The sequence below is a fragment of the Rhodoferax sp. P2_H8_2 genome (assembly GCF_056403235.1).
The window spans coordinates 169,839-227,142 of the sequence record NZ_JBFUFW010000006.1; the positions used below are offsets into that span (position 1 = coordinate 169,839).

A 57,304-nucleotide genomic window follows, 5' to 3' on the forward strand; every position below is an offset into this window, starting at 1 on the left:
GTAGCATCGGTGGCTTTGGGGTGCATCGGCTTGGCGTCCAGTCGGCCCAATACAGTCAGCCCCGCTTTTCCAAACGCTGCCAGCAATTCCGCACGCGTGCGCAGGCCCAGGTGCTCCGCAAAGTCCGACAGGATCAGCCAGCCTTCACCTTGTGGCAGCAAATGAGCCGCCAACCCATTCAAAAAGCCCAGCAGCATGCGGCTGCCTTCGTCGTAGACCGCGTGTTCAATCGGCGCGCTGGGTCGCGCGGGCAACCAGGGTGGGTTGCAGACGATCACGGAGGCCTTTCCAAATGTCTCGGGCGGAAACAGGTCGGCTTGCAATACTTTCACCCTGGCCGCAACGCCGAGTTGTTGCAAATTGGCGTTGGCGCAGGCCAGAGCACGCGGGTCCTGGTCGGTGCCTATGACGCGCGCGATACCACGGCGTGCCAGCATCGCCGACAGCACGCCGGAGCCCACACCAATGTCAAATGCGCAGAAGGGTGTCTGTCCGGTTTTCGGCAATGGCACCTTGGCCACCAAGTCCACGTATTCACCCCGCACCGGCGAGAACACGCCGTAACTGGGGTAGATGCGGTTGTTGGGCGCGTTGCCCAGCACCGATATCTCTACGCCCTTTTTGTGCCACTCGTGCGCGCTGATCATGCCCAGTAGATCGCGCAACGAAGCAACGCCGTTGCCATCGGTCTCCGTCACCGGGCCCCACGCCTCGGCACAGGCCTGGCGCGCGTCCGGCGCGCGGCGCAGGGGGATGCCGTAGTCCGCGTTAAACGGCAGCAACACCGTCGCCAGAATGCGCGCGCGTTGCGACTGGGCTTGGCGATGCTGGTTGAACGCATCAACGGGGGAGACTTCGGGCGCTGGTGTGCCCGCTGCTTTGCGTTTCTTGCGCTCGGGCGTCTTGTCAATGCGACGGGCCAATGCCTGCAGCAATTGGCGTGCGTTATGAAAATCGCCGCGCCACAGCAGCGCCGTGCCCGCGCAAGCCAGGCGGTAGGCGTCGTCTGCGGTCATGGTGTCGTCCGCCAGCACCACTTTTTTAGGAGGCGGCGCGCCGCGTTCCGAACGCCACAGCGCGGAGCGTTCTTCGCCGGCCTCCGTCCATTGGATTTTTGGTGGGGTGGTCGCGGGGAGGGTGCCGACGCTAGTAGAGGTGAGGGGCATCGGCTGGGTTTTTCAGGGTTAAAGGTTGTGTCGCACGGCAGGTGTGCGCATGGTGACGAGCTCTTCGGCTGCCGTCGGGTGTACCGCGAGCGTAGCATCCAGCGCGGCCTTGGTGACCTGCATTTGCAGCGCCACGCCAACCAGCTGCGCCATTTCACCGGTATCTGGGCCCACTGCGTGAAAGCCCAGCACCCGGTCGGTATCGCGGTCCACCAGCAGCTTCAGCAGCATCTTGCCCTTGTGGCCGGACAGCGTGGCTTTCATGGGCCGAAAGCTGGTGCGGTACACATCCAGATGCGGGTATTGCTTCAAGGCCTGCTCTTCGGTGAGGCCCGCCACGCCAGCCTCGGGTGTGGTGAACACGGCGGTGGGCACCAAGGTGTGGTCCACGCTGCGTGGCGTCTTGCCAAACACGGTGTCGGCAAAGGCATGGCCTTCGCGGATGGCCATGGGCGTGAGGTTGACGCGGTTGGTCACATCGCCCACCGCGTAGACGCCGGGTACGGCCGTTTGCGAATAGGCGTCTACCGGGATGGCGCCGTGGACATCGAGTTTCAGCCCCAGATTTTCGAGGCCCAGCCCGGCGGTATTGGGTTTGCGGCCCAGGGCGCGCAGCACGCAATCGGTCTCTAACGCTGTGCCATCGTCCAGTGCCGCCTGCATGCAATGACTGCTTTGGGTGATGGCCGTGATGTGGCGACCGTAGTGAAACTGCAAGCCCAGAGCAACCAGTTCCTGGCTCAGGTGTTGCTGTACATCGGCATCAAACCCGCGCAGGATGTTGTCGCCGCGAACTACCACCTGTACCTCGGAACCCAAGAGTTTCAGCACACAGGCCAGCTCCAGCGCGATGTAGCCCGCGCCTTGCACGACGACCCGGCGGGGCAGTTGCTCCAACTCAAAGAATCCATTGGAGTCAATCGCGAGTTCATGGCCCGTTGTGGCGGTAACGCCCGAGGGTTGTGCGCCAGTAGCTATCAAAATGTGAGTGGCTGTCAGCTGGTTGCCGCTCGACAACGCCACCGTGCGGCTGTCCACCAGCACCGCGCGGTCTTCCAAAATGGTTACGCCTGCCGCCAGCAGGTTGCTACGGTAAATGCCCTCAAGGCGGGCCACCTCTGCATCGCGCCGCGCCTTCAGCGTGGCCCAGTCAAAGCGCGGCGTACCCAGCGTCCAGCCAAACCCTGCAGCCTCTTCAAACTCCTGTGCGAAGCGTGAGGCGTAAACCATCAGCTTCTTGGGCACGCAGCCGCGAATGACGCAAGTACCGCCCAGCCGGTATTCCTCGACCAGGGCCACGCGTGCGCCATGGTTGGCTGCGATGCGGGCCGCACGCACGCCACCCGAGCCACCGCCGATGACGATCAAATCAAAATCTGCCATGGTGGGAGGCTTCAGCCCAGGTGGTTGGACAACCACTCCAGCGTGCGACCGTGCGCCAAAGCCGCAGCGCGCTGGTTGTACATGGGGCGGGCCCAGCAGTTGAAGCCGTGGTCTGCGCCTTCGTACACATGAAACTGCGCATTGCTGTGGCCGGCGAACGCCGTTTTGACAGATTCAACTGCGGCGAGCGGAATGTGCGCATCGAGCGCGGCGTAGTGGAAAAGGATAGGCACCTGCACTTTGGGCGCTACGTCCAGTGCGTTGTGAATGCCACCGCCGTAATAGCAGACCGAGGTGTCGACGGCGCCGGTCGCTGCGAGTTGGTACGACAATCGCCCGCCCATGCAGAAGCCCACCACGCCCACCTTGCCAGTGACTTCCGGCAGTGCGCGCAATACCTGCGCCGTGGCAGCCAGGTCCTTCACCGCATTCGGGGCGTCCAGCGCGTGCATCAGTGCATAGGCTTTCTTGGTGCCGGCCTCGTCGTAGTTCAGGTCCGTCTTCGGCTCCTGGCGCCAGAACACATCGGGCGCCAGCACCACATAGCCATCGAGCGCATAGGAATCGGCGACCGCTTTGATATGCGCGTTGACCCCCCAGATTTCCTGGATCAGCACCAGTCCTGGGCCTTTGCCGGTGGGCGGTAAAGATAAATAGGCGTCAAACGCTTTGCCGTCGTGGCTGGGGATGGAGATGGTGGAGCTGGGCATGGGAGTTGTCTGGTGGTTGTGAAGGTCAGTTTACGGGTTATTGCGGCACGTGGATGCTGCGCTTGATGTGCTTGAGGTGGGCCACGATGGTGAACGTCATGATCACCAGCAACGACCATGAGCTCCACTTGCCCACATGCACGGCAGACCAGGCGCCCAGCTGGTTGGGGTACTTCCATACGCCAAAGAAGGTGCTGATGTTTTCCGCCAGCCAGATAAAAAAGCCTATCAGTACAAAGGCCAACAGCAGCGGCATGCGCCGCTCCCGGTCCAGCGGACGGAACACGACGGTAGCCCGCGCGTAAAGGCCGAGGGCACATGCCGCGATGTACCAGCGGTAATCACCGATGTAGTGGTGGGTGAAGAAGTTGGCGTAGATGGCGATGGCAACGCACACGGCCATCCAGTAGGGCGGATGGTGCTGAATCCGCAAATCGAACAGGCGCCAGGCCTGGATGATGTAGCTGCCAACAGCGGCATACATGAAGCCAGAAAACAGTGGCACGCCCCACAGCTTGGTGTACGCGAAATCCGGGTAGGCCCATGACTTGATGCCGCTGGACGTCTTGAAGACCTCCAAAGCAAAACCCACGACGTGGAACAGGCAGATGGCCTTGAGTTCGTCCAGCGTTTCGAGTTTGGTCCAGACCATCCAGACCTGGATCGCCAGCGCAACGATCAGCAAGACGTCGTAGCGCGGCAAAGCGCCAATTCCGCCGCGTGGCACCGTAAAAACCGCGGCAAAGAACAGCGCTACAAACAGGCAGGCGCGGGCCTCCTTGATGCCGAAATACCAAAACTCCTTGGCAAACCGGGCAAAACCGGACAGATTCTGCTGGGGCGCAGAGGCCAGCAGGTGCTGATCCAGGGAGGCAAGGTACATGTGGCAAACTCCTGTTCTTCGTTCTCAGTTGTTTTCAGATTCGTTCCCCGGCTACTTCCGTAGCATCCCATATTCTTAGTCAGCGTCAGTCTTCCCCCCATGCAGCAAATCATCGCGCAGATCGCGCAGGAAATCCGTGTTCGTCCCGACCAAGTGCAATCAGCCGTCCAGCTATTGGACGAAGGCGCCACTGTGCCGTTTATCGCCCGCTACCGCAAAGAGGTGACAGGTGGGCTGGATGACATCCAGTTGCGTGAACTGGAAACCCGTTTGAGCTACCTGCGCGAATTGCGCGACCGCAAGGAAGCGGTGTGCAAGGCGATTGACGAGCAGGGCAAGCTGACGCCTGCATTGACCGCCGCAATTCACCAGGCTGCGACCAAACAGGAAGTCGAAGACATCTACTTGCCGTTCAAGCTCAAACGCCGCACCAAAGGCCAGTTGGCCAAGGAAGCAGGGCTGGAGCCATTGGCAGATGCGCTGTTTGCTGATCCCACGCTGGTTCCTGCGGATGCCGCCGAGGCCTACCTCAAACCCCCGCTGACCGCGGAGCAGATTGCCGACAAGCAGCCCGATTTCTCCACCGTGTTCGCAGTGCTCGACGGTGTGCGCGATCTGCTCTCCGAGCGCTGGGCCGAAGACCCGATGCTGGTGCAAGACCTGCGCGCCTGGCTGTGGAACGAAGGCTTGCTGCAAAGCAAGCTGGCCGAAGGCAAGGACGAGAACAACGCCGACGTGTCCAAGTTCCGCGATTATTTTGACTACGACGAGCCGATCGGCCGCGTGCCCAGCCACCGTGCGCTGGCCGTGTTCCGCGGACGTGCGCTGGACATTCTGGACGCCAAGCTGGTGCTTCCAGAGGCAAATATGCCTGTAGCGCCCGCAGGACATGCGCGAGCAGCTACCAAAAAGATAGCGGGCCCCGTGGTCACGCTGGCTGAAGGCCGCATCGCCTTGAAGCTGGGCTGGAGCCACCAGGGCCGTGCGGCCGACGATTTGATCCGCAAATGCGTGGGCTGGACCTGGAAGGTCAAGCTCTCGCTGTCTACCGAGCGTGACCTGTTCACCCGGCTGCGCGAAGATGCCGAGAAAGTAGCTATCAAGGTGTTTGCCGACAACCTGCGCGACCTGCTGCTGGCAGCGCCCGCTGGCCCGCGCGTGGTGATGGGCCTGGACCCAGGCATCCGCACCGGTGTGAAAGTGGCCGTGGTCGATGCCACCGGCAAGCTGGTCGAAACCGCGACCGTATTCCCGCACGAACCGCGCAAAGACTGGGAAGGCTCCCTGCACACCTTGGGCAAGCTCTGCGCCAAACACGGTGTGAATCTGATCGCGATTGGCAACGGCACCGCCAGCCGCGAAACCGACAAGCTGGCCGGCGACCTGATCAAGCTTCTGGCCAAGATGGCCGCGCAAGCTGGCGCGCCCGAGATCAAGGTGGAGAAGGTGGTGGTGTCCGAAGCCGGCGCGTCGGTCTACTCCGCCAGCGAGTTCGCGTCGCTAGAAATGCCCGATGTGGACGTGAGCCTGCGCGGCGCAGCGTCCATTGCCCGCCGCCTGCAAGACCCGTTGGCCGAACTCGTGAAGATCGACCCCAAGAGCATTGGCGTGGGCCAGTACCAGCACGATGTGAACCAGAGCGAGCTGGCCAAGACGCTGGAAGCCGTGGTCGAAGACTGCGTGAACTCGGTCGGTGTGGACTTGAATACCGCCAGCGTGCCGTTATTGAGCCGCGTGTCCGGCTTGTCCGGCACTGTGGCCAAGGCCGTGGTGCGCTGGCGTGAAGCCAACGGCGCCTTTGGCAGCCGCCAGGACTTGATGAAAGTCACTGGGCTGGGTGCCAAAACATTCGAACAGAGCGCGGGATTTTTGCGCATCCGCGGCGGAAGCAACCCGCTGGACATGACGGGCGTGCACCCTGAAACCTACCCCGTGATCGAACAGATCATCGCCAAGACCGGCAAGCCGGTCACAGAGATCATGGGCCGTGCCGACATGCTCAAAACGCTGCGCCCCGAGCTGTTTGCCAACGAACAGTTCGGTGTGATCACCGTCAAGGACATCTTCACCGAGCTGGAAAAACCCGGCCGCGATCCGCGCCCGGATTTCAAGGTGGCGCGCTTCAACGACGGCGTGGAAGACATTGCCGACCTGAAAGAGGGAATGATCCTCGAAGGCACGGTCAGCAACGTGGCCGCCTTCGGCGCGTTTATCGATCTGGGCGTGCACCAGGACGGTCTGGTCCACGTGAGCCAGTTGGCACACAAGTTCGTCAACGATGCGCGCGAGGTCGTGAAGACCGGTGACATCGTCAAAGTGCAGGTGCAGGAAGTCGATGTCGCACGCAAGCGCATCAGCCTGACCATGAAGATCGGCGCGGCACCTGCGGGCAACAAAAGCAATGACGGAAGGGGGTCAGGGGACAACCGCTACCAAGGCCCAGCTCGCGGAGAACGTCAACAGGGCAGTTACCGTGACCAGAACGCGGCGGGCGGTTCAGCCATGGCCAGCGCCTTTGCCAAGCTCAAGCGTTAGGTATCGCTTGCAGAAGGCCATATATCCGCGACAATGGGGTGAACCTCAGGAGCTGTCACATGAAGAACTTTGACGAAGTAGATGACGAACGCCGCTTGTGGCTGATCCAAGCGTTGGCAGCTGGCGTGTTCGGTGCGGCATTGCCACAAGCCCAAGCCCAGGGCTTCAGCATTTTCGGAACCAAGCCTTCCAAACTGCCACCTGGACAAAGCATTTACGGTCTTTCGGGTGACGTTCTGGTGAACAACCAGAAGGCGACGCTCTCGACGCCCATCAAGTCTGGCGACACCCTGCAAACTGGCAAAAACAGCGAAGTCATTTTTGTGGTGAACTCCCACTCGATGATTCTCCGTGGTGACAGCAACCTGGTTATCCAACCTCCGGAATCGTCGATCGGCAGTCTGGTCATCGGTGGCTTGCGGCTGTTGAGCGGCAAGCTGTTATCGGTGTCACGCAATTCGCCCATGCGGCTGTCGACTCCCACTGCAACAGTCGGTATCCGGGGCACCGGCTTTTATATTGAAAGCGATCCCGAGCAGACTTACTTCTGTACCTGCTATGGGGCAACCGAGGTACAGGCCAACGATGATCCGCAAAGCAAGGAATCCATCACCGCCAGCCACCACGACCGGCCGGTGTACATCGTCAAGGATGGTGGCGCGGGAAAGAATATCCGCAACGCACCGTTTCTGAACCACTCCGATCAGGAGCTCGCCCTGATCGAAACCCTGGTGGGAAGAACGACTCCGTTTGTGTTCTCCAAGGACGCCTACAGCGGACCGCGCCGGTCCTACTGACCCTCTGCCTTTCGGCGGAGGCTATTCCGGCGCGCCTCGAAGGATCCAGGCCAGTATCTTGTCGTAGCCCAGCCGCCCAGGGGCTCCGGGCTGCAGTTCTGCGTTGAACCCGTTCAATGCCACGACCCCACCTCCGTGGTGGTTGCCCGAAGGTTTGCGCAACAGCGCGCTTGCTGCAATATCGGTGAAGTTGACCCGGCTGCGGACTTCCGTATACAGCCATTGGCGGTTGGTCGCATCGGTGGCAACACCGGTAGCAGCACGGTCATAGTCGTCGTAAAACAGCGGCGGAGTCAGCGTCTGGGTGGCCGGAATTTTCGTACTGATGTGGCAGGTGGTGCAACTGCCGGTGCCTGCCTGCAGGATGGTCTTGATGTCGCTAAAGCTGACTGCGGAAGGGTCCCACGCGAGACTACGGTCTATCACCACCGTCATGGTTTGGGGCTTGCTGCTCACCATGCCGTTGCTGCTGATCAATTGCAGCGTGTAGGCCCCGTCTGTAATCGCGGTCAAGGTCGGCGCCACCGTGGTCGCGCCGGATAGGGTGGCTCCGGCCGGTCCCGCGGCTATGGCCCATTGGTACGAAGACGAATACAGGCTCATGCTGCCATCCAGCGTGGTTGACAGTGTTTTGACAACGCGCCCGGGGCCCGGGTCGGCAACAGGACGCCCAGGGCGGCCGTCAGCGGCATCGGCGAATCCTTTGCCGGTCAGATAGTCGGCCATCGGGCGGTTGATGGATGACGTGCCCCAATAGGTGTCGTACACCAGCTTGGCCAAGGGCATATTGCCGCGGTCGATCACATGGGCCTTGATCCGGGACGCATAGCCGTCGAAGGCTTTGAAGTCTTCGAAGCTGATATCGGACTGGTTGCCCGTGCCGCGCAGGCTGTGACACACCCGGCAGCTTTGTGTCACGGTACTGAGATACAGGCTGCTCTGGCCGTACGCCTGCCAGCTGGCGGGTACGAACGTATCCAGCTTGGCGCTGGTGGCCGACGGCAGGCCGTTACCGCCGTACATGCTCTTCAGGTGTTCTGCGGCAGCGCCTTGGTATTCATTGGGATTCGCCACCCGGCGGCAGTCGTCTTCTGGAAATCCCGTGGGCTTGGTGGTGCCGGTGGGCAGGCTGATGCCGCACAGCACCATCTTGTTGAAACTCTTGATTTTTGCTTCCTGCTCAGCCCGCGTGTAACCCGGTAGCGGGGAGAAGTCCAGGGAAGTAGGCTCCAGCGCGTGCAACTGTCCGGCGAGATCACCGCGCATGCCACCACGGTCGGGCGCGGCCACATCGGCACCGGACGCGACATTCATCAGCTTGGGGAACAAGCCAGACGGCGTCAATGCGTCACCCCGTCCGCCGTGGCATGACGTGCAAATCGTAGGCATGGCCTTGTCGCCCCGACCATCCAGATTCGCCATCAGCAGCCGCGCACCGGTGACCGGGTCGTAGGTGTAGTACTTGACGAAACGCACGGTGCCGCCAGGCCCAGGGCTGAACTCAATCGCATTGGTGCCAAGGTGCCACTTGGATTCGCCCTTGATGGCTGCTTCCAGATTGACGGGTGAGTAGGCCCCGTAGCCACCCACCATATAGTTTTCAACGACAAAGGCCAAACTGCCATCTGCATTCTGGCGCCCGGTCATCTTGCGGCCGTAACTCAGGTCGCGCTGGTCACCAAAAATGATGGCCTCTTCAATGGCTCCGTTGGCGGTCGAGCCAAATCCGTTGCGGGTCTTGAATTTTTCAAGCGTGTCGCGCTCGTTTCCAGGATCAATCGCCTTGTAATACGACACGGCGTAGTTCAGCGTATTGACCTGCAGGCTTCCGTCGGACAGTTTGACCGGATTGGGAAACAGCAGGAAGCTGTCCGGACCTGCCGTGGTGGTCACCGGGCCATTCGAAGTCGGAGTGACATCCTTCCCTCCGGTCGACCCAGCGCCCCCGCCGCCGCATCCCGCGAGCAGGGCAGCCAAGGCAATGGAGCAAAGAAACGCAGGAAGTGCTTGGGTGTGTTGCATAGCCTTAAAACCGCATCAGGTAGCTGATCGAAAACTGGTTGTTGACGTAGCTTGTAGGAGAGGTCGCCCAAGTGGGGCGCAGCTCAGGCGTGGACTGCACGCGTCGCCATGACACATCCAACGAATCGCGCGGCCCCAGGCCGACGTTGTAGCCGAGGGTGGTCAACCAGGTAGTCGCGTCCAGCCGGTAGCTGATGAAACGACCGGCATCAAAGGCGTCGTCTGCCACCAGCATTTTCGCGATGGATACGTTCTCCAGCGACGCTTGCCCGGTCGACACCAGATCGCCCTTGCGGTATTCCCCGCCCAGATACAGGGTTGCGCCGCGCCCCAGCGAATAATCAACGTTGAAGCGTGCAGAGGTGTCTTTGGTGCCGAACACCTCACTGCGGGCACGTCGGCCATTGGCCGACAGAGCGCCCGACAGCGTGATCCGGTTCGTCAACGGCTGCATCACCGATACCCCCAGGGCGTAGCGATAACCATCGCGCAACTCCGACTGGAAGTCTTCCGCCGTCACTTTTCCAAACAGTCCCCAGGTGGCTGCATCAAACTCTGCAGAGCCCTTGTACTGGTAGGTCGCTTCGCCGGTCAGGGTGTATTTACTGAGGCCGTTGAAATTCTGGAAGCGTTCGCCGCCCGCGGCAGCCGTCAGGAGCAGCCGCGAGGTACCGTTCAGGTTGACGGCCATGGTCTTGCTGACATTGAGCGTGTACAGGTTGTCCACCAGAATGTCGCCTGCAACTTTGCCGCGCGTGATGTTGTCGTCCCAGGTGTAACCGGCGTCCACCTGGATTTCGTTGTCGTCGTTGAGGTCCATCTCAACACCTTGCAGCAACTTGGGCATGCCTTTGACACCGAGCTCCTTGGTCACTTTGACACGCAGCGCAAAACTCGATTCACTGGCCGACACGCGGGACAGCTGGTAGTCCAACCCGAGTGACCAGCCGTCGCGGAACATGAAATCACTGCCGATGCCCCAAACCAGCGCGCTACGCTGGCTGCCCGCAGGACTGATGGAGTAGCGCGTGCCCCCCACCTGATCGGCGTACGCAATGGTGGCTTCGCCGCTCTCGCGCAGATCCTGGCGCCACTCCAGTCGGGCCCGTGGCACTACGAATCCGAAGGGCGTGGCGTGTATGGCTTCGCCGCGCAAGCCGACGACACCTTGCATGGAGGACGCCGGTTGTTCGAAATAGGTGAGAGCGTAGTAGCTCGCCCCGGTTTCTGTGCTTTCACCCAGATGATCAGACGAAAACTCCAGTCGCGCGTAAGGAGAAACCATCGTGGTCTTTCCATGCCATTCGTAGCCGGCACCGATAGACCCAAAATATTGGTAGCCCTTGCGGTTGCTGAGCGCAAAGTCGTCCATGGGCTGTACATAGCGTCGTGTATCGAAGTCGAAGCCGCCAATCCCTAGCAGCCCCTCGACAAACACGTTCTCACTTGCCATGTAATTTCCATACACGGCCAGAGAGTAGCCTTTGCTATCGCTGCGCGAGCCATCAGTGCCGATATGGGTTGTGTCTTGGGCGTAGCCAACGCCCAGGCCTACGGTCAGTTTGTCGCTGATGACCTGGTCGACCCCCAAGGTAATACCGGTGGAACTGAAGTTCGCGCCGCTGATATTCCCGTTGGCATCCCGCACACCGAAGCTCGCCACGCCCTCTACCCACACTTTGGTGGATTCTGGGGTGGGCGTACCCGTACTCTGCCCAAATGTCTGCTGGATAGCTCCCAAGTCGACAGACCGGTTTTGAACCAGGCCGTTGGCCAGGACGTAGAGCGGCGATCCGGCAATACCCAGGTCATTGGCGGCCATTGCAAGCCCCGTTGACAGCGGCAAACTGGCAGGCGCGGTGCCCAGGGGCAACTGGGTGGCATTGGGCATCAGCGACGCCAATGTGGCGTTTTGTTGGCCCATTGCTGGCGGCCCCAGGGCATAGGGAGCCGCCGAGGCGGATGCAAAGCCAGACGGAGCTGCGGCAGAACCGAGTGAGTTCCAGCCCAACGCTCCGTTGAAACGACTTCGTTGCGATCGTTCGGAATGGCGCGCGAAGTTGGCGACCTGGGCCCGGGCCATTCCCATGGCGGCAAGGACCTGGCTGCTGAGGGTGGAGTTGACCGTGACATCGTTCCTGGGATCGGGCTCGCCGGTAATGGTCACATTCACGGAGCCCGGGGTTGACTTGCCGGCTGCTCCGTAGGCAATGAACGTGAATGCATCCTGGCCGAACACTCCTGGCGTGGGGGTATAGGTCAGTATGGTGCCGGCCACCCTGGCGATGCCCTGCTTGGGCGGCACGTCGATGCTGATGCCGGTGATCGCCGATCCGGTGATGTAGCTCGCGAGATCAACACTGCCTGAAGCATTCCGTGCAACGGTGAGTGTCACAGGCTTGACCGAAGGGGCTACAAGGAACACGGTCACCGACACGGTCGCGGGCAGGGAATTCCCCGCAACGCTGTCAACACCAATGTAGGTAAAGCTATCGGCACCCACGTAATCCGCCGTAGGCGTGTAGGTGACGGTGGTCCCCACCACCTTCACGGTGCCATGCTCGGGTGCCGTGCCAACGGTAACTCCGCTAATGGCGCCCCCTGAGAGCTGTGGACCCAGGTTGAGGCTTGTGGGTGTGTTCAGCGGGACGTTCATTGCTGCCGGTTTGGCAGTCGGCAATGGCAATACGTCAACCGTAATAGTGCCCGGTATAGAGTTGATGCCAGACCCGGCTACGGCTGTATAGGTAAAGGTGTCTTTGCCAGTGAAATCCGGTTTGGGGGTGTAGGTGATGAGCTTTCCGCTGACCTGAGCGGCCCCGTTGGCGGGTGAAGTGACGGTAATGCTGGTGAAGTTACCCGCCGCAACGCCGGAGACGTCGATGGCCACAGGCTTGTTGATCGGCGTAACCCGGCTTAATGCAGGCGTTATGGGCAACGCGCTTATCGTGATGAATACCGAGCTCACGTTCGAGTCGCCGCCTATGCCAGTGGCCTTGAAGGTAAAGGAGTCCGCCCCCGTATATCCCGCGTTGGGGGTGTAGGTCACCGTGGTGCCGTTAAGCGTTGCCACACCCTTGGAAGGTAGGGTGACGAGACCTGCCGAGGAAAAAAGGCCGGTGATGTCGGAGCCCAACTGGATGGTGGAAGCCTCGTTGGCCGGAATGTAAATCGCGCTGGAGGTCGTTTTAGGCGCACTGGGCGCTGAGACCGTCACACTGACAGCGGCCGTGCCGGCAGAGGCCCCGCCCGCATTGGTTGCCGAGTAATTGAAGCTCGCCGCGCCCACCAATCCTGGCGTTGGCGTAAAAGTGATCGTGGATGGCCCTGTGGCCAACGCCGTTCCGCCCACCGCGCCCGATGGCGTCACGCTGAGTACCGTGGCCCCCACCGGCCCAATGGAGGTCGCCAGGTTAATGGCCGTTGCTGTGTTGTAGGGAATGATGGCGAAGGTGGCACCGACGGTGGGTGGCGGGGGATTCACTGTCAACGTTACCAGCGCCGTGCCGGAGGTACCGCCAACATTGTCCGCGGTGTACAAGAAAGACCCCGTACCGAAGAACCCATTCGTGGGTGTGAACTGAATGGTCGTTGGTCCGGTCTGAATTGCAACACCATTGGTTTGTGCCGATGGGGTCACCGCGGTGACCGCCGTGCCAGAGGTGATCGATCCCGCCAGATTGATCGAAACGGGCGTGTTGTAGGCGGTAGTGGCCGAAGTCGCCGCCACAAGAGGCGCAGCCGATACGTTCAGCGTAATGGTGCCGGTATTGGAGGTGCCACCGGGTCCCGCTTTGGTATAGGTGATGGTGGTGAGGCCGGTAAAACCGCCGGGCGGTGTGTATGTAATGACATTGCCTGCGACGCCGGATGAGCCCGATCCGCCGGTCGTGGGCTGGGACGCGGCAACGGCGTAGGTTGCCGACGGGTTGCTCGCTACCACGCCCGCAATGTAGGCCGTCACGTCAATGTTGGTGGGACTCATTGACGACACCGTCAATGTGCCGATATTGGCAACCGTAGGGACCGGAGGAAGCCCCACATTCACCGTAAGGGTCCCGTTGCTACTGCCACAGCTATTGCTAGTGCCATATACGCCAGGCCCTTCACCCCGGTAGCCGATGGTCACTTGGGCTTTGTATGTGTTGGCATCGGCAGCGTAGCTCAGGGTATTGGTGCTGACCACTGCCCCCGTGCCATTGGCAGGTGTGCTGGTGATGGTGATGTTGGACACATTGGCAATACCGACCAACGATATGTTTTGCGTGCTTGTAGAGTACGAGAGGTTGACTGTCGGGGAGGGCGCGGTGATCGTTGGAGGGGTGACAGTTATGGGAATAAACCGGTTGGCTGTAGTCGCCGCCCCCTGTCCGAATGCGGTCACGGTGTCTGCCCCGCAATGGTTTGCGGTGTGGGTGTAGGTCAGGGCCGTGGTGCCCACGCCACCAACCGATCCATAGGAGGCAGAGCCGCCATAGCTGGTGATGACGTTGCTCAGGGGAGACATTACAACGTTGGGGACGGTGATCGAGTTGCCAGCCGAGTGGTAGGCGACGACGCGTGTGGGGCCGGTGAAAATGGAGGCGCCGCCCAGCAGGGTGGTGATCTCCGAGGCATATGAGGCAACCGCCGCAAGTTGCGGAGCTGAGAGGCCCATGCCATTGATGGAGTTCGCGGCGGTGATGACTGAACCCGCATTCGCGGCATTGACCCTGGCACCGCCTGCGTCTGGTGGATTGTGGCAACCCGTCGTGCAGTCTGTCGCGAAAGCAGCCATCGCACCGGGCGCGAAACACAGAATACTCGCTGCAAAGACCCCCATGCAGTAGGCACGCACCCAATGCAAAAAACGCTGTCCGCCGCCGGTAGCACTCGCGCAGAGGCTTGAAGGATTTGGGTTCATAGGGTCGGTCGCGATAGGGCGGGGGTAAGTGAGGCCGGGTGCGAGGCCTAAAGCCGCTCAATGTAGCAGTTCAACCCCAAATTGGGAACAAAGTGAAGGGTGGATGTACACCCTGCGTATGAACCAAGCCACGGGAGCAGGCGCCGCCGCGCAATCTATTGACGATCGACACGCCATAATGCATGCAACATAACGTTGGCCCCCTTGGTGCATAGAGACTGTTTGCCATGAAACTCAGTGCGTTGCTGGAGAAGCAGTTCAATCTGCCCAGCATCCCCAAAGTCGTTGCTTTGCTGCTGGTCGAACTGGACCGGCCAGAGGTCAGCCTGCACAAAGTCAACCAGCTGATCAGTACCGATCCGGCACTGACCACCCGGCTGCTGCGGTTGGCAAATTCCGATTTTTTCAAACTCACCGGCAAGGTCACCAGCGTCTCTGAAGCGTTGGCGCTGCTGAACCTGGTCGAGGTCCGCAAGATGGCGCAAGAAGCCGCCGCTGGCGCGTCGATGAAAGCTGTGCCGGGCATCAACCTGCAGCAGTTTTGGGACTACAGCCTCAACGTGGCCCGCGTATCGCGCGCGCTAGCGGGCGTGGTGAAGCAAAACCAGCAGGCTGCATTTACCTGTGGGCTGATCCATTGCATGGGCGAACTGGCGATGCACCTGGCCATGCCCGAAGAGATTGCCCGGCTGAACGAAGAGGTTGCGCCGCTGGACCTGAAACGCGCGCGCTTGGAGCGACGCGAGTTTGGCTATTGCTATGCCTCGGTGGGCGCAGGCTATGCGCGCCAATGGCAATTCCCCCAGACCATGATTGATGCACTGGAGCACCAGTACGAGCCGTTTGAAAACAACGTCTACGAACCCATGGCCGGTGTGATCCACCTGGCCACTTGGCGCGCGCGCTGCAAGGAGGCGGGTTTAAGCGAAAAGGGCATGGCCGTGAGCTACCCCGATGCGGTCGGCGTCGCGCTCGGATTGGATATTGATATGGCCTTGCAACAAGATCCCTTTGATTGGGCAGCGCACACTTGAACGCTCTACAACTCTACGCAGGCCCCAAGGCGCTGCAGGCGATCCGCCAAAATGGTCTCAGCCCCCAAGACATTCGTACCATCGCCGGCGCTGCCGGTGGCCCCAAGGGGCTGATACTCGGGCCGCTGGACCGGTTCATCTTTGGTGATTGGCTCACGCGCAGCCACCAGCCGATTGATCTGGTGGGCGCCTCCATTGGCGCGTGGCGCATGTCTACCGCGTGCCTGATCGACCCGGTCAAGGCGTTCAAGCGACTCGAAAGCGATTACATCCGCCAGCACTATGAACTGGCACCTGGTCAAAAGCGACCATCGGCCGACATGGTCAGCGAGCTGTTTGGCCAGAACTTGCAGGCGTTTTATGGCGGTCGCGTGCACGAGGTGCTGGACCATCCGCGTTACCGGTTGCACATCGTGACCTCGCGCGGCAGGCATGTGCTGAACACCGAGCATGGCCTGCGCACACCGCTGGGCTACCTCGGCGCGCTCCTGACCAACACCGTGCACCGCAAAGCCATGGGAGCATGGCTGGAGCGCGTGGTGTTCTCTACACCGGTATATTGCCCCCACGCTTCGCCGTTGCACGGGTCGCTGCCCCCCAAGGGGGCAAATTTGCCTTGGGGCGGCCCTGCGGCAAATTGCGAATCTCACGCCGCGCCGCTGCCTTTCGGAACTGCCGACTACCGCACGCGCCAGGTGTGTTTAAGCGAGCGCAACTTCAACCCTGCACTACAGGCCAGTTGCTCCATTCCGTTTGTATTGAAGGCCGTGCACAACATTCCCGACGCGCCACCGGGCGCCTACTGGGATGGCGGCATCACCGATTACCACTTGCACCTGAACTATCCGGCCGCTCCGTCTGCTATCAAAGAAATAGCTGCTCACGCACATTCTGCGGGCGCTAGCGGCACAAATGGCACTCAACGCGCCCCTCAAAATGGCATCGTGCTGTACCCGCATTTCCAGAAAGCCGTGGTGCCCGGATGGCTGGACAAGGGCCTGAAGTGGCGCCACAAGGCGACCCACCATCTGGATACGATGCTGCTCTTGGCGCCCAACCCCGAGTGGGTCAAAACCCTGCCAAACGCCAAGCTGCCGGATCGCACCGATTTCACCCACTACGGCCAGGACCTGGCCAGCCGCGTCAAGGCCTGGACCGCTGCCACTTCGGCCAGCGAACAGTTGGCCGCCGAGTTTTCTGCCTGGCTGGACAAGCCGGACGCTTCCAAAATCCTCCCGATATGAACCGATGGATACGACGCCTGGCTCTTTGGGCCGGGACAGCGTGTGCCCTGTTGTGCGCCGCAAGCGCCATGGCGCAGACCAACTGGCGCGTCACGCAATTCACGCTGCAGCTGGAACCCCAGTTCGAAACCAGCACGATCCAGGGTACGTTGCAGATGGACTTTTCGATTCAGACGCAGGGCTTGCAATACATCCACCTGGACGCTGGCGCGCTGCGTATTGCGTCTGTGCAACTCGGTCCTGATGCGCTTTCGTTTGAAAAGACCGGAACCCGGTTTCGCGTACAACTCCCGGCCACGCTCAAGCCCAACACTGCGCAGCAACTGCAGATCCGTTACACCGGTGACGCCAGTGGTGGTCTGCGCTTTGACAAGGACACATCGCAGGTGTCCACCGCATTCAGCACCAGCCAATGGATGCCCTGCCTGGACGATCCTTCGGTGCGTGCGCCGTTCAGCCTGACGCTGGTACTGCCGCCTGCGCTGTTGTCTGCGGGGAATGGCCAGCTCGATTCGGTGCAGTTGCAGGGTGATGGCAAAGTGACGCACGCCTGGCGCCTGGAATCGCCCATGCCGAGCTACCTGTATGGCTTTGTCGCAGGCAATTTCACTCAAACGCAGGAGTCGGCGGGCAAAACGTCGCTGCAGTACTTCGGCCCCTCGAACCTGTTTACCTCGGCATCGTTGCAGCAGGTGTTTGCGGACAGCGCCGACATGCTGACTTTTTACGCTGAGCGCGCGGGTGTGGCCTATCCCTATGCCGCGTACCGACAGGTATTGCTCAATGGCCCCGCAGCGCAGGAGATGGCCAGCTTCTCCACCATGGGCGTGCGCTACGGCACGCGCGTATTGGCCGACCCGCAAGCCATCTGGCTGGGCGCACACGAGATGGCGCACCAGTGGTGGGGCAATGGCGTGACCAACAAATCGTGGCGGCATTTCTGGCTCAACGAAGGCATCGCCACCTTCATGACCGCTGCCTATCTGGAACACCGCTTTGGCGCGGCCGAATACCAACGCCAGATAGCCGCCGCACGCGTCAAATACCAGGCGGTGCGCGACGCAGGGCTGGACAAATCACTGGTGTTTCCCGATTGGGACAAACCCACCGCCTCTGACCGCTCCCTGGTGTACGACAAGGGCGCGCTGGTAATGCACGAGTTGCGCGGCACTCTGGGCGAAGAGAAATTCTGGAAAGGCCTAAAGCATTACACGCAGAGCTACTTTGGCCAGTCGGTAGAGACGGCGGACTTCCGCAAAGCGATGGAAGAAGCGACCGGCACCGATCTCTCGGCTTTTTTCAGGCAGTGGGTTGAGATTCCTGCTGGCCAGCCGTAGCAAAGGCAACGTCTTCCGCGGTTGCCGTACCGTTCTTGCGGCCCGGGTAGCTCAACCAGGTCATTGCGATGTTGAGGTCCTGCACCAGGGTTTGCGCCGCAAGCACAGTGCCGTCGCCCAGATCCATCGTCTTCGTTGTGTGCGCGTCCTTGACCAGCGTCAGGTCGTAGCCGCGCTCCAGCGCGCCATAGGCGGTCGCGCGAATGCACCAGTTGGTTGCGCAGCCGGCCAACACGATATGGGTCGCACCCAGTGTGGCCAACTCTTCTTCCAAAGATGTCTGCTCAAACGATGAGTTGAAATTCTTGTGGATCAGCGGCTCGCCCGCGGCGGGCACAAGCTCGGGCGCCCATTGCCATTCGGGACTGCCGTGAACCAGCTCTTCGTCCGCGTGCTGCACCCAGATCACCGGCACACCCTCGGCACGCGCCCGTTCGACAGCGCGCGCCACGTTGCCGACGATGCGGGACGCGTCCCACGCGCCTTTCACCACGTCAACTTGCACGTCTACAACCATCAAAACACCCTTGTTACCTTCGCGCACCGTTGCCATTGCAATTTTCCTTAACTATTGAAGCGACTATTTTCGCTTCACTTCCACTGTTGCCCGGATAGTCAATGGCAATCCTTTGCGCAGCGTGCTGACACCCACGACAGAGCGCGCATGTAAGCCAGCCTCGCCAAAGACTTCGAACAGCAAGTCAGACGCCCCATCCAGTACTCGTGCATGGTCTTCAAACTCGGGGGTGGTGTTGAGCGAGCCATGCAACTCGACGACGCGAGCGACATTGTCCAGTGATCCGAGCTGGTTGCGAATGACGCTCAGCAAATCCAGACACGCCGAGCGCGTGAACGCGTAGCCATCCTCTGCTGAATATTCGCGCCCGATCTGGCCCTTGGGCAACTTGCCGTCCACTGGCAACGGGGCCTTCGCGGAGAGCACCAACAAATTGCCAGTCTGCACTGCAGCCGAGTAGTTACCCGCGGGTGCACTGGCAACGGGGAGCACTAGGCCCAAGTCTTTGATGCGTTGTTCTGCGGTCATATCATTGCCTCGGTTCATTAGGTGGGAGTAGGCCGATGCAATCTACAACGACTGCACCAACATTTCCCGATATTCCTCTTCCGTCGCAATCCGCGGGTTGGTCTTGTGGCAATGGTCGGCCATCGCGCCGACGATGATCTGGTCGAACTGGCTGGCGTCTACGCCCATTGCGGCTAGGCCGGTGGGCAGACCCAAGCGGGCGTTCATGTCCTTGATCGCTGGGCCAATATCGCTGGCGGATTGCAGGCCCATTGCGTGGGCCATGCGTTGCAGGCGGTTTTCCTTTTGGATCGATTCGGCCGAGGCGTTAAAGGCGATGACTGCGGGCAGGAACATCGCATTGAGCGTGCCGTGGTGCAGGCGCGGATCTACGCCGCCCAGGCTGTGGCTTAAGGAGTGCACACACCCCAAGCCTTTCTGGAACGCCATCGCGCCCTGCATGCTGGCGCTCATCATGTTCATGCGGGCTTCGCGGTCGCTGCCGTCTGCCGTGGCCTTCGCAATACTGGCCCAGCCGCGTGCCAGACCGTCTAGGCCAATGCCATCGGCGGGCGGGTTGAAGGCAGGGGCCATGAAGGTTTCCATGCAGTGGGCGATGGCGTCCATGCCGGTGGCGGCGGTGAGCTTGGGTGGCAGGCCCAGCGTCAGCTCGGGGTCGCAGATAGCGGTCTTGGGCACCAGGTGCCAGCTGTGGAAGCCCAGCTTGCGGTGGTCGTCGACGATGACGATGGCGCCGCGCGCCACTTCGCTGCCGGTGCCGCTGGTGGTGGGCACGGCGATGATGGGGGCGACCTTATCGGTGATGCGCGGCGAACCGCCCAGGATGGTGGCGTAGTGGGTGAGGGGGCCTTCGTGCGTGGCCGCGATGGCGACGCCCTTGGCGCAGTCGATCGCAGAGCCGCCGCCCACGGCAATCAGGCCATCGCAGTGATTGGCTTTGTAGACCTGGACCGCAGCGCGCACCGCAGCTTCGGTGGGGTTGGACGGCGTTTGGTCAAACACGGCGACCGTCATGCCGGGCAGGGCGTCAAGCGCTTTTTGCAATACGCCAGCGGCTTTGACACCCGCATCGGTGACGACCAGTGGACGCGCGATGCCGACGCGCTCGCATTCTTGCTTCAGCAATTTCACGGCGCCGAATTCAAACTGGATTTGTGTCACGTAGTAGATAAAAGCCATAGTCTTGCGCCGTGTAGGATGGGAAAAATTGCACTGTACCAAGAACGCCAAAGAATATGAGTCACCCTCGTAACCCCAACGCCCTTTTGACCCCAGCGATGCGCGGCGTTTTGCAGCGCATGGAGCGCGCCGGTCACCCGCCTTTCTACATGCTCAGCCCTACGCAGGCGCGGGCCGCCTACATTGCGGGCGCTGGCGTGCTGGAGTTACCGACGCAGCAACTGCAACGGGTGGAGAGCTTCACGATCCCAGCGCGCGACGGCTTTGACATCCCCGTGCGCCTGTATGCGCCCGGCGGCGGCGCGTTGCCGGTGCTGGTGTACTTTCATGGCGGCGGATTCACGATTGGCAACATCGCTACGCACGATGGACTGTGTCGCCGGCTGGCGCACTTGGCGCAATGTGCCGTGCTGTCGGTGGACTATCGGCTGGCGCCGGAGTTCAAGTTCCCCACCGCGCACGAAGATGCGTGGGACGCAGTGCAATGGGTCGCACGCGATGGCAAAAACCATGGGTTGGATGGCACACGTATGGCCGTGGGCGGCGATAGTGCAGGCGGCACGCTGTCTGCCGCTTGCGCCATAGAAGCGCGCAACGCTGGCCTGCCGTTGGCTTTGCAACTACTAATCTACCCAGGCTGCGCGGGACACCAAAACACCGAGTCGCACCGCACATTTGCCAAAGGCTTTGTGCTGGACGAAGCCAGCATCACCTACTTTTTCACCCACTATCTGCGTGGCCCGGAGGACCGGGACGACTGGCGCTTTGCACCACTGGATGGCAAAACCGAAAATGGTGAAATCGTTGATCTGGCCGGCGTCGCGCCGGTGTGGATGGGTCTGGCAGAATGCGACCCCCTGGTCGATGAGGGCGTGGCCTATGCCGATCGGCTGCGCATGGCAGGTGTGCCCGTCGACCTCGATATTTATCGCGGTGTGGTGCACGAGTTCATCAAGATGGGCCGTGCAGTTCCTGAAGCAGCCGTCGCCCACGCCGATGCCGCGAACGCATTGAAGAAAGCCTTTAACCCATGAGCACAAGTGCCTCCAAATTCCGTTTTTCTCACCGGCTGCGCGTACGCTGGGCCGAGGTGGACATGCAGAAAATCGTGTTCAACGCGCATTACCTGATGTACCTGGACACGGCCGTAACGGACTACTGGCGCGCGCTGGCTTTGCCCTATCAGACAACGATGCATGACCTGGGCGGCGATCTGTATGTCAAGAAGTCCACGCTGGAGTACCACGCCTCGGCGCGTTTTGACGACACGCTGGATGTGCGCATGCGCTGTGCCCGTATTGGCAATTCTTCGATGGTGTTTGAAGGCGAAATCCGCTGTGGCGACGCCTTGTTGGTATCCGGTGAGCTGGTCTATGTGTTTGCTGATCCGCAGACGCAAAAGTCCAAACCAGTGCCGCAGGCTTTGCGCGACACCTTGAACGCGTTTGAAGCCGGTGAGCCCATGGTGCAGGTTGAGGTGGGCAACTGGGGCAAGCTGCAGGCGCCTTCCACGCAATTGCGCAACGATGTCTTCCTGCAAGAGCAGGGGATTGCTGCAACGGTGGTGTTTGATACGGCGGACCAGACCGCCATTCACGCGGTGGCGATGAACCTTTTAGGGCGTGTGGTGGGTGCCGGTCGCATGGTGCAGCCAGAGCCAGGTGTGGGGCGCATCGGTCGCATGGCGGTGGACCGATCCGTGCGCGGCAGCAAGGTGGGCTTGTCGGTGCTGAATGCCCTGCTGGACGCCGCGAAGGCGCGTGGAGATCGCGAAGTAATGCTGCACGCGCAGATCAGTGCCGAGGCGTTTTACCTGAAGCGCGGCTTTGTGATCCGTGGGGACTACTTTGTGGAAGCGGGCATCAAGCACATCGAGATGGTGCTGCCGCTACTGAGTAGTGATGGCAATTTGCCGCCGGGCCGCCCCAAGGCGAATTAGCCCCCTTGGGGGGCAGCGACCCGCGCAGCGGCGGAGCGTGGGGGCAATATGTTTAGAACCCCATCGAGGCCAGCAGGTCGTCCACGTCGTTTTGCGCCAAAGCCGCGCTGGACGTCTGCGGGCCCTGCAGCTGGTGGGTTTCGCCGGTGAATTCGGCAGCTGCTTCAACCGGCTTGAGATTGGCGGCGATTTGCTCCGGCGCGCTGTCCATCAGCAATTGCACCAGCTGTGCTTCGGTCCGGCCAATGATGTCGATGACCTTCTTGATCACCTGGCCCGACAGATCCTGAAAATCCTGCGCCATCATGATGTCGCTGAGCACTTCGCCTTCTTTCTCGGCAAAAGTAGCAGTGCGTTGCGCAAATTTGCTGCAAACGATCAGCAAGCCACGGGCCCGTTCCACGGTCAAATCGTCTTGCGCAGCCATGCGGGTCAGCGAATCGGCCAGTTCGTGGCCGCGCTTGGCCAGGTCATCGCACTCGGGTTTGCCAGCATCCACCAGGTTCAACACCTTGTTGGCCGCCGCTTCCGTCATGTTGCCCACGTGGGCCAAACGGTCACGCGCATCGGGCATTTCGTCAACCACAGTATGCAAACCACCCACAGCGCCCAGCACCGAAAAAGCTTCGTGCATTTCCCGGGTGATGTTGCCCAAGCGGGCAAATGCTTCGTCTTTACTGAGCTGAACTGACATGTGCGATTCCAGGTTTTTTTGATGCGGTTGCGCTGTTAGTTTACCGCCTGCCAGTAGCCAGACTTTAAATATCTTCCAGCAGGGGATAGGGCAGCGGCAGAACGGTCAGTGGCAGTTTTCCGGGTGCGCCAAGCTGCAGGGCGCCGAGCTCTATGGCGGTGATTTGGCCGGACAGAATGGCGTCATAACCACCCAACGGCGAAGCCGCCGACTGAACCACGGTAGCGACGGGCTGCTCCGCGTCATCGGGCACAAAAACCTCGTCCCCAGCCTGCAGCGGGCCATCGGCATGCGCCAAAAAGGCGCGCCGTTTCAAGGTGCCACGGAACTGGCTGCGTGCCACGACTTCCTGGCCCGGGTAGCAGCCTTTTTTGAAGTTGACGCCGCCGACCGACTCGTAGTTAAGCATTTGCGGCACGAACGCCTCTACGACCGGCTGACTGAGCGTGGCGATACCACTGCGTACCTCGCTCCACAGCCAGAGGGCCAAAGAAAGTTCGGGGCCGGGCGGCAAATCCGAGCCGACAGCGGCCACCCAGAGCTGCCGTGGAATGCCATCAGCCGGGTACAACTCCACCAGAGATCCAGAGGAAAAAAGGCCTCTAGCCCAGGCGGAATGTGCGTGACCAGCTATCGTTTGTGTAGCAGACCCGACCAGCCCGCAGACCTGAAATTCATCTGTTGCGTCGGTCAGCTTGGTCTTTGCGCGCATCACAAACATGGACAAACGCTTCAGCGTGGCGGCCAGGATGTCACGGCTGCAGACCAGCAGTATTTCGGTGTCACTGGTTTTGAAGCCGATGAAGCTGGCCTGCATGCGGCCCTTGGCAGTGCAGAAGGCGGCCAGGCGGGCTTCCTGTTGGCCCAAGAGTGCAAAGTCCTGCGTCAGCTGGCCCTGCAGAAACTTGGCGGAGTCCTCGCCTAGCACCCGTATCACGCCCAGATGCGTCAGCTTGGCGACGCCGTTGAGGCTTGCGGGTGTTTGCGTTATTTCAGTCATGCGGTGAATTATGATTCCTCCCACATTGACACAAGGGACCTAGGGATGCTCTGCATCCCGAGAGCTATGCGCATATTCCTCATTGCTGTGCTCATGGCTGCATTGGGCGCGGCCGGGGCAGCCTATTACTGGATCAACCAGCCACTACCGCAATCCGCTCCCATGGTGGACCTGTCTATCGAGCCAGGTTCCAGCGCCCGCGAAATCGCCCGGGACGTTGCGCAAGCCGGGCTCAACGTGAACCCATCGCTGCTGTACTGGTGGTTCCGCCTGTCGGGGCAGTCGCGCCAGATCAAGGCTGGCAGCTACGAAATCGACGAAGGCACCACGCCGAGCAGCCTGCTGCGCAAACTGGTGCAGGGCGAGGAGGCCTTGCGCAGCGTGGTGTTGCTGGAGGGTTGGAATATCCGCCAGGTGCGTGAAGCCCTGAGAAAAGCCGACCAGCTCAAACCGCTGTCACAGGGTCTCACGGATGCCGCCTTGATGGAGCAACTGGGCCGACCCGGTGTGCATCCGGAAGGGCGCTTCTTCCCTGACACCTACACCTACCCCAAAGGCTCCAGCGACATCCTGCTGCTGCAGCGGGCGATGCGCGCGATGGACAAGCGCCTGGCCAAGGTCTGGGAGCAGCGCGACCCGACGCTGGCGCTGCAGTCGCCGGATCAGGCATTGATCCTGGCCAGCATTGTCGAGAAGGAAACCGGCCGTGAAAGCGACCGCACCATGGTGTCGTCCGTCTTCAACAACCGGCTACGCATTGGCATGCGTTTGCAGACCGACCCAACTGTCATCTATGGCTTGGGGGAGACATTCGATGGCAATCTGCGCAAGAACGATCTGCTGACCGATACGCCCTGGAACACCTATACCCGCACCGGGCTGCCACCTACACCGATTGCGATGCCGGGCAAGAGCTCGTTGCTGGCGGCGGTGCGGCCAGCGCCCTCCAAAGCACTTTACTTTGTGGCACGCGGCGATGGCACCAGTCAGTTCAGCGCATCGCTGGACGAGCACAATCGGGCCGTGAACAAATACCAACGGGGCCAATGAGCCCTCTGTCGAGAACGCATGAACGGACTTTTCATCACCTTTGAAGGCATTGACGGTGCCGGCAAGTCCACCCACATCGATGCGCTGGCGCGCGCGTTTGCAGACCAGGGCAGGGAAGTGACCCGCACGCGCGAGCCGGGCGGTACGCCTCTGGCCGAGAAGCTGCGCGCCATGGTGTTGAACGATGCCATGGACCCGATGACAGAAGCCCTGCTGGTGTTTGCCGGGCGTCGTGACCATCTGCAAAACGTCATCCTGCCGGCGCTGGCGCGCGGCGAAGTGGTGCTGTGCGACCGTTTTTCTGATGCCGCATTTGCCTACCAGGGAGGAGGGCGCGGCTTTGACTGGGCTGTGCTGAGCACGCTGGAGCAATGGGTGCAGGCCGGTGTCCAGCCACATGCCACCGTCTGGTTCGATCTGCCGCCCGCGATTGCCGCACAGCGCTTGGCCAGCGCCCGGGTGCCGGACAAGTTTGAATCGCAGTCGTTGGAGTTCTTCGACAAGGTCGCGCAAGCGTATGCGCGCCGTATGGAGGTAGACCCCCAACGCTTTATGCGCATCAAGGCGGATCAGCCCATGGAGCAGGTCTGGCTGGACGTGTTAGCCGCTTTTCAGGCTCGGGGGCTGTTAGGAAGCTCACGTCCTGCAGCGATGGGACTGCTAGGCGAAATCCCTGGCAAACGAGGGTTGTTGGGATGATCGAGGAAGTCGTTGCTCCGCCGCTCCCCGTTGCACCCTGGATCACCCGCCAGGCCAGCCAGTTGCTGGCGCAGCGCGGGCACGCCTGGCTGTTGCACGGGCCTTCCGGGCTCGGCCAATACGGCTTGGGGATGGCTCTGGTGCGCGCCTGGTTGTGCGAATCGCCACTGGACGGCGTTGCCTGCGGGCATTGCAGCAGTTGTCACGCGATTGATGTGCGGACCCATGCCGACCTGTGTGTGCTGATGCCTGAGACCGACATGCTGGAGTTGGGCTGGCCGCTGTCTGAAAAAGCTGCTGCCGAGATTGACGACAAAAAGCGTAAGCCCAGCAAAGAGATCCGGGTGGATGCGATGCGTGACGCCGTGGAGTTTTCTCAGCGCACCAGCGCGCGCGGGCGTGGCAAGGCGATTCTGGTGTACCCAGCCGAGCGCATGAACGGCATTACCGCCAATGCGTTGTTGAAAACACTTGAGGAGCCGCCTGGCGATGTGAAATTTGTACTGGCCAGCGAATCGGCGCACCAGCTTCTTCCGACGATCCGCAGCCGCTGCCTGGGCCATGCAATGCAGTGGCCTGAACGTACAGAGAGCGTGGCGTGGCTGCAAGCCAATGGATTGCCTGCGGAAACCGCGGCGCTGTTTCTTCAGCTCACCGGCGCACGTCCCGAGGACGCACTGGCGTTTGCCCATTCGGGACGCAACGCGCAGTCGTGGACGGCTTTCCCAAAAGCGATGGCACACGGGGACGTGAATGCGGTGCGAGACTGGACGGTGCAACAGTTGGTGGACGGCTTGCAAAAGCTGTGTCACGACCTTTTGGCCACCGGTGTCGGCGCGCAACCGCGCTTTTTTACCGTCCGGGATTTGAACGGCATTGCGGCGCGTATCGGTCCGCTGACCGCGTGGAGCAGGGAGCTTGCCCGTTGCATGCGAACCATGGACCACCCGTTTAATCCGGGTCTGATGCAGGAAGCGCTTGTAGGACAGGCCCAAACCGCTCTAAACTCCAAGCTCACACATACGCCAGCATGAGTACCGCACCCGCCGCAGCCCCAAGACCCAGCGTCATCCAGCTTTCCATCAAGGAAAAAGCTGCGTTGTATGCGGCCTATATCCCCATGTTCAATGAAGGCGGCGTCTTCATTCCGACGTCGCGGGACTATGCATTGGGCGACGATGTGTATGTGCTGTTGTCGCTGCCGGAAGATACACAACGCTACCCGGTCGCCGGCAAAGTGGCTTGGGTTACACCAGCCAAAGCCGCGGGCGGGCGCACGCAGGGCGTGGGTATCTCGTTTCCCAAGGATGAAAAATCCCGCCTGCTGCGGCTGAAGATTGAAGAAGTTCTGGGTGCCCATATGGCCTCAGAGCGTCCTACGCAAACCATCTAGGTGTTCACCGATTCGCATTGCCACCTCACGTTTCCCGAGCTGGCTTCCTCCCTGACTGATATCCGCGCTGCCATGGCCCAGGCCCAGGTGGACCGCGCCATGTGCATTTGCACGACGCTGGAAGAGTTTCCCGACGTGCATGCGCTGGCGACTGCCTACGATAATTTTTGGGCCACGGTAGGCGTGCATCCTGACAACGAAGGCGTTACCGAGCCCAGCCTGGATGACCTGCTGACCCGCGGCGCCCTGCCCAAGGTATTGGCCATCGGAGAAACTGGGCTGGATTACTATCGCTTGGGCGACCGGACGGTGGCTGACATGGAGTGGCAGCGCGAGCGGTTTCGCACCCATATTCGCGCCGGTCGTGCGCTAAAGAAGCCACTGGTCATCCACACCCGCAGCGCATCCGATGACACATTGCGCTTGCTGAGGGAAGAGGGGGAGTGCGGTGATGGCAACTCCGCTGGCGGAGTTTTCCACTGCTTCACCGAAAGCCGGGAAGTCGCCACGGCGGCGCTGGACATGGGGTTTTACATCTCGTTTTCCGGCATTTTGACTTTCAAAACTGCACAAGACATTCGCGATGTCGCCACGCTGGTGCCCATGGATCGCATGCTGATTGAAACCGACAGCCCCTACCTCGCGCCCGTCCCGTTCCGGGGCAAAACCAACAATCCTTCCTATGTGCCTTTCGTGGCAAAACAGATTGCACAACTGCGCGGCATGGATGTAGAAACCGTTGCGATCCAAACATCCAACAACTTTGACACTCTTTTTCACCCCATTTAGAATCTCATGAAACACTTTAGATATTTTCTTTATCTATATGTTTTAATTGGATATTCTTTTTCCAATGCTGGTTCGTACGACGATTTCTTTATTGCCATCAAGCAGGACAACGCATCCTCGATCAGTCGGCTACTGGCCCAAGGTTTCGACGTCAATACCGTCAACCCGGACGGCCAGTACGGGTTGATCATGGCTCTGCGGGAGTCTTCAGCCAAAGTGGCCAAGGTATTGGTCGAGCATCCCGCAACCAAAGTCGACGTTCGCAACGCAGTGGATGAAAGCCCATTGATGTTGGCGGCACTACGCGGCTACATGGATCTGTGTGCAACGCTGGTTTCACGCGGCGCCGAAATCAATAAGCCGGGCTGGACGCCATTGCATTACGCCGCCACAGCGGGCAATCCGGACATCGTCGCCTTGCTATTGAAGCACGGCGCAAAAATCAACGCCATCGCACCTAACGGAAGTACGCCGTTAATGATGGGTGCCATGTTTGGCTCCACCGAGGTCGTCAAACAGTTGCTGGATGCTGGCGCAGACCCGGATTTAAAAAACGCAGGCGGACAGACGGCGCTGGATTACGCAACCAATGGCGGTCGCCCAGATGCGATCGCATTGTTGCGAAAGGCAACACAAGCCAAGCCATAGTTTTCCCGCATTTGGCGGGCATTGAGGCTATGACATTTAGGGTATCCGTGCGAGAGCTGCTAAATCCGGCGTTAAGGAATTTTCCTATTGAAAATCAATGACTTAGATCGAAAAAAGCTCTTTGGACCAGTCTCCGATTTTTAACTCAACGTTATCCAAAAATTAACACCCTCGATCAGATTATCGTAAAACGATAATATTTCCGTAGATTATCGTTTTACGATAATTTCATGCTCTTGAAGAATATAGACGTCAGGTATATCCTGCGCGATTTGTCAATTCTTCAGGGGTTCGCGCAATGGATGAAACGGAAAATGACAGCTCAAATGTCGCTGTGCCGGATGACTTTCCGCGCGACCCTTTCCCTGCTGCCCTCTCTGGCGCCCAACTCAAAGTAGCAGCCCAGCTGATCGACGGTAAGTATGTTGTCGGCATGACCGATGACGAGCGCCGCGGCCGCTATCTCATGTGCAAGGACCTGGTCGAACAACTGACCGAGTACACCGAGCGCAAACGCACTGAACGAACTGACTTGACCCTACCTGCCCTCTTGGACGCGATCGACGTTTCGGTTCGCAAAAAAGGCTGGGAAGTTGCAGGTATCGAACTGGACTGGATCATGGGTCGGGTCCGGGCCAATTTCCTCTGAATCCACTTTCAAAGTTACTGCCCCTGCTTTGAGACTGCAGTGGCTCTTTTCAGCGATTGATGCATGGAGGCTATATGCAGCAGGTCCATCGGTGGCAATTCCAATATCTCGGAATCTCCACATTTCCCAAAAATCTTGACGTCGTAGAACTTTCGGCGTTTTTCACATACAGCCCAGCGGAGCTGGCTGAAATAACCAACAAGCGAAAAGACCCACTTCGAATAGCTGCGGCGGTCCAGCTTGGTTTCCTAAAGATGACCGGGAGTCCACTCAGCGATCTTTCCAGCATCCCGTTGAGACTTCTCAGGCATGTGGCGTCCCAGCTGAACGTCAAGGCACCGGCAATTGCTACATTGCGGGCCATCTACGACCGAGACAAGACCCGCCTGGAACACCAGTGGTGGGCAATGAAATTTCTGGGATACCGCAAAGCTGACAAACGAGACCTGGCTCCCCTGCCGAGCTATATGGAAAACGAAGCAAGGCATACAGCGGACAGGGACACGTTGGTCCAACGTGCAAAGCTCTGGCTCTACCAACACAAGTATCTGTGCTTGGCACAACGCGAATTGGACAGCCTTGCAGCCAACGCCGCCACGACGTCTGAAACGGCCTTCTTTGGTTACCTCAATAGCGTGCTTTCTGAGGGCCAGATCAAGCAATGGACCAAGGCTGTGATGAGGATCGAGCAGAAATCCCAGCGAACCTATCTGGAATGGTTGCACCAACCCGCACGTAAAAAGTCAGTCAATGCCATACGCGAGAAAACAGCACGGGTTACTTTTCTCAAAGGGCTTGGTGTAGACAAGTTGGATTTGGATGCAATCCCCCTGGAGAAAATCCGTGCCTACGCTGAGGAGTTGCGAAAAATCCGGCCGGCGCGTTTCAAGGAGCTACAAGACCCGCTCAGGACGCTACGTTTGGTTTGCTTTCTGAAATACACCCTGTTTGAAGCTACCGACACCGCAATCATGTTGGGGGCTCGCAGCGTCACCAAAATTCAGGCAGATGCCTATAAAAATGCTCAGGCGCTGGAAGGCAAAAGCGCCATGTCGTATCACGAAACCGTTGTGAAACTGAACGAACGGATCAATTCACCCGACCTAACCGATACCGAATTTCGCCAATATGCGCGTGAAATCCTGGCCGAGTACCAACCTCCGCAGTTTCCCACCAAAGCATCGGCAGCACGCTGGTTGATGAGTGAACCCAACCCGAGGATTCGGGCCCTTCTGTCGGAGCTACGCAAACTGGATCTGAAAGCAGAACCAAACAATCCCAGTGTTGGGATGGTGCAATACCTTCAGGAGCTCTATTCAAGTGGTGTTACGGAGCTTCCGCAAAACCACGGGCAGTCTTACCCCTGGCCTTGGCGCGATTTGATTCAAGGTGAAGACCGTGAACGCGCGATGCGGGCGATGGAAGCAATGACCTTGGTCGGACTGCGCAAGGCGCTGAAAAGTGGTGCTGTCTACGTCGACCACAGCGAGAAATTCCGCGGGCGCCATCGGCTCATGATTGCTCAAGCCGAATGGGAGCGCGACCAAAAGATTCGTTACTCGCAGTTAAGTCTGCCTTTGAACCCCAACGAATTCTTGCGAAGTCTCATTGCTGAACTGAATGCCAAATTGCAAACATTGGAGGACGCACGCACTCGTGACGATTTCAAGATTGCCGATGGTCGATTTCGGATTCCGCGCAGCAAGCCTGACTTGCCGCCCCCCGAAGTGGAGCAAAAAAAGAAGGACTTGTCCGCAAAGATTGACGACGTTCAGTTCCCAGACCTGATCCTCCAGATGGACAGCCAGATTGGGTTTAGCAAAATCATTCTGGGGCGACCAGCGATCAACAGCACTGAGCTGCTGCAGATTTACACCGGCATGCTGGCACACGGCTGCGCGCTTGACGCCTCTGACGTGAGTCACATGGTGCCGCAACTCACGGCGAATCAGGTACTTGCCGGGATGCGGTATTTTGAGGACAAGGTCAAGGTCCGGGCTGCCAACGATGCTGTATCCGGATATCAACTACGCCTACCAATTTGCGCTGCATGGGGCGATGGCTCGCTGGCATCTTCAGACATGATGAGCATTGACGTTTCCAAGCAGGTTTGGCGTGCTCGCCAGGACTATCGGCGCAAAGTCGCGTCTGTCGGAACTTACACCGCAGTTGCCGACTTCTGGAGTGTGATTTATGACTCAATCATCCTATTGAATGAACGTCAAGTTGGCCCCGCCATTGACTCAAAATTACACCAGCGTGAGTTTGAAGTCGAGCGTCTGGCTGTCGATACCCATGGCTATACGGAATTCGGCATGGCCATTGCAAAACTGCTTGGTTTTGGCTTGTGCCCTCGACTTGCCAAAATTACAGAACGCAAGTTGTACGTACCCAAGGCCGCCAAGATCCCTGAAGGGTTGGCTGACATGGTGGTGCCGTCTGTTTCCCTCAAGGCAATCATTGCGGAATGGGACAACCTCGTGCGTTTGGCATCGTCCATTGAAACTGGACATACATCCGCTACTGTGGCCTTGGCCCGGTACGGTTCCGCTTCCTCAGACAGCCCCTTGTACCGAGCTGGTGTGCACTTGGGTCGACTGATTCGCAGTATTTACCTGTGTGACTACATTGGCAGCGAGGAGCTACGCCGTACTGTGCACCGCATCTTGGTGCACGGCGAGCACATTCATACCCTGCAGCGGGCTATTTACCAAGGCAGCTTTTCCAAGCCACGTGGGCAATACGAGCAGGAGCTTCATGCAGCCTCCGGCTCGCTAACGCTGATGACAAACCTGTGTCTCGCATGGACATCACTCCGGATGCAAAACATTGTCATGGGCGACTCTGAAACTGTACTACCGGCGACTGATATTGAGTGGTTGTCACACGTCAGTCCGGCAGCTGTAAAGCACATCAACTTCCGGGGCATCTTCACGTTTTCCGTGGATGAGTATGCCCAATGGCTGTTCACCTCAGACGAGGCACCGAAACGCAAATCAGCCTAAGTTGTATGCATGCGTCTACCCTACTGCACAAAAAGTCAATCCATGACCATCATCTTCCTAGATACCGAATTCACTGACTTGTTATCGCCCGAATTGCTGAGCGTTGGTATGGTCAGTAGTGACGGTGAGGAGTTCTATGCTGAACTGGACCTGCAAAGCGACTCCGGGAAGCAACGTGCCAAATCCGCCAGTGAATTCGTGAAAGTTGGCGGCGTTCTTGATCAGTGGGGTCTTATCTTGGGTGCCACTGGAACCGAGTGGGAAATGGGGCGACGTGCCGCTGAGTGGCTATTGGGACTATCCGCGTCGAGCAAGCTTCCAATTGAAATTGCCTTTGACTACTCGATGGACTTCGAGCTACTGGAACACGCCATCCGGGAGGCAAGACTCTGGGAACCAGTTGGAGATATCGTGCTACCAATCAATATTTCCAGCCTGACCGGAAGTCCTATCGGAGAAATGGCGGCAGAGGATTGTTATCGGGAGCTGTCAAAGCGCGGCGGCAGAGGCATTGGAAGGCACCACGCCCTTGCCGATGCGCTCGCGCTGCATGCGGCGTATATGGCAGTCAAACTGGATGCAATTGAACGGACAAGAAACTAAAGTACAACCGATTTATGGATGCAAAGTACATCAGGAGAAATGCTGGGCTGGTATCCCCCAAATGGGGGATTCAATGACTGCTTTGTGTAAGTGGCACAAATAGGAAATTCCGACAACCGAACTAAGTAGTTTGGCAACTAAGATTGAAATGAAGCAAGGGAGGAAAACATGCTCACAGAAGAACTTCACTCGTCGCTCATTTACCTTGATCGGGACTTTGTAGCCGGGAAATATGAAATCTTGTCCGGGCAATCGGCAAGCTCACAGATCACCCTGGCTCAAGGCAAGAAAGCCGCCGCCGGCATCCCTGTGTTTTCAGCAGAAGTGAGCGTCATTGAGACACGTTCATACCCCATTTCAACCCTTGAGATGTTGGACACCGTTTTGCCGAGTCTCAGTAAAGATGGCGATATCGATCCTTCGGCGTTAAAAGAGGGAATGACTTCTCAGTTCGGCTGGGTGACATCCACCCTCAGTACTTTGACGGCAAAGCAGAAAGGGGCTATGCCGGGGTCTTCAACGGATGAACGGGGTGAGGTTCTAGGTTGCTTCACACTTCGAAGTGGATTCCCGAAGTTGACTCTCATCACCACGCCGGACTACTTTGTATCGGGCATGGACGCCTTGCTCAAAATGCACAAAGTACTCGTTGGGGATATCTCGATTCCCATTCGTGCCTATGTGCGCATCATCGCTGCGAAAACTGTGGCGGATGACTGGATTGCGATCCCTTATGTCATGCATGAGTACGTCACAAAGCAAGAATCTCTCCACACACCCTGACCGCTACCCTAGTTGCCGGTGATATTCGTCGTGTAACGCATCGCCAAGATGCAGTTCCGGAAGGTACTTGTCGATTAGCCCAAAGTGAACGGCCAAGCGTGTTCCAATCGCGACGGAAAGAAAGCCTCTTCCCAGTTTTTGCCGTCGTTCGATGAGTGTGGCCGCGAGTCGAATCTTGAGCGCTGAGCTTGCGTCAGCCGGACTCTTTGCCGTACTCACGACTCGGAATATAGCCCCACCGCTCATGCCTGTGAGCGAGGGTGCCAAGCTCCAGCTGCCGTCGATCGGGACGTGATCCTCAAATGCAAGGACTAGATGCATCTCCCTGTCGCGCTTTAGGTGGTCATAGTGGGCCTCATTCGCTTCAATCGTGGGGTAACGATTTAACTGCGTCGAGTGTTGCTCGGATGTGCTCCGAGATTGGGACACGCGATAACCGCATACAACGAAACGATCTAGTGCTCTGGGAGGGCAGCCTATATCGAGGTCAGCCAGATTGAGCGCAAGTGAGCGGACTTCAGGTGGTACATCTGCGGTAAAGTGAAATACCGATGCGTCGATGGGGTCGTCATTGTGAGTTCTCGATGGGCCGTGTTTGGTGCTGAATCGATCCCCACCGAATGTGTGAATCTTGTCACCGTAACCTATCGCGAGCGGATAGGACCCGACGGCATCAAAGACATGCGACGCTGAGCAGCAAAACATCTGACCGCCAAACGATAGCAGCACCCCGGAACCGACTTGTGTCAGCCTTTGACTTCGCTCGTCGAGAGCATAGATCGGTCGCACAGAATCATCGCGCGCGTAGGTGAGATTTGCCGCCTCGGTCATCCATTCGCCGTACGCATTGGTCAACGAGGCAAAAAAGGGAACCTTTAGATCAAATATCGGCTTGGCCATTGCGTGGAGTAATAAGTCTGACAAACGGTTCCCTGAACTTGGGTGGGCAACATCAGTGAATCAAAGAAGAACTGGTCAAGGTATTCCGGAACACTTGGTCAAACGAAACGGATTACGCGGCAACACATGCTCGAAAGAAAAGCTGACCGAAAGCTGTGAGTCTGATGTAGTAATACTCGAATCTAAGGATACTGAAGGACAAGTCTTTTTCTTCTCGCGATCTTGGTTCATTGGAGTATTCGGCGATCCCTAGTGCAACCAGGTGCTCGAGGAACGTAAGAAAAAGCTCGGGTTGAACGAGTTCTTCGGGGGCAAAAGAAGCATCAGAAAACTCGGTTTTCATGACATGGGGGAAATTCTGTAGCAGAGGGGCTATTTGCTCACGCATCAAGGCGGGCTCACCGGCTCTGTGGCGAAAGAATACGCGATGACGTTGTGTACTTAGCTGCAATAGGATCAGAATTTCGTCTGGTGCCAATTGCTCAATGAGATGTACAAAGGCCGGGTGTGCATCACCTAGACGCTCGCGGTCCATTGCACGCGCTAAGAGGTTCACATACAGATCTGCAATTGGATTCCCCACTTCGTCCTGATAGCGCAGCCTTTCGGCCACCGGCAACATCACGGCGTCGCGCGGCGTAACGCGACGTTCCTCCGGAACCTTTTCCAACGCCTTGGCCAGGTACCGGGCGAGCCGATCCTGCAGGAGAGCCCCATATTGCAGGGGAAACAGCGCCAGACGAGCAACTTTGACTGCGTCTTTCCCCATCTTGCCGAACTCTTGCATTGCGGGTGCCACTGCATCTGAATAGACTTCTTTGGCAACCGGGGCGATGACTTCGCTTGCGATTTTTTCAATAGATTGCATTCTCAACACTTCCAATTGGGAAAAAGCAGAGTCAGGAGTGCAACACACGCTGACGCTCCAAGGAGAACTGGAAACCCAAACTCCAGGATGAGCCATCGCAGGTTCTGGCTCATGGCGCGAAACTGAAATGCCTTGTCAAAGCGCTCCAGCGAAACCGGAATACGTTCGTTTGCGATGGTTTCCGTTGCAGTCTTTACTTGCGAATTCAGGGTCATCAATGCGGCCTGTGCCGTCGTGGAGCTGCTAATTGCCTGGTTCAAGTTCTGACCCGCCGCATCGTTTCCTTGCTGCTGTAATACCTTGAGATCGTCGATAGCAGCATTGAGTCGCTTCAGGCTGTCTTCCAGGGTCTCCGGCAATGCATCGAACCCTCGGGCTGCCTCATGCCACCAGTTGTACAGCGTGGATTGTCGGGGGTGGATTGGAGCATCTATGCCCGCGTCTGCCCAAATTGAACCCGTTTGAAACCGTACCTTTGCTCCGGTACTGCGCAGGCGATATTCACCAAACGCGTCAAAAGAAGCCCAAAGGAAGTGGATGAACAGGTAGGAAACGGCCGTGAACATGCTCCACAGGAAAACACGGTGGGTCATACCGTTGAGGGTCACTCCAAAGAAGGGAGAGATTGAACCGTTGGGTGTTCCTGGCGTAATGGTCAAACCTGCAGCCCAAATCACTATGCTGGCTCCGGCCGCAACCAACAGGTTCCTTCGGGTCTTGAGTACATCCTCTTGAAACTCAAGCCCGAACGGCTCACCCAGCATCTTTTCCATGGCCTTGTATTTGGCTTCTTGGGCTTCTTGGGCTTCTTTGGCCTTTTCGGCTTCGTCCATGTGTCCTCCTTATTCTGGTATCAGCACTTGGCGGCTCATGGATTCAAACTCAATCGCATGAAGTGAAAATTCAATATGAGATGTGCAAGATTTTCATCCAGGGAGATCTTCGATCCATCTTGATCAAGCTGATCGGTTTCTCCATTGGTGCGGTATGAAAATGCGCCCAGCTCGACACGCTCTGTCTCGTCATTCCCAATGGGCAGATCCATGCCGTAGGCGACAGTTCCGACATAGTGACCCGCTTTGTCGTATTGGCTCAGAAACTCGCAGCGTATCTCTCGGCCCGCGAAGTGGATGACAAAGAAATCTGCGCCATCCGGGCCATCGGTAACGATGCCTGGTACCTCAAATTTCTCCTCGGCCACCTCTTTGCGAAACGCAGACGCAAATTCATCGAATCGCTTCTTCAGCTTCTCGTGCTGTGTGCTGGCCAGTTTCATGTCTCTCAGTATTTCTCCCCAGTTGACCATGCTGCCACTCCCTTTTTTGGTTGATTGAAATTCCCAGTGTGGTTGACAGGCTTGGGAGCGTCAATCCCTGTACTTCGAAATGCCTGAGTTTCACTACTTATGCGGCGTGGTCTTGAATGCCATGCGACTCAGGTCTTTTGTGGCCTCTTTGGCGTTCCCCAGACGACCGGCGTTGGGTAGAGCTTGCGAAGTACAGCCTCATCAAAACCCAACTCAAGGCGCATCAGTGTCTGGCGTGCCTGCTTTGGCCCTGGCTGAAACTCCTCTGGTGTGCGACCCAGCCTTTGCTTGTATATCTCCCGCGCGACCTCCTGGTTGCTTTCTGTGAGGGTCGTTAGCCAGTTCGCAAACAGCTTGCGTCCTTTGGAAATATTGCAGGCGGCGCATACGCAAATGGCATTGCGAAACGACTCCTCGCCACCCTGCGACAAAGGGTCCATATGGTCGATGTGCACCAGCGTATCTTCCAGGCCTTGGGCACCCAAGTCTGCGACGATTTGCAACGGCTCAGCGCAATAGGGGCAAACGTCGCGCTCCGTATAGAGCGTCCATTTCAATTCATGCGGAAATGCGTAGTAGCGCCACAGGCCTCCAAACAGGATTTGGAGCTTGCGAATCACTACTTCCTCGGCATCGAGGTGCGCCTGTAGTTCTTCAGGGGATATACCGGTGATCACTCAGGTGTGCGCTTGCGCAGAGAGACCACATTGGATTTCGCTGGCAGTGGCGACTCGGTATTGGAGCGCTTGGCCATGGGAGGTGAAAGCGGTGGTTCGAACTTGGGCTGTTTGGGAGATAGCTTGGCGTCCAGGCCTTCCTCAAAACGGCTGGTTAGGTCGTCCTCGGAGAGTTCCAGATACCGCAGTGCTGAGTTGACGTTACTCCACCCCACGTATGCCATGAGTTCCTTGAGGTCCCAGCCACTGGATTGGGCCCAATTGGCGAATCCACGGCGCAATGAGTGGCTGCTGTAGGTATCTGGATCCCGCACGCCAGCCGCTTTAAACAGACTCCTGAGCCATGGAACGATGCTGCCGGCTGCCATGCCGTTTTCTGCAATATGGCCCCATCGGTCGATACGGCGGAATACCGGGCCAGATGTATTGCAAATGGCTTGCTGCCACTGCTGGAAGGCTTTGACAGGGCAGACCTTCGACAACGCAGGGCAGAAAAACGTTCGTCCCATGGATTCGCGGTCGCCTTTGGAAAACGGCAGGAAGCAGCTCATGCCAACGCCTTCGTTCACGGTCACATGCTCAAACTGCAGGCGCGTCAGCTCGTCCGAGCGGAAGCCACGCCAAAAGCCAATCAACAGCATTGCGTTGTCCCGCGCAATCCGCTTGTACTTTGGATCTGAGGGAGCCAAGGTATCTAGTTCGGACTTCAGCCATTCCGAGACCTGGATCAGTAGCTCAAACTCAACGGGGCGCGCCTGTTTTTGGGGGGTGTTGTGGGCAGTCCGTATGCCTTTGAGTACTCGTGACACCAACTCCGACTTGGTGGGGTCTATGAACCCATGGTCACGATGCCAGCTGGACAGACCCGCCAATCGGGTACGCAGTGTGCTGGTGGACAGGGATTCAGCATACTTCGCTAGATAGGCAGCAATTGCTTCTGAGGTAGCCGGCAATGACCCTCGTCCTTCCACCTCGAAATGTCGCACCGCGGACGCATAGCTGAGTGTGGTGTTGGGACGTTCAGCAAGTTTGACGTAGGTTTCAACGCTGCCCATGTTTGGATTGTCTGATACCAAAGGCCTGATAGCAACGTTTTGCCTTCAAAGTGGCTCTTTGAAGGTGAGTATCCGCGTCCATGTTCGTTCAGGACTAGTCATGCGACAACAGGACAAGACAGATATGAAGAAACTGAGAGTCAAGAAGAGTCCTTTGCAAAGGTGCCTACTGTCGTGCTTTGCAGTCTCGGCACGGGAAGGCCAAGAGACTCTTCCAGCCAGCGGCTGTATGCCGTCCGATTGAAACCGATCTGCGGCGACTGCGCGGCATTTCCCAAGCTCAAGGGAGGAAGTTCGAGTTCGCTTAAGAGTGTTGGGGGCAAACGCTTTAGCACAACGTCCCTGTCGATTGTGGCTATGAGTTGTCGCCAGCCGTTTTCGTCAGCCCTGACTCCGTTGAACTTCTTCATTACGGATTTATCGAAACCGTCGAGGCCCGAGACAATATTCTTGAAATCGATCTCTAGTTGGTTCTCCAGTCCTAGCCGTTTGCCGTTTCGCACAATCAGGTTCTCGATAGGAACAGGGGCAAGGGATGTTGGACAAAAGGCCAAGAGTCTAGCCAGAATGTCTCTGTATTGGCCATTGCAGAATCGTATAACCTGTCCAATCGAGATGTTGCCCTCAACTCGACGAATCTTGGATTCTGAAAATTCTCCGGTCGCGGTTGGTTCGCTGGTCCTCTCCAGTAGCCATTGCGCCGCCCGCGAGCCATCCCAGAACGACCAAACTGCTGCAACGATTCGTAGAGTGGTATGGTGACCATTGTCTATTGCGGCACTGGACACATCGAAATTTGGAGCGACCTCACTCAGCTCAAGGTTTGTCGGATCGGCATCGGGCAATCTGACGAACGTGTTAGGTAGCAGGCGGATAAAGTCTAAAAGCGCATCGCAGAAGAATGCGCTATGTATGTTGGAGGTCAATGCATCGTTTGCTTCGTCTGCCATTCGCTGCTTCACTTTGTCCAAATCCGCACTGTCTTTCGGCCCCCCTGATCTTGAACCATATGGCCCGTCCAATCGAAGTCCCCCACCACTTTTCTTGACATCGGTTGCTGTGTAGTACTTGATTGGAACGACAAATCGTTGAAACAAGTTGCTCATACTTTTCGGAAAATGCCGAGCAGCAAGAAGCCATCCTCGCGGCTCGTCCACTGATATCAAGCGTGATTCGATGTCGGCACTGTTAAAGACGATGAAATCGAATCCCTTATTGTTACTTCGCGTATCTTCAAGATGACGACGCAGCCCTGTTGATGCAATAGTTGAATAGAAGCCAATGAAGAACTGGGCACCGCTGGCATCCAGTCTTCCCTTGACGTTGGGCTCGTCACGGTCTGTGTTAACGGCAGTTCCTGAATTAGCCTTGTGCTTGCAACTAACCAGGAATCGGCCCTTTACATCTGGCGATATTTCGCCCTCAACCACTAGGTCTCGCCCACCATCCTGCCCCCGCGCGGCCGATTCGACGACCTTGCAGCCACAGATGTGGGTGAAGAATTCACTAGCAAACTTCTCGAATGCGTCTAGATCAGTAGAAGCACTAGGTTCAACGGCAGCGACTTTTGCTGACGCCTTGCTTGAGGACTTGGTCCTGTTCGGTCCACTCTTCTTGCCAGCAGGCTTACCCGCATGCTTCTCGTGATACGGCGCTGGAATCTCAGTGAAATCGATGATCGCCATATCTTAATATTGCCTTTTGTTTGTGCGCCAGTCGAAGGGTTAGGCGGCATTCTCGTCGCTCTCAGCCAACTCGAACAGAACATCGGGGCAGTGCTCTTCGTTCGCGCTGCCATCGGTGAACACTATGGCGGTGAAGCCGTGTCGTTCATAGAAGCGTCGGGCGCCCGCATTGGCTTGAAATGTGTACAGCCTGACTGGTCGTGGAAGAAGTTCCAGCCCGTGCTCAAGGAGCAGCGAGCCGATACCCTTACCAACATAGGCGGGGAGCACGTACAACTGATCGACCCAGGAAGTGCCTTCTGCTTCGGAGGTAGCCAGTACGCCGACTATGAACTCAGCCACGCACGCTACCGTGACGCGGCGGGTAGGAATAAGAGTGCTACCGACCCACTGGTGAACCTCTGAATGACTATGCGCCGATGGTGCATACGGCATGAATGCTTCGCGGGAAGAAATCAAGACCTTAGCGACTGCTAAGTTGTCTTCAGCTGTAGCGGTGCGAAGAACGGCCTGCATGACGCCTAACGTTATGTATGCCGCAAAACGTGCGGAATATTCTGGGCGCTACGGGATATGCTGGACAAGAAACTTTCTGGAGAACGGCTCGCAGCTTCAATTTCAGAAAATTTCATGTCTATTTGTGCAGTTATAAAAACATCGACAAACCCGGCAGGTTGTAAGAATTGACCCAAGCCGCGTATTTGTGGATTTTCACTTGGATGTTGAAGCGTTGATATCCCCCATTTGGGGGATATTGCGACATGTCTGCTTCCGCTGCGAAGCAGCATTCAGGCGACTGTAGCTTTTGACGAATAGACCTGTCCATCCCATAAACGGGTGATGTCTGCTTTAGCGCAGGCAATTGATGTTCACCCGAGACCGCTTCGTCTCGATTGTGGTCAATATCGACCGTGGGCAACAACAGCAGACTGGTCAGCAATTGCCGGAATGCTGGTCAGTAATTTCCAGAAAACGCAGTTGGCAAACATGATGCTATTTGACGTCAGTTCCGCAACAGTGGGTCACAGTCCTAAAAGCATTTATTGAGAAAGTCCTCAATCAATTCAGAATTGCAGTCCGCTGATAAGTCCTGTTTTGCGCGTCGAACTCATGGAGCTGCGTTTTAGGCATAGCGTTCCAGCGATGCCCTAGAGCGATGCCTAGAGCAGACGGACCCGCGAAATACAAGTTAATGCTTGTTGGTTGAAGTTTGGCCACGGCCACGGTAACGATCCCTTTGACCTGAGCCACCAATGCTTGTGCAGCTTCCGCAGAGACCACTGGATCGCTCGAATGCAATCGCAAAACCTGCGCAGGTTGTAGCCCCCCCTGGATAAGGTTTGCTGCTGGATCTTGCAGGATGCCAAACGCAACGTTCAACTCTGACTTCACCAGCATGCTTGCTTCATTTACTTCGAGGTTTACAGTCGTTTCATGCCCATGACTGTCAGTGCGCCATGCACCACTTTTTGTTGGGATCAACAGTTCAAAACCGGTTGCAGCTCGAAGACATTTACCAATCACTATTGACGTTGAAGTCCGATAACTACCACTCAGGGCCACTTCACGTATTCCATTTTTTTGTAGCCAATCGGCTGTTGTCTGCAGTTGGCCGATCAAATCTTTTTCCCAGACTAAAGGTACTGGGAAATTGCCTGCCGGTCCGGAAAATGCACTTGCATCAATTTCCATCGCACTATTGTTGGGCTCTTGGCGAGATGATCGAATGTGCAGCGGGAAAGCAGTGCCTGACACGATGGGTCGACCAAATACAGATTCAATATCGCGAACCAGCATGTTGCGGTCCATGGGGCGACCTCGCATTTGGCGGGCCAATGCAACTAGTGATTGAAACGCTTGTTTTTGTACACCGCTGGAAAGTTGATCTGCTTCAGGGAAGGCCTGGCACAGCTCGGCAGCAAAGCGCGCAGCGGCTTGTGCGTCTGTGGTGACAGCCTCAAATGTGACTTCGACGGAGGAACAGACAAATTTCCCCATTTCCAGACCAAACTCATCCTGGAACAATGCGTTAAGAGCTGCGTCACTCGCATGAGTTACATCACCGAATGGTGCGTAAAACGGGCGAGCATTTCGCACTCGTTTGGGATCACGGGCTATCCAAACGAGATCTGCCGGCAGTTGGGGCGTAACCAGTGTTTGAATGGAAGCAGTATTCGGGTGATGCTGGTCAAAGTTGAGAAAGTTGGAGAAGACGCCCTTGACCCCCAACTTGTTCAATGCACCAGACTTTGCCTGGATTCGTTCGAGGACATGGTGTGCGGGTGCATAAGGGTTGAAGAATCTGGCCTCTACATCTTCAAGCCCCTCGAAAATCAACTGCTCAAACGCAGGATTGGCTAGCCATGCTGGCAATTTGATGAGCCCGATTGCAACTTGATAGTCAAATCCATCCTGCGCAATGACACCCCCCATCCCTTTGGGGTCAATCAAGGTGGGCGGGGTTGTATTAGCCATGTGGAGTCTCCAATTCGATTTGCATCTCGTTCCCACGGTTGTCAAACAGCCAAGCCTTGCGTTCTATATGGCCATCCCGCAGTTTTACGATCATGAGTACAGCAAATCCTGCAGGAAACTCAGGGTCGACAACTATCGATCGCATTGATTCCCTGTCAGTTTCACTTGGGTGCACTGTGAAACTGGGATGGCTGTGCCATTCACCCAAGTAGTTGAACCGTTGGTAGTCGCGATTGGTACGCTGAAAAAAACGACGCGCGTCACGCGCCGCCTGTACCAAATCCACCCAAAAGCGAGCAATGGAGCCTCGCTGTACCTGGATGGTCAATTCAGCGACACGAAAGCTTGAGGGGGCCAATTGTTCACCGAAAATCTGGCCACCAATCTCTCGAGTCCCCGCTTGTTGCAAGGCATGTTGAAGTTTTTCGAGTTCTTGCTGGGGCAGTTCAAGACGCATCTGGAATCTCCTTGATGACATCCATGATGAATTGCCTTGTCCCATCGTCGATAGGTTCGAATAGCTCTGGCCGCGCGTTGCCTATGTTGAGCCGAATTACTTGCCCGTGGCCTTCCGTGAAAAGCCAAGCCTTTTTCAACCCGATTAGCATCCAGGAGGCGTCAGCTGGTGCAGGATCGCCGTCCAGGATATCGAGGATGACTCGGCTCGCGTGAGCGGAAGCCACCGACACAGCAGCATCATCAGCCCGCACCGGCGTTCCATCATCTGCCAGTGCCTCGTACGTCCGACCAGTTGCCTGCGGTGGTCGAGAATTCTGTTGTTCGCACCAAGCCATGAAATTGGACTTGGCCTCTGCATAGGGGACATCCCGACCTCGAATACAGGAGGCAATCAGGGCACCGATACCGCCTTCAAATACTTCGGCGGCAACGAATGCTTTGCCATTTTCGAAAGCGATGGCCCCGAGAAGCAGACTGACAGCGTGATCAGCAGTTGCATCAACAATCACGTCGCATCCAGCGATGGCGTCTATCGTCTCAGCCTGAACTTTGGCTGATTGTTGCCAGTTTAGGTTCCGCTCAAACGTCTGTACCCGGACATTTTGTGCAATTTCCTTTAGCCGATCCGCCAGCGCGCGAACTTTGTGCAAGCCAATGTGCCGCCAATCCAGCGAATGGCGTTCAATGTTCGCTGGTAGCAGCACGTCGCCATCCAGCAGCACAAGGGTTCTGATCCCTGATCGGACAAGCGACTCCGCAACCTTTGAGCCAATGGAACCCGCCCCAATGATTGCGACTTTCTTGGCCGAGGCGACCTCCGCCCTGTTTGATCGCAGTCCAGTTTGCTCTGGCAATACATGTACGCTGCGGAAACTGGGCTTAGATCCTGCAAACACATACTGTGCAGTCAGGGTCGCGGCACTGGGACGCATCACCAAGACCGTGCTTTTTGCAAGCGCCTCTAAGGCCACAGCATCTGCACTCATTTGCAGTTCCAGTGTGGGGCGATCAATTTCTTCCCATGGATTTACAACTGGTGAGACGAAGACCGGAAGCGTTGCCCAACCAGAAGAGAGCTCTGGACCCGAAGGGCCACATGGACGTTGGACATCCTCGTCGTCGTATACATAGATTGGCGGGTTTCCACTTTGGAAAAGGTACCTGGCCGCTGCAAGTCCTTCGGATGTTCCGTCTTGGATACGTGTTGCGCAACCCTCGCTGAGAAGTATTGGGTGTGACAGCCACCCATAAGCTTGGATTTCACCAACAAATCCTGCAGAGGGAACCTCGCTCTGCTCATCTTTTGGCGCCGCACGTTTCTCGGTCGCAAGTAGATTGTGGGCGCTTCGTAGAACATCTGCACCCGTAGCCGAAGGTACCCAGTTGTCCGGGCGAAGCTCCAGGCACAGAACGCCTTCGCCATACTGATGATTCGATAGCTTCTTTGGCGTCCGTGGCATGACCCAAGCGGGAACTTGAGGAAACTGATCCGGATAGGTGAGTTTCACTTCATGTTCAGCATCCGGGCAGATGATGGTTCCGAACACTGTGATCAAGCCCACATCGTGGCCCCAGCGCTCGAGCTTGAACCAGCCCTCGGCAACGACCTCGTCAATGAGACGGCGTTCGAGTGCCAGGCGGTCTGTATGTTCTATCCACCAATACTTCACGCAAATCCGCGCGGTTTGGACGGGGCGCTCGGTTGACTTGGGAAAACGTAGCCTGCACCAAGTCCTGCTGCACTTGCAGTTGCGGTGGTCGACATGGATCGGGCAGCGGTGACTGTTGAAGGGAATCGGTCTCCAAAAACCCTGCGCCACTGACGTGTTGATTCGTCCACGTCTTCTTCATCCTGCGCGCGCCGAGCGATAGCCGCGTATACGCGTACCTTCTCCAGGAATTCCTTCCATTGCGCTACCGTGACCTTGGAAAGAATGTCATTTCCGGGGACAGCTGGGTCGTCAATTGTGGGCTTCCTGTCGATGCTTGCTAGGAACTTGTAGTTGTCGTAAATATTTTCCAGCAGCTGCGCGAATGCCTCACCGTAGTGGAGTTCATTTTTCGGGGCATGCTTGGAGACCAGTACTTCGAGCACAAAGCCTTTGGGTCGTCGGCTGGTTGGATTTTCACGCCTCCACCATTTGAGCAACTTGACCAACCTTTTGAATCGCCCGTTGAAGGCTGTGCTCTGGTTATAGCTCCATTGGGTATGGACCGGCGGATTGGTAATGTGCCACTGGCCGGCGTGTCGGTCCGGGATCAAGTAGCCGTCTCCATATGGATTGACGATCACCGGCACGATGTCCATTTCCGCCTGAAAGGTCACAACACGTACCGAGCGGCGATTGGTGCGTTCGACGTCGTATCCATCTTCAATGGCATCACGGACAGTGGCAAGAACGTCTTCGGGATCGTCATCTTGGGTGAAGCTAGTCACCACGATGATGTCCACATCCGGTTGGTCCACTGAACCAGCACTGCGACGCGGTCTTATGGCCGTGTCCCGTACGTAGGAACCTGAAAGGAAGTCGGTTTCCCAGAGCTCGCTGAATTCGTCATGGCCTTGCAAGTGCGACCGTATGCCTTTGTGAGCCGCAGCCGCGTTCGCATTTGTCGTTGGACTTGGCTCAATATCAGCCAAGAATTCTGTGAACCGTGCGTTGGCGACCATGAAAAGCTCCTTTTTTCGCCATATGGCACCAACTATTCAAATTGCAAGAGGATGTAAAAAAATAGCTGCTTTTGGGGCGTTTCCGCATGGGGATGGCGGTCGTTTCGCTTAACCACATGGGCAAAATGACAGCGTTCACTCCTAACAATTGATAATGCACATTTATTCAATGTGATATTCCGGCGTTAAGCTGACCTTGATTTCTCCACAAATATTACGTAATATCGTATTACGTAATACATTACGAAATAATTGGAGATAACAATGGCCAGAAGCGGTATCTATAAGTCAGAAGTGGCTCGCGCCCGTACAAACCTGATGGCACAGGGGCGATATCCGTCCGTTGATGCATTGCGAATTGAACTCGGAAACACCGGCTCCAAAGGCACCATTCAGAAGTACCTCAAGGAAATTGAAGAAGAGGAGACGAACAGAGGGGTTGGCCGCGGTGTTGTACTGTCTGACGCGATTAAAAACTTGGCCACCAAACTGGCTGAACAGCTCCAAGACGAGGCTGACGAGCAGTTATTGGTCACTAAAGCAGCTCATGTAGACGAATTAAAAGCCGTCCAGGATTTGCTCCATGCAGCCCAAGCAAAGATCAAATCCCAAGAAGGGGAGTTGGCTGCTGCGGGTAAAGCCGCTGCCGCGGAAGCAGATCGGTACAGCGAACTCCACGCGACTTTTATTGCCGAAACTCAGGCACGCCATGCGGCCGATCAGCGTGCTTCAGATCTGCAGCTGCAGCTCGAATCCGAAATCAGGCACCGGGAAGGCGCCGAGGCGAAATATGCCGATGCTAGACAGTCACTGGAGCATTTTCGGGAGGCTAGTCGGGAGCAGCGAGATCAAGAAGCCCGCCAGCATGAAAACCAGGTGCAGTTCCTGCAGAAGGAGAACCATGGTCTCAAAGAAAGCCTCACACAGGCGCAACTGAAGTCCACCGAGGCCTTCAGGGAGTTGGCAAGCCTGACTTCCGAATTGGGTAGCGCAAGGCGCGAACTCGGGCAGATGGACAAGCTGAAAGGGCAGGTCCAAAGCCTGACCGAAAAGCTAGGTGCAGTCCAAAGTCAACGAGATTCCTTGAATGGCCAGTTTGAACAGGAAAAGAAACGCTCAGAAACTTTGCAGACGAGCTTGATTGGCGAGGTCGACCAGCGTAAAGCCGTTGAAAAGCGCAACCAGGAGCTTGAATCCGAGTTGCTGACTATGCGGGTCCAGGTCGAGACATCAGAAAAAGTTACCGAACAAATCAGGCTTCAAGTCAGCCAGGTGCTAAAAGCGGCATCTGAACAGCCCATAACTCGTTGATTTAGTTAGGGTAATTTCCTTAACGCCGGATTTAGCAGCTCTCGCACGGATACCCTCATTTAGGTTATTTGATTTATACGATGTATATTATGTTAATAAGTGAATTCGTGAATCTATAGTCTGATGTCAAACACTGTCCTCAGAAAATTTTGAAGGCTACCTTGGGTACTGTGGCGTCCGCAAAGGATGCCCCCAAGGCCAATTCGCCTGTGCCGTGCAACACGCACTCTTCACGACGCAGAAGAATGTCTGAGCCTTTGGCGCCATTGAATCGCACCCAACAGCCATACGTGCTGACGTCTACCAGCACCACGCTGCCGTTGCGCCATTCCAGCCTGGCATGTGCACGGGACACCCGAGGGTCGTTCACGGCGAATTCAACATTGCGTACGCGGCCAATGTGAATCGGTAGATCAAACGCCTTGAAGCGTTTGGTAGTGCCCATGCAGTCGAGCTCAATTTCGCGACCGAGCGCGTCCTTGTCGCCGGCGGCAAATTCCGGGTCCAGAGCGCCCTGCATGGTCAGAAAATCTGTGGCTTCCTCTTCACGCCATTCGATCTGGTAAACAGTACAGGGTTCAGCACGCCCCCGAATATTGATGGGGCCCAAAATGCGAAACGTCACGCCCTGCGCCTCGTCCACTGCAGCAAGTGAATCGGCATTCGCCCAAATTTGGTGAGGGCCACACAAATCGCACAGACGCGCGGCCACATTGACGGCGTCGCCGTAACAATCGCCAGCAACGATTTCCACTTCGCCACTGGCAACTCCGATACGAATCGGCATACGCACGCCATCGGCATCCGGGACAACGCGCTTGGTGTGGATTCTCTGGAGAGCAACGACGGCTTTTACAGCACTCTGCCCATCGGGAAACATGGCCAGTACGCCATCACCCAGGGTTTTAACGACACGTCCACCATGGGCTTCGCATTGCGCGCCAATCCATGTGGTGATCTGGGTAACTATCTCCGTTGCCCGGGCATTTCCCAATGCCTCAAACACAGCAGTGCTGCCATGTAAATCTGTAAAAACAACGGTCGCTTGGACGCCCATTCCCGATAGTCCTGATTCTTGTTTGTTACCTGAGTTTAGGGCATTGGGCCTGCCTTGAAAACCAAGCGTTCAGAATGATCAAAACAATGCGCTGGTTTGAAGTGGTATTCCATTGCTTTTTGGGGCAATGGCCCTGCTCTAAACCCATCACACTGTGCTTTAACCTCTGATGCTTCGAACGTCCGCATCGGAAACAGCCGATTCATGCCCTACATAACGTTACTGCCGTAAGTACTTGAAAACGCTGTTGTTTTATTGCATACGATCGGGTCTGGAGTTATTGTGTTACCCAACAGTTTTCGATAATCTTTGTCAAAAATTGGCACTTGAATAATATGCGTTGGACAACTTCGAACATCGTAAGTGGTATGCAATCCCTGCTGAGCAAGAGCGCCGGCCAGGAAAATCAGAATGCCATGGAGGCGCTTGCCGACATACGCCAGGCTATGCTGGACGAGTTGGCAGTCTGCGCATATCGAATCAATCCCATGGTGCGAATGCGTGTGTCTGGTGCCACAGACATCCAGGATCTCTGGTACTTGCGTGGCGATCTGATGGCCGCTATTGCTGCAACAGAGGGTGAAGCTGTTGCCAAGCGCAAGATGGCCTATATCAGCAATATGTTCACAGGCTTATTGCCCCGTGGACTGAGCTCCCGCCCCAGCCCACTCGGAGAGTGAACCGTCCGCGCCTAGTGCGTGTGACGCGTGTGTCCCCAGACCAGCAAGGCATCGCGGCCATCGACGGCGAGATCCGCTTTGGCGCCAACGGGCAATAGCACTTTGGTTTGCACGTGCCCGAAAGGCAGGTTCGTCAAGATCGGTGTTTTTGTCTGGCTACGCAGCCACTGAATGACGGAAGACAGACGGTAACCTCGGTCATGTGATGTCAATGCAAATTCAGTGAACTGTCCGAGCAGCACTGCTTTCTGTTTGTCAATCACGCCTGCGTGAAGTAGCTGCATCAGCATGCGTTCGATTCGATACGGATGCTCACCCACATCCTCGAGGAACAAAATCCCGCCTTTTACTTTGGGAAAGTACGGCGTTCCCAACAGAGCGCACACGATACTCAGGTTGCCACCCCACAAGCGCGCGTTAAGAGCCTGAAATTCAGTGTTAGAAACGGCCGGCTCCTTGAGCTGCCGCCAACCGGTCCCCTCGCCCTGCCCCACCAACATGTCATTGAAGCAGTCTTCCATGATGTCGTCGGGCCCTGCCACTGGGCCAAACCCCTCGCACAACGCAGGCCCGGCCCAAGTTACAGAACCGGTCTTGGCCATCAGAGCGAACTGCAGTGCTGTGAAGTCACTAAACCCGATGAACTCTGTGCCTGAGTCAATCGCTTTTTCAATTGCTTTGCAGCGAATCTGATCCAGGATACGGGTCAAGCCATAGCCGCCACGGGTCGTCAACGCAATATCTGCCCCACTGGCAGCTGCGCGATGAACGGCTGCCAGACGGGTCGCATCGTCACCGGCAAAGCGTTCATGGCTGCTTAATGCATCGGTATCAATTTCAATTTCGTGCCCGAGTGCTTGCAATCTGGCCACGCCGCGTTTGAACGCCGCTTTGTCGCGTACGGCGCCGGAGGGGGAGTAAATGTAGATGTGTTTTTTCACGAGCGCGATTATCCGGGCAAGAAGGTTCTCAAAGCGGCTTCGGCCGTGGCTTCGTCAAAATAGCCGTTCATGCGGGGCAGTTCGGGAACGGCGTTGTGCGTATTCTCCGCACTGCCAGGCACTATCCCGGCGACAGCGCGCAACGCCGCACTGTGGCCCATATCTGGAAACGGCGCATCCCTAGCTTCGCTGTTGACTGTCTCTTCATTAGTTGAAACCAACAGCACTCCAACGAACCGCTGCGAAGCAGCTTTCGTCAGGGCAGTACCCAAAATTCCACCGAAATCCTCTGCGACCAATACCACGTTGGAGAGATTCAGGTGCTCGACCAATTCGACCAACACATTGCGATGAAATTCGACAAGATGCGGCGGTGTCCTTTTGGGCTTGTCACTTTTGCCAAAACCAATCAGATCAGGCGCAACCACCCTGTGGCCTGCGTTCGCCCAAACCGGGATCATCTTGCGATAGAGATAGCTCCAAGTGGTGCTGCCATGCAGGCACAGAAACGTCAATGCGGCATCCGACGGCCCCTCGTCCAGGTAGTGCATGCGTAACCCGGCAAGAGTTGGCAGCGACTGTATGTACCTGCCCTCCCACGGATAGTTTGGCAATCCGGAGAACCGGGCTTCGGGCGTGCGCAGCGCATCATCGCGCAAGGGGTGCTGCAGCACCTTGGCGTCGGCACGTCGCTCCTGAAAGAAGGATTTCAGTATCTGTCCACACTCATCCGCCAGTACGCCATGGTGAACTGTGGTCTGGTGGTTCAATCTGGGTTCATCGAAGAGATTCAATACCGAGCCAGCAGCACCGGTTTTAGGTTCTGCAGCACCGTACACCAGCCGCTGGATGCGTGCATGCAGCATAGCCCCCGCACACATGGCACATGGCTCCAGAGTGACGTACAGGCTGCAACCGTCCAGCCGGTAGTTCCCAAGGGTGCGTGCAGCTGCGCGCAGCGCCTGCATTTCGGCGTGCGCACTCGGGTCGTGTTGGGTGATGGGCGCGTTATGGCCAACGCCGATGACTTTGCCATCTTTAACGACGACCGCTCCCACGGGAACTTCATGGTCCGCAATTGCCGCCTGGGCTTGCTCCAAGGCGAGGCGCATGAACTGGGCGTCTGCTTGGTGCTGGCTGTCAGCCACCGTCATCTCAAGGCCCCGGAACGCGCGTTTGCAGCCAGTCTTTGAGTTGGGGGGGCGTCAAGGGCTTGGCATACAGATAGCCCTGCCCTTCATGGCAGCCCAGACGCAGAAGGGTCTCCGCCTGGGCTTCGTCTTCAATACCTTCTGCAATTACGGTCAAGTTAAGGTTGCGGCCAAGTTCAATCACCATAGAGGCAATATGGCCGCCAGACACTTGTTGATTGAGCTCAGAGACAAACGCCCGGTCGATCTTCAGACGATCAATCGGCAACTGACGAAGATGGCTGAGGGAGGAGTAGCCCGTCCCGAAATCGTCAATGGCAATCGAAATGCCGAGCTCGCGTACCAGATGCAGTGTCTCCAGCATGAAGTCCGCGTCTTCCATAGCCACAGACTCGGTAATTTCCAGTTCCAGGCACTTCGGGTTGATCTTGGTGTCGATCAGCGCTGCGTTGAGTTTCTCGAGGAACTCCGGGTGGCGGAACTGGATCTGCGATACGTTGACCGACATGCGCAAGTCTGGGAATCCCAAGGCTTGTAGCCGAACCAGCTCATGGCAGGACATGCGCAGTACCCAGTCGCCAATGGCGACGATCATTCCTGACGCTTCTGCCAGCGGAATGAAACGGTCGGGCGGCACAAAAGAGCCGTCTTCATTGCGCCAACGGATCAGCGCCTCAACGCCAACGACCTTGTTGGAGCCCAAAATGACTTGCGGCTGGTAAACGATGAACAGGCGTTCACTTTCGACCGCACTACGCAGGCTTTGCAGCAACCGCACCCGCTCGCGGATGTCCGCGCCCATCTCATTGGAAAACAACACAAAGCTGCCACGGCGGCTTTTCTTTGCACGTTTCAGAGCAATGTTTGCATCTTTCAACGCATCTCGCCCAGTAACGCCTTTGCCCAAAAGTTTGGTCAACCCCATGGTCGCCGTGACCACCATGGTGTCATCTTGCACTGCGAAGGGCTCACGAAACATTCCCAAAATAAGCCCCGGGTCAACCACATTGCCCGGGCCCATCAGGCCAAACGTATCGCCACCAATGCGAGCCAAAATAGCGTGCGAGCCCAACTCCTTCTTCAAGCGATCAGCAACAGCTTGCAGCAGACGGTCACCTTGCTGGTGCCCCAATGCATCGTTGATTTCGGAAAAATCGTCAATATCCAGGATGGCGATTACATCGCCCGCAAATTTGCCGCTCTCAAGCCGCGCGTCGCTCAAATCGATGAACTTGTTGCGGTTGGGTAGTTGGGACAGGCGGTCATAAAAAGCCAGCTCATCGAGCTTTCTGATCTGCTCGTAAGCGCGCAGCGCGGCGGTTACGGTTGCGTATAGCTTGGTACGCGTCAGCTCAGACTTGGTTTTGTAATCGTTGATGTCGAAATCATGGATAGTTTCGATCTCAGGGGCATAGCCCGGTTGCCCAGTGCGCAGGATGATGCGCAACTCAGTCAGCTTCAGATCCTGGCGAATGGTTTTGACGAGTGCCAAGCCCGCGTCTTCACGCTCCATCACCACGTCAAGCAAAACTACCGCGACCTCTTCTTCGTTTATGAGAAGCTGCGTCGCTTCGGAAGCGGAATAAGCATGCAGGAATTGCAGCGGCCGACCCAATATCTTGACGCCTGCCAACGCGAACGTTGTGGCGCGATGCACATCGGGCTCGTCATCAACGACCAACAGGCGCCAAACCAACTCCTTGGTGCCGCCCGTATCTTGTTCGTCGTCGAGAAACTCCAACGTGTCTGAGTCCGAATGCATGCTAAGCACATTCTCCTTTTCCATACAAACATTGTGCACCAACAAGCTTGCGATTATCGGCAACAGGGAACTCCTGGGTAAAACTTTTTGCCCTACCCCGGATAAACCCCTGTTTGCAAACCACCACGCTCACTCCCACTCAATGGTCGCTGGCGGCTTGCTGCTGATGTCGTAGGTCACTCGGTTAATACCGCGAACTTCATTGATGATGCGACCGGACGCCTTTTTCAGCAAGGCATAGGGCAGCTCCGCCCAGTCCGCCGTCATGAAGTCACTGGTCTGGACCGCCCGCAGGGCCACTACGTAATCGTAAGTGCGACCATCGCCCATCACACCCACGCTCTTGACCGGCAGGAACACGGCGAACGCCTGGCTGGTGAGTTCGTACCAGGACTTGCCAGTGGCTTCGTCCATGGTGTTGCGCAGTTCCTCAATGAAGATGGCGTCGGCGCGCCGCAGCAGTTCGGCAAACTCTTTGCGGACCTCGCCCAGAATCCGGACTCCCAAACCTGGGCCCGGGAAGGGATGGCGGTATACCATGTGATAGGGCAAACCCAGCGCGAGACCCAATTCACGGACCTCGTCCTTGAAGAGTTCGCGCAATGGCTCCAGTAGCTTCAGACCTAGTTGCTCCGGCAAACCACCCACGTTGTGGTGGCTCTTGATCGTGACGGCCTTCTTGGACTTGGCGCCGCCGGACTCGATCACATCGGGATAGATCGTGCCCTGGGCCAACCAAGCCACATGGCGCGATTGATCGCTCTTGAGCTTCGCAGCCTCGGCCTTGAACACTTCGACGAATTCGCGACCGATGATTTTGCGTTTGGCTTCCGGATCGCTGACGCCAGCCAAGTGGCCCAGAAACTGCGCTTCAGCATCCACGCGGATGACCTTGGCATGTAGCTTACCGACGAACATGTCCATCACCATGTCGCCTTCATTCAGGCGCAACAGTCCATGGTCAACGAATACACAAGTCAGTTGGTCGCCAATTGCGCGGTGAATCAGTGCAGCAGCAACCGACGAGTCCACACCACCGGACAAGCCCAGGATGACTTCCTCGTTGCCAACCTGTTGGCGGATATGTTCGACCGCCTCGGCGATGTAGTCGCCCATGATCCAGTCGGCACGGGTGCCGCAGATTTCCAGAACAAAGCGCTCCAGAATCGCCGCGCCGCGCTGGGTGTGGGTCACTTCCGGATGAAACTGCACGCCATAGAAGCGTCGCTCTTCATCGGCCATGCCGGCAATCGGGCAACTGTCGGTACTGGCCATCAGCTTGAAGCCGGGTGGCAACTCGGTGACTTTGTCGCCGTGGCTCATCCACACCTTGAGCATGCCGTGGCCCATGCTGGTTGCATAGTCCTGGATCCCATCCAGCAGTTTGGTGTGGCCATGGGCACGGACATCAGCATGGCCAAATTCACGCTTGTGGCCGCCGGTCACCCGACCGCCCAATTGGTGCGCCATGGCCTGCATGCCGTAGCAAATACCCAGTACCGGCAAGCCCAGCTCGAAAACGACCTGGGGTGCCTTGTCGGTCGTTTCTTCGTAGACGCTGGCGTGGCTACCGGACAGGATGATTCCCTTCAGATTGCCGTCACGTGCATATTCGCGAATCCAGTCTTCCGTCACATCACAGGGATGAACCTCGCAGAACACATGGGCGTCACGTACGCGGCGCGCAATCAGTTGGGTAACCTGGGAACCGAAATCAAGGATAAGGATTTTCTGGTGCTGCATGGTGATTGAAAATTCTGTTGTTCAATGCAAAGGGCCGTCCTGGAGGACGGCCCTGCTGGTTTGCCTTATTCGGCCCGGTAGTTCGGCGCTTCTTTGGTGATCTGCACGTCGTGGACATGGCTCTCGCGGATACCGGCCGTGGTGATTTCCACGAACTCGGCTTTGTCCTGCATGTCCTGGATGGTTGCACAACCGCAGTAGCCCATGCTGGCGCGAATGCCACCCGCCATCTGGAACACGATGGAAACCATGGAGCCCTTGTACGGAACTCGGCCCTCAATGCCCTCGGGCACCAGTTTGTCAGCATTCGGATTGCCTGTGCTGGATTCCTGGAAGTAACGGTCTGCGCTGCCCTGCTGCATCGCGCCGATACTGCCCATGCCGCGGTAGCTCTTGTAGCTTCGCCCCTGGAACAGAACAATCTCGCCTGGTGCCTCTTCAGTTCCGGCAAACATGCCACCCATCATCACGGTACTGGCGCCGGCAGCGATGGCTTTTGCAATGTCGCCGCTGTATCTAATACCACCGTCTCCAATCAACGGAACGCCCGTGCCCTTGAGGGCTGTAGCCACACTGTCAATCGCCATGATTTGCGGAACGCCCACACCAGCCACGATACGCGTCGTGCAGATGGAGCCAGGGCCAATACCGACCTTGACGGCATCGGCTCCGGCTTCCACCAGCGCCAGAGCAGCGGCACCGGTTGCAATATTGCCGCCGACCACATCGATCTGCGGAAAGTTCTGCTTGACCCAGCGCACGCGCTCGATCACACCCTTGCTATGGCCGTGGGCTGTGTCCACCACAATGGCGTCAACGCCGGCATTGACAAGCGCTTCCACGCGTTCTTCGGTGCCCTCGCCTACCCCGACCGCAGCGCCGACGCGCAGACGGCCAGTCGCGTCACGGGCGGCATTGGGGAAGTTGAGCTGTTTGGTAATGTCCTTGACGGTAATCAGGCCCTTGAGCTCGAAAGCCTCATTTACCACCAGCAGGCGCTCCAGCTTGTGCTTGTTCAACAATGCCTTGGCAGCTTCCGGCGTGGTGCCATCCGGCACGGTAATCAGCCGCTCACGCGGTGTCATGATCTCGCGCACGGGCTGGTCGTAACGCGTCTCGAATCGCAGATCACGGCCGGTTACGATGCCGACCACTTTGCCGCCATCGCAAACGGGAAAACCTGATACGCCGAGCTGGTCGGACAGGGCAATGACCTGGCGAACTGTCGTATCAGGGGTAATGACTACTGGATCGCGCAGCAATCCGGATTCATAGCGCTTGACCTTGGCGACCTGGGCAGCCTGCTCGGCGGCTGTCAGATTCTTGTGGACGATGCCAATCCCCCCCTCCTGCGCGATGGCGATGGCCAAACGGGCTTCGGTTACTGTGTCCATGGCGGCTGAGACCAGGGGCAGATTCAGTGCGATATTGCGGGAAAAACGGGTGGCGAGGGAGGTGTCCTTGGGGAGGACTTGGGAGAACGCTGGCACCAACAACACGTCGTCGAAGGTGAGCGCTTTTCCTAAAAGGCGCATGTCTGGGCTCCAAAAGACGGATTGTACCCGTGCCCACGCACACTTTACGTTGCACTTCTTGGGTTGGCAAGGCCCGCCTTGGGGCGCTACACTTCGCCCATGAAAATGTTCGCCCCTTTCCTCGCTGCCGTGCTGGCGTTCAGTGCTACCGCGGCTTTTGGCCAATGGCAATGGATTGACAAGGACGGTCGCAAGGTATTCAGCGACCGGGCGCCCCCTGCGGAGATTCAGGACAAAGCTATCATCAAACGTCCTGCTGGACGCGCTCCGGCAGCATCTACAGTATCGGAGGCAACCGAGGGTGCTACTGCTGCCGCACCCGCAGCGGCGCCCAATGCACCGAAGATCTCCGATGTCGACAAGGAGCTGGAAGCCAAGAAAAAACAGGCGGCCGATTTGGAACTGGCCAAGCGGCGCGCCGAAGAAGAGCGCCTGACCAAAGCCAAGATTGAAAATTGCGCGCGCGCTAAGCAGGCCAAAGTGACGCTGGATTCCGGTATGCGCATCGCGCAAGTCAACAAGGCCGGCGAACGCGAAGTGATGGACGATGGGGCACGTGCCGCCGAAACCAAGCGCATACAAGCCATGATTGACTCCAGCTGCAGGTAAACGCTGAAGTTAGTAGCCTGACTTCGCGCCCTCCCTGCGCTTGGCGAACAGTCCGGCAGTTTTAGCGCCTTGTTGGGAGAAACGCTCCCGTCGCGCTACCTTCGGATCAACCTTTAATGGTCGATATAGCTCAACGCGGTCGAGGTCGCGCAGTACCTGGTCAATAGCCACCTTGCGGCCCCAAATCCCGATTTCCAGACTGCTACGCTCTTGCAACGTCAGTTTTGATACCAAACCGCTGCGTTGTAAAGCATCCTCTGCGGTAGAGCTGGGGGGCAAATCCAGTTCAACGCGTTGAACCGTGCGGGGGCCAGGTGCAAACACCACCTCCACCCGAATCACAGGCTTATTCACCATAGACCTGTTGCGCGCGCTTGACGAATGCATCGACCAGGCTGGCCGCAATCCTGTCAAAAACCGGCCCGACCAGTGCCGCCAATGCCGCATTGCTAAAACCATAATTCAACAGCAGCTCCACTTTGGCTGCCCGCTGGGTGCCATCGCCCAACGCATGGAAGTGCCAATGCCCTTCGAGTGTTGAAAATGGCCCATTGACCATCACGATATCCACTTTGTCAGGTTGCGAGTGTGTGTTGCGGGTCGTGAAGGTCTGACGAATTCCGCCGAAAGAGATGCCGATCTCGGCAGTTACCCCATCGGGGTGAATTTCCAGAACCGATGCATGGTCGCACCACGGTAAAAACTGCGGGTAGCTCGCCACATCCGTGACCAATTGATACATTTCGAGCGGGGTGTACCAGATCAGAACGGACTTGTTGACAGTTTTCATAGAATAGAGGTCTGCGCGGGATTGTAGTCAGAGCCTGTCAGCGTCTCTTTCAATCCTGTCTGTCGCCCCCAATTTCCATCCATGGCCAAGAAACCCGAAACCAATTCCCGTATTGCCGATAACAAAAAGGCCGCTTTCA

53 protein-coding genes (2 of these 53 only partly in view) are annotated in these 57,304 nt (G+C 57.4%); 21 read left to right on the forward strand and 32 right to left on the reverse strand.

Annotation, left to right across the window (positions count from 1 at the left end; all coding sequences use genetic code 11):
* The 4 genes in view from AC1DV6_RS12745 to AC1DV6_RS12760 are tightly spaced (at most 37 nt apart) and all read right to left on the reverse strand, a layout consistent with a single transcriptional unit that may run on beyond the window.
* Positions 1-1,166, reverse strand: the 5' portion of a protein-coding gene (locus AC1DV6_RS12745; RefSeq protein ID WP_477977867.1) for a methyltransferase. 82 nt of this gene lie to the left of the window's left edge; only the first 1,166 of its 1,248 coding nucleotides appear in the window; its start codon is at positions 1,164-1,166; its stop codon lies off the left edge, out of view.
* An 18-nt stretch (positions 1,167-1,184) separates the two neighbouring features.
* The gene (gorA, locus tag AC1DV6_RS12750; RefSeq protein ID WP_477977869.1) at positions 1,185-2,549 is read right to left on the reverse strand and encodes a glutathione-disulfide reductase; all 1,365 of its coding nucleotides are present in this window, start codon (positions 2,547-2,549) and stop codon (positions 1,185-1,187) included.
* A gap of 11 nt (positions 2,550-2,560) precedes the next feature.
* On the reverse strand, positions 2,561-3,259 hold the full coding sequence (locus AC1DV6_RS12755; protein ID WP_477977871.1) for a dienelactone hydrolase family protein: 699 nt from the start codon (positions 3,257-3,259) through the stop codon (positions 2,561-2,563).
* Positions 3,260-3,296: 37 nt separating this feature from the next.
* On the reverse strand, positions 3,297-4,142 hold the full coding sequence (locus AC1DV6_RS12760) for a DUF817 domain-containing protein (RefSeq protein ID WP_477977873.1): 846 nt from the start codon (positions 4,140-4,142) through the stop codon (positions 3,297-3,299).
* Between the two features lie 99 nt (positions 4,143-4,241).
* On the opposite strand from AC1DV6_RS12760, the gene AC1DV6_RS12765 reads away from it, so the two are divergent.
* A complete protein-coding gene (locus AC1DV6_RS12765) occupies positions 4,242-6,677 on the forward strand; it encodes a Tex family protein (protein ID WP_477977875.1) in 2,436 nt (811 codons plus the stop codon).
* Positions 6,678-6,736: 59 nt separating this feature from the next.
* Complete coding sequence (locus AC1DV6_RS12770) at positions 6,737-7,474, forward strand: FecR family protein (protein ID WP_477977877.1); 738 nt, start codon at positions 6,737-6,739, stop codon at positions 7,472-7,474.
* A 21-nt stretch (positions 7,475-7,495) separates the two neighbouring features.
* On the opposite strand, the gene AC1DV6_RS12775 is transcribed toward AC1DV6_RS12770, so the two are convergent.
* Together AC1DV6_RS12775 and AC1DV6_RS12780 are read right to left on the reverse strand one after the other, a co-directional pair.
* Positions 7,496-9,367 carry a hypothetical protein gene (locus AC1DV6_RS12775; RefSeq protein WP_477977879.1) on the reverse strand — a complete coding sequence of 624 codons (1,872 nt, stop codon included), beginning with the start codon at positions 9,365-9,367 and terminating at the stop codon, positions 7,496-7,498.
* A 133-nt stretch (positions 9,368-9,500) separates the two neighbouring features.
* On the reverse strand, positions 9,501-14,273 hold the full coding sequence (locus AC1DV6_RS12780; RefSeq protein ID WP_477977881.1) for an autotransporter domain-containing protein: 4,773 nt from the start codon (positions 14,271-14,273) through the stop codon (positions 9,501-9,503).
* 353 nt (positions 14,274-14,626) lie between these two features.
* Here AC1DV6_RS12780 and AC1DV6_RS12785 point away from each other — a divergent pair, with 353 nt between their 5' ends.
* From AC1DV6_RS12785 to AC1DV6_RS12795, 3 genes are all read left to right on the forward strand, one after another.
* The gene (locus AC1DV6_RS12785) at positions 14,627-15,433 is read left to right on the forward strand and encodes an HDOD domain-containing protein (protein ID WP_477977883.1); all 807 of its coding nucleotides are present in this window, start codon (positions 14,627-14,629) and stop codon (positions 15,431-15,433) included.
* Complete coding sequence (locus AC1DV6_RS12790; RefSeq protein ID WP_477977885.1) at positions 15,430-16,677, forward strand: phospholipase; 1,248 nt, start codon at positions 15,430-15,432, stop codon at positions 16,675-16,677. Before AC1DV6_RS12785 ends, AC1DV6_RS12790 begins: the two co-directional genes overlap by 4 nt.
* Positions 16,678-16,745: 68 nt before the next feature.
* Positions 16,746-18,014: a M1 family metallopeptidase gene (locus AC1DV6_RS12795; RefSeq protein WP_477977887.1), complete on the forward strand. Its 1,269-nt coding sequence runs from the start codon at positions 16,746-16,748 to the stop codon at positions 18,012-18,014.
* Here AC1DV6_RS12795 and AC1DV6_RS12800 read toward each other — a convergent pair.
* From AC1DV6_RS12800 to AC1DV6_RS12810, 3 genes are read right to left on the reverse strand one after another with little or no spacing between them, the layout of a single operon-like run.
* Positions 17,977-18,567 carry a cysteine hydrolase family protein gene (locus tag AC1DV6_RS12800; RefSeq protein WP_477977889.1) on the reverse strand — a complete coding sequence of 197 codons (591 nt, stop codon included), beginning with the start codon at positions 18,565-18,567 and terminating at the stop codon, positions 17,977-17,979. The genes AC1DV6_RS12795 and AC1DV6_RS12800 overlap by 38 nt on opposite strands.
* 27 nt (positions 18,568-18,594) lie before the next feature.
* A complete protein-coding gene (locus tag AC1DV6_RS12805) occupies positions 18,595-19,059 on the reverse strand; it encodes a RidA family protein (RefSeq protein ID WP_477977891.1) in 465 nt (154 codons plus the stop codon).
* A 42-nt stretch (positions 19,060-19,101) separates the two neighbouring features.
* Positions 19,102-20,238, reverse strand: a complete 1,137-nt coding sequence (locus AC1DV6_RS12810; protein WP_477977893.1) for an iron-containing alcohol dehydrogenase — start codon at positions 20,236-20,238, stop codon at positions 19,102-19,104.
* A 56-nt stretch (positions 20,239-20,294) separates the two neighbouring features.
* Here AC1DV6_RS12810 and AC1DV6_RS12815 point away from each other — a divergent pair, with 56 nt between their 5' ends.
* Complete coding sequence (locus tag AC1DV6_RS12815; protein ID WP_477977895.1) at positions 20,295-21,272, forward strand: alpha/beta hydrolase; 978 nt, start codon at positions 20,295-20,297, stop codon at positions 21,270-21,272.
* On the forward strand, positions 21,269-22,177 hold the full coding sequence (locus AC1DV6_RS12820) for a YbgC/FadM family acyl-CoA thioesterase (RefSeq protein WP_477977897.1): 909 nt from the start codon (positions 21,269-21,271) through the stop codon (positions 22,175-22,177). Before AC1DV6_RS12815 ends, AC1DV6_RS12820 begins: the two co-directional genes overlap by 4 nt.
* Positions 22,178-22,229: 52 nt before the next feature.
* Here the strand turns inward: AC1DV6_RS12820 and AC1DV6_RS12825 are convergent, their stop codons facing one another.
* The gene (locus tag AC1DV6_RS12825; RefSeq protein ID WP_477977899.1) at positions 22,230-22,871 is read right to left on the reverse strand and encodes a protein phosphatase CheZ; all 642 of its coding nucleotides are present in this window, start codon (positions 22,869-22,871) and stop codon (positions 22,230-22,232) included.
* A gap of 64 nt (positions 22,872-22,935) precedes the next feature.
* Positions 22,936-23,871: a CAF17-like 4Fe-4S cluster assembly/insertion protein YgfZ gene (gene ygfZ, locus AC1DV6_RS12830; protein ID WP_477977901.1), complete on the reverse strand. Its 936-nt coding sequence runs from the start codon at positions 23,869-23,871 to the stop codon at positions 22,936-22,938.
* A gap of 66 nt (positions 23,872-23,937) precedes the next feature.
* On the opposite strand from ygfZ, the gene mltG reads away from it, so the two are divergent.
* From mltG to AC1DV6_RS12880, 10 genes are all read left to right on the forward strand, one after another.
* Positions 23,938-24,921 (forward strand): endolytic transglycosylase MltG, encoded by a 984-nt coding sequence (gene mltG, locus AC1DV6_RS12835; protein ID WP_477977903.1) that lies wholly within the window; start codon positions 23,938-23,940, stop codon positions 24,919-24,921.
* A gap of 18 nt (positions 24,922-24,939) precedes the next feature.
* The gene (gene tmk / locus AC1DV6_RS12840; protein ID WP_477977905.1) at positions 24,940-25,620 is read left to right on the forward strand and encodes a dTMP kinase; all 681 of its coding nucleotides are present in this window, start codon (positions 24,940-24,942) and stop codon (positions 25,618-25,620) included.
* Positions 25,617-26,654, forward strand: coding sequence for a DNA polymerase III subunit delta' (locus AC1DV6_RS12845; RefSeq protein ID WP_477977907.1), 1,038 nt, complete (start codon positions 25,617-25,619; stop codon positions 26,652-26,654). The genes tmk and AC1DV6_RS12845 overlap by 4 nt, the downstream gene beginning before the upstream one ends.
* Positions 26,651-27,013 (forward strand): PilZ domain-containing protein, encoded by a 363-nt coding sequence (locus AC1DV6_RS12850; RefSeq protein ID WP_477977909.1) that lies wholly within the window; start codon positions 26,651-26,653, stop codon positions 27,011-27,013. The genes AC1DV6_RS12845 and AC1DV6_RS12850 overlap by 4 nt, the downstream gene beginning before the upstream one ends.
* A complete protein-coding gene (locus AC1DV6_RS12855) occupies positions 27,014-27,802 on the forward strand; it encodes a TatD family hydrolase (RefSeq protein ID WP_477977911.1) in 789 nt (262 codons plus the stop codon).
* A 6-nt stretch (positions 27,803-27,808) separates the two neighbouring features.
* Positions 27,809-28,450: an ankyrin repeat domain-containing protein gene (locus AC1DV6_RS12860; protein ID WP_477977913.1), complete on the forward strand. Its 642-nt coding sequence runs from the start codon at positions 27,809-27,811 to the stop codon at positions 28,448-28,450.
* A 298-nt stretch (positions 28,451-28,748) separates the two neighbouring features.
* The gene (locus tag AC1DV6_RS12865; protein ID WP_477977915.1) at positions 28,749-29,099 is read left to right on the forward strand and encodes a hypothetical protein; all 351 of its coding nucleotides are present in this window, start codon (positions 28,749-28,751) and stop codon (positions 29,097-29,099) included.
* A gap of 74 nt (positions 29,100-29,173) precedes the next feature.
* Positions 29,174-32,104 carry a Tn3 family transposase gene (locus tag AC1DV6_RS12870; protein ID WP_477977917.1) on the forward strand — a complete coding sequence of 977 codons (2,931 nt, stop codon included), beginning with the start codon at positions 29,174-29,176 and terminating at the stop codon, positions 32,102-32,104.
* A gap of 42 nt (positions 32,105-32,146) precedes the next feature.
* Complete coding sequence (locus AC1DV6_RS12875; RefSeq protein ID WP_477977919.1) at positions 32,147-32,707, forward strand: hypothetical protein; 561 nt, start codon at positions 32,147-32,149, stop codon at positions 32,705-32,707.
* Positions 32,708-32,875: 168 nt separating this feature from the next.
* The gene (locus tag AC1DV6_RS12880; protein ID WP_477977921.1) at positions 32,876-33,490 is read left to right on the forward strand and encodes a hypothetical protein; all 615 of its coding nucleotides are present in this window, start codon (positions 32,876-32,878) and stop codon (positions 33,488-33,490) included.
* Positions 33,491-33,493: 3 nt separating this feature from the next.
* Here AC1DV6_RS12880 and AC1DV6_RS12885 read toward each other — a convergent pair whose 3' ends face one another.
* The 13 genes from AC1DV6_RS12885 to AC1DV6_RS12945 all read right to left on the reverse strand — a co-directional run bounded on the left by AC1DV6_RS12885 (position 33,494) and on the right by AC1DV6_RS12945 (position 45,586).
* On the reverse strand, positions 33,494-34,390 hold the full coding sequence (locus AC1DV6_RS12885) for a hypothetical protein (protein WP_477977923.1): 897 nt from the start codon (positions 34,388-34,390) through the stop codon (positions 33,494-33,496).
* Positions 34,391-34,502: 112 nt separating this feature from the next.
* On the reverse strand, positions 34,503-35,258 hold the full coding sequence (locus tag AC1DV6_RS12890; RefSeq protein WP_477977925.1) for an Abi-alpha family protein: 756 nt from the start codon (positions 35,256-35,258) through the stop codon (positions 34,503-34,505).
* 2 nt (positions 35,259-35,260) lie between these two features.
* Positions 35,261-36,091 carry a hypothetical protein gene (locus AC1DV6_RS12895; protein ID WP_477977927.1) on the reverse strand — a complete coding sequence of 277 codons (831 nt, stop codon included), beginning with the start codon at positions 36,089-36,091 and terminating at the stop codon, positions 35,261-35,263.
* A gap of 35 nt (positions 36,092-36,126) precedes the next feature.
* Positions 36,127-36,534: a hypothetical protein gene (locus AC1DV6_RS12900; RefSeq protein WP_477977929.1), complete on the reverse strand. Its 408-nt coding sequence runs from the start codon at positions 36,532-36,534 to the stop codon at positions 36,127-36,129.
* A 158-nt stretch (positions 36,535-36,692) separates the two neighbouring features.
* A complete protein-coding gene (locus AC1DV6_RS12905) occupies positions 36,693-37,241 on the reverse strand; it encodes an HNH endonuclease (RefSeq protein WP_477977931.1) in 549 nt (182 codons plus the stop codon).
* Positions 37,238-38,296 (reverse strand): site-specific integrase, encoded by a 1,059-nt coding sequence (locus AC1DV6_RS12910; protein WP_477977933.1) that lies wholly within the window; start codon positions 38,294-38,296, stop codon positions 37,238-37,240. The genes AC1DV6_RS12905 and AC1DV6_RS12910 overlap by 4 nt, the downstream gene beginning before the upstream one ends.
* 140 nt (positions 38,297-38,436) lie before the next feature.
* Complete coding sequence (locus AC1DV6_RS12915) at positions 38,437-39,981, reverse strand: hypothetical protein (RefSeq protein WP_477977935.1); 1,545 nt, start codon at positions 39,979-39,981, stop codon at positions 38,437-38,439.
* A gap of 39 nt (positions 39,982-40,020) precedes the next feature.
* Positions 40,021-40,497, reverse strand: a complete 477-nt coding sequence (locus tag AC1DV6_RS12920; RefSeq protein ID WP_477977937.1) for an N-acetyltransferase family protein — start codon at positions 40,495-40,497, stop codon at positions 40,021-40,023.
* Between the two features lie 130 nt (positions 40,498-40,627).
* A complete protein-coding gene (locus tag AC1DV6_RS12925) occupies positions 40,628-40,921 on the reverse strand; it encodes a hypothetical protein (RefSeq protein ID WP_477977939.1) in 294 nt (97 codons plus the stop codon).
* A 119-nt stretch (positions 40,922-41,040) separates the two neighbouring features.
* Positions 41,041-42,456 carry an SAVED domain-containing protein gene (locus AC1DV6_RS12930; protein WP_477977941.1) on the reverse strand — a complete coding sequence of 472 codons (1,416 nt, stop codon included), beginning with the start codon at positions 42,454-42,456 and terminating at the stop codon, positions 41,041-41,043.
* On the reverse strand, positions 42,449-42,913 hold the full coding sequence (locus AC1DV6_RS12935) for a M67 family metallopeptidase (protein WP_477977943.1): 465 nt from the start codon (positions 42,911-42,913) through the stop codon (positions 42,449-42,451). The genes AC1DV6_RS12930 and AC1DV6_RS12935 overlap by 8 nt, the downstream gene beginning before the upstream one ends.
* Positions 42,903-44,585, reverse strand: a complete 1,683-nt coding sequence (locus tag AC1DV6_RS12940) for a ThiF family adenylyltransferase (RefSeq protein WP_477977945.1) — start codon at positions 44,583-44,585, stop codon at positions 42,903-42,905. Before AC1DV6_RS12940 ends, AC1DV6_RS12935 begins: the two co-directional genes overlap by 11 nt.
* Positions 44,582-45,586 (reverse strand): SMODS domain-containing nucleotidyltransferase, encoded by a 1,005-nt coding sequence (locus AC1DV6_RS12945; RefSeq protein ID WP_477977947.1) that lies wholly within the window; start codon positions 45,584-45,586, stop codon positions 44,582-44,584. Before AC1DV6_RS12945 ends, AC1DV6_RS12940 begins: the two co-directional genes overlap by 4 nt.
* A 264-nt stretch (positions 45,587-45,850) precedes the next feature.
* On the opposite strand from AC1DV6_RS12945, the gene AC1DV6_RS12950 reads away from it, so the two are divergent.
* Entirely contained in the window at positions 45,851-46,897 is a 1,047-nt protein-coding gene (locus tag AC1DV6_RS12950; RefSeq protein ID WP_477977949.1) for a DNA-binding protein, read from the forward strand.
* Positions 46,898-47,036: 139 nt separating this feature from the next.
* On the opposite strand, the gene AC1DV6_RS12955 is transcribed toward AC1DV6_RS12950, so the two are convergent.
* Positions 47,037-47,954: an adenylate/guanylate cyclase domain-containing protein gene (locus AC1DV6_RS12955; protein WP_477977951.1), complete on the reverse strand. Its 918-nt coding sequence runs from the start codon at positions 47,952-47,954 to the stop codon at positions 47,037-47,039.
* A 368-nt stretch (positions 47,955-48,322) separates the two neighbouring features.
* Between AC1DV6_RS12955 and AC1DV6_RS12960 the strand changes: the two genes are divergently transcribed.
* Positions 48,323-48,634 (forward strand): hypothetical protein, encoded by a 312-nt coding sequence (locus tag AC1DV6_RS12960; RefSeq protein ID WP_477977953.1) that lies wholly within the window; start codon positions 48,323-48,325, stop codon positions 48,632-48,634.
* 11 nt (positions 48,635-48,645) lie between these two features.
* Here AC1DV6_RS12960 and AC1DV6_RS12965 read toward each other — a convergent pair whose 3' ends face one another.
* From AC1DV6_RS12965 to guaB, 5 genes are all read right to left on the reverse strand, one after another.
* Positions 48,646-49,575: an LD-carboxypeptidase gene (locus tag AC1DV6_RS12965; protein WP_477977955.1), complete on the reverse strand. Its 930-nt coding sequence runs from the start codon at positions 49,573-49,575 to the stop codon at positions 48,646-48,648.
* A gap of 8 nt (positions 49,576-49,583) precedes the next feature.
* The gene (tadA, locus tag AC1DV6_RS12970) at positions 49,584-50,729 is read right to left on the reverse strand and encodes a tRNA adenosine(34) deaminase TadA (protein WP_477977957.1); all 1,146 of its coding nucleotides are present in this window, start codon (positions 50,727-50,729) and stop codon (positions 49,584-49,586) included.
* A gap of 1 nt (position 50,730) precedes the next feature.
* Positions 50,731-52,488 (reverse strand): putative bifunctional diguanylate cyclase/phosphodiesterase, encoded by a 1,758-nt coding sequence (locus AC1DV6_RS12975; protein WP_477977959.1) that lies wholly within the window; start codon positions 52,486-52,488, stop codon positions 50,731-50,733.
* Between the two features lie 129 nt (positions 52,489-52,617).
* Positions 52,618-54,231, reverse strand: coding sequence for a glutamine-hydrolyzing GMP synthase (guaA, locus tag AC1DV6_RS12980; protein ID WP_477977961.1), 1,614 nt, complete (start codon positions 54,229-54,231; stop codon positions 52,618-52,620).
* 65 nt (positions 54,232-54,296) lie between these two features.
* On the reverse strand, positions 54,297-55,766 hold the full coding sequence (gene guaB, locus AC1DV6_RS12985; RefSeq protein ID WP_477977963.1) for an IMP dehydrogenase: 1,470 nt from the start codon (positions 55,764-55,766) through the stop codon (positions 54,297-54,299).
* 99 nt (positions 55,767-55,865) lie between these two features.
* Here guaB and AC1DV6_RS12990 point away from each other — a divergent pair, with 99 nt between their 5' ends.
* The gene (locus AC1DV6_RS12990) at positions 55,866-56,375 is read left to right on the forward strand and encodes a DUF4124 domain-containing protein (RefSeq protein ID WP_477977965.1); all 510 of its coding nucleotides are present in this window, start codon (positions 55,866-55,868) and stop codon (positions 56,373-56,375) included.
* Positions 56,376-56,384: 9 nt separating this feature from the next.
* Here AC1DV6_RS12990 and AC1DV6_RS12995 read toward each other — a convergent pair whose 3' ends face one another.
* Positions 56,385-56,732, reverse strand: a complete 348-nt coding sequence (locus AC1DV6_RS12995; protein ID WP_477977967.1) for an RnfH family protein — start codon at positions 56,730-56,732, stop codon at positions 56,385-56,387.
* Positions 56,722-57,165, reverse strand: a complete 444-nt coding sequence (locus AC1DV6_RS13000; protein ID WP_477977970.1) for a type II toxin-antitoxin system RatA family toxin — start codon at positions 57,163-57,165, stop codon at positions 56,722-56,724. Before AC1DV6_RS13000 ends, AC1DV6_RS12995 begins: the two co-directional genes overlap by 11 nt.
* Positions 57,166-57,246: 81 nt before the next feature.
* Between AC1DV6_RS13000 and smpB the strand changes: the two genes are divergently transcribed.
* Positions 57,247-57,304, forward strand: partial view of an SsrA-binding protein SmpB gene (gene smpB / locus AC1DV6_RS13005; protein WP_477977972.1) — the beginning only. It continues 416 nt past the right edge of the window; 58 of the gene's 474 nt are visible here — the first part of the coding sequence; its start codon is at positions 57,247-57,249; the stop codon falls past the right edge of the window.

Coding starts and splice junctions, on each gene's coding strand:
- AC1DV6_RS12990 (WP_477977965.1), top strand. CDS start 55,866: ATGAAAATGTTCGCCCCTTTCCTCGCTGCCGTGCTGGCGTTCAGTGCT.
- AC1DV6_RS12880 (WP_477977921.1), top strand. CDS start 32,876: ATGCTCACAGAAGAACTTCACTCGTCGCTCATTTACCTTGATCGGGAC.
- guaA (WP_477977961.1), bottom strand. CDS start 54,231: ATGCAGCACCAGAAAATCCTTATCCTTGATTTCGGTTCCCAGGTTACC.
- AC1DV6_RS12850 (WP_477977909.1), top strand. CDS start 26,651: ATGAGTACCGCACCCGCCGCAGCCCCAAGACCCAGCGTCATCCAGCTT.
- AC1DV6_RS12930 (WP_477977941.1), bottom strand. CDS start 42,456: ATGGCTAATACAACCCCGCCCACCTTGATTGACCCCAAAGGGATGGGG.
- AC1DV6_RS12805 (WP_477977891.1), bottom strand. CDS start 19,059: ATGACCGCAGAACAACGCATCAAAGACTTGGGCCTAGTGCTCCCCGTT.
- AC1DV6_RS12955 (WP_477977951.1), bottom strand. CDS start 47,954: ATGGGCGTCCAAGCGACCGTTGTTTTTACAGATTTACATGGCAGCACT.
- AC1DV6_RS12915 (WP_477977935.1), bottom strand. CDS start 39,981: ATGGCGATCATCGATTTCACTGAGATTCCAGCGCCGTATCACGAGAAG.
- tadA (WP_477977957.1), bottom strand. CDS start 50,729: ATGACGGTGGCTGACAGCCAGCACCAAGCAGACGCCCAGTTCATGCGC.
- gorA (WP_477977869.1), bottom strand. CDS start 2,549: ATGGCAGATTTTGATTTGATCGTCATCGGCGGTGGCTCGGGTGGCGTG.
- ygfZ (WP_477977901.1), bottom strand. CDS start 23,871: ATGACTGAAATAACGCAAACACCCGCAAGCCTCAACGGCGTCGCCAAG.
- AC1DV6_RS12765 (WP_477977875.1), top strand. CDS start 4,242: ATGCAGCAAATCATCGCGCAGATCGCGCAGGAAATCCGTGTTCGTCCC.
- AC1DV6_RS12820 (WP_477977897.1), top strand. CDS start 21,269: ATGAGCACAAGTGCCTCCAAATTCCGTTTTTCTCACCGGCTGCGCGTA.
- AC1DV6_RS12785 (WP_477977883.1), top strand. CDS start 14,627: ATGAAACTCAGTGCGTTGCTGGAGAAGCAGTTCAATCTGCCCAGCATC.
- AC1DV6_RS12800 (WP_477977889.1), bottom strand. CDS start 18,567: ATGGCAACGGTGCGCGAAGGTAACAAGGGTGTTTTGATGGTTGTAGAC.
- AC1DV6_RS12950 (WP_477977949.1), top strand. CDS start 45,851: ATGGCCAGAAGCGGTATCTATAAGTCAGAAGTGGCTCGCGCCCGTACA.
- AC1DV6_RS12755 (WP_477977871.1), bottom strand. CDS start 3,259: ATGCCCAGCTCCACCATCTCCATCCCCAGCCACGACGGCAAAGCGTTT.
- AC1DV6_RS12975 (WP_477977959.1), bottom strand. CDS start 52,488: ATGCATTCGGACTCAGACACGTTGGAGTTTCTCGACGACGAACAAGAT.
- AC1DV6_RS12815 (WP_477977895.1), top strand. CDS start 20,295: ATGAGTCACCCTCGTAACCCCAACGCCCTTTTGACCCCAGCGATGCGC.
- AC1DV6_RS12870 (WP_477977917.1), top strand. CDS start 29,174: ATGCAGCAGGTCCATCGGTGGCAATTCCAATATCTCGGAATCTCCACA.
- AC1DV6_RS12920 (WP_477977937.1), bottom strand. CDS start 40,497: ATGCAGGCCGTTCTTCGCACCGCTACAGCTGAAGACAACTTAGCAGTC.
- AC1DV6_RS12875 (WP_477977919.1), top strand. CDS start 32,147: ATGACCATCATCTTCCTAGATACCGAATTCACTGACTTGTTATCGCCC.
- AC1DV6_RS13000 (WP_477977970.1), bottom strand. CDS start 57,165: ATGAAAACTGTCAACAAGTCCGTTCTGATCTGGTACACCCCGCTCGAA.
- AC1DV6_RS12885 (WP_477977923.1), bottom strand. CDS start 34,390: ATGGCCAAGCCGATATTTGATCTAAAGGTTCCCTTTTTTGCCTCGTTG.
- AC1DV6_RS12960 (WP_477977953.1), top strand. CDS start 48,323: ATGCAATCCCTGCTGAGCAAGAGCGCCGGCCAGGAAAATCAGAATGCC.
- tmk (WP_477977905.1), top strand. CDS start 24,940: ATGAACGGACTTTTCATCACCTTTGAAGGCATTGACGGTGCCGGCAAG.
- AC1DV6_RS12900 (WP_477977929.1), bottom strand. CDS start 36,534: ATGAAACTGGCCAGCACACAGCACGAGAAGCTGAAGAAGCGATTCGAT.
- AC1DV6_RS12770 (WP_477977877.1), top strand. CDS start 6,737: ATGAAGAACTTTGACGAAGTAGATGACGAACGCCGCTTGTGGCTGATC.
- AC1DV6_RS12895 (WP_477977927.1), bottom strand. CDS start 36,091: ATGGACGAAGCCGAAAAGGCCAAAGAAGCCCAAGAAGCCCAAGAAGCC.
- AC1DV6_RS12865 (WP_477977915.1), top strand. CDS start 28,749: ATGGATGAAACGGAAAATGACAGCTCAAATGTCGCTGTGCCGGATGAC.
- AC1DV6_RS12935 (WP_477977943.1), bottom strand. CDS start 42,913: ATGCGTCTTGAACTGCCCCAGCAAGAACTCGAAAAACTTCAACATGCC.
- AC1DV6_RS12795 (WP_477977887.1), top strand. CDS start 16,746: ATGGCGCAGACCAACTGGCGCGTCACGCAATTCACGCTGCAGCTGGAA.
- AC1DV6_RS12945 (WP_477977947.1), bottom strand. CDS start 45,586: ATGGTCGCCAACGCACGGTTCACAGAATTCTTGGCTGATATTGAGCCA.
- AC1DV6_RS12910 (WP_477977933.1), bottom strand. CDS start 38,296: ATGGGCAGCGTTGAAACCTACGTCAAACTTGCTGAACGTCCCAACACC.
- guaB (WP_477977963.1), bottom strand. CDS start 55,766: ATGCGCCTTTTAGGAAAAGCGCTCACCTTCGACGACGTGTTGTTGGTG.
- mltG (WP_477977903.1), top strand. CDS start 23,938: ATGCGCATATTCCTCATTGCTGTGCTCATGGCTGCATTGGGCGCGGCC.
- AC1DV6_RS12845 (WP_477977907.1), top strand. CDS start 25,617: ATGATCGAGGAAGTCGTTGCTCCGCCGCTCCCCGTTGCACCCTGGATC.
- AC1DV6_RS12825 (WP_477977899.1), bottom strand. CDS start 22,871: ATGTCAGTTCAGCTCAGTAAAGACGAAGCATTTGCCCGCTTGGGCAAC.
- AC1DV6_RS12995 (WP_477977967.1), bottom strand. CDS start 56,732: ATGGTGAATAAGCCTGTGATTCGGGTGGAGGTGGTGTTTGCACCTGGC.
- AC1DV6_RS12860 (WP_477977913.1), top strand. CDS start 27,809: ATGAAACACTTTAGATATTTTCTTTATCTATATGTTTTAATTGGATAT.
- AC1DV6_RS12890 (WP_477977925.1), bottom strand. CDS start 35,258: ATGCAATCTATTGAAAAAATCGCAAGCGAAGTCATCGCCCCGGTTGCC.
- AC1DV6_RS12760 (WP_477977873.1), bottom strand. CDS start 4,142: ATGTACCTTGCCTCCCTGGATCAGCACCTGCTGGCCTCTGCGCCCCAG.
- AC1DV6_RS12780 (WP_477977881.1), bottom strand. CDS start 14,273: ATGGCTGCTTTCGCGACAGACTGCACGACGGGTTGCCACAATCCACCA.
- AC1DV6_RS12810 (WP_477977893.1), bottom strand. CDS start 20,238: ATGGCTTTTATCTACTACGTGACACAAATCCAGTTTGAATTCGGCGCC.